Below are 57671 nucleotides of genomic sequence, written 5' to 3'. Positions count from 1 at the left end.
AGAACAGCAAATACCTTACGTTGTTTGGTGATGTTGCTGGTCCCGGAGATTTCCAGCGCCAGCTCTTTAACCTCTTTCCGTAATATGGTGGCAGCATTCATTTCCGGAAGGGTCAGCTTCTTAAATTTAAATTGTTCCAGTGCCCGTATAAATTTTGTAGCGTCCTTTGCGGAGTTCAGGGAATCAGATACAATCAGAGATTGCTTCAGAGCCATATAACCTGCCAATACTTCCTTTTTGATGGCTTCCCGTTTTGCAGCGAGTTCCAGTGTAGCTACTTCTTTGCCGGAGTCTACTTGAGCTATTGCAACTGGCCCCGCCATCATCAGCAGACAAGCCAGCACATAAATTGTTTTTTTCATATCTATTCTTTTTTAATCCTTGCTAAAATTTTATCGATTTCAGTTTCCAGGTCTGCCTTATGCTCCAGATTGAGTTCTCCCACAACAGGCATAGCCGAAATGGTAATACGTAATCTTTTGATGTGTGCAATAGCAGCTAACCTTACGTCACTACGCTGCGCATTAGACATCATTTTTCCATCCGAAACATCCTTTGGATTGATCAGTATATTGAGTTTTTCTACATAGGCGCGTTGAAAAGCCCTCCTGTAACTGTCTCTAACCGGATCGCCGGAAAGATTTTTCCATACAGCCTTTTCCAAATCGCTAAAATATTCAGTGAGGGAATAAGGATCTGCAGATTTGAGTGCACGTTGGCTGAGGTTAAAGAGCATTCCCGAACTAAGCACCATATTCAGCATTTGCGCCTGCTGATCCATGATTTCATTTACCGTATTGAGTTCGGTAAGTGCTGCAATTTCTTTTGGGTACATCCAAAGTGGTGCTTCAAAAACCTGTTCATCCAGGTAGCTGATCACACTTTTTACTTTTGCTTTCGGCACTTCGGCATAAACCGTCCCCGGCTCATCTGTGCTACGCTGTGTGATATAACCATTACCTATATTTTTCATTACATGATATAGATATCTTGAATACTGGGCCACAACCGCCTTATGCATGGTCTTCAGGTTATCATATAGATCGCCCGGTTCTTTAGTCCAGCTGATGAGGTTAGGAATTACCCGCTTCAAGTTTTTGATTCCATAATTGCTTGCAGCCACGGCATCATCACCGATGTCTTCTGTCTGGCTCCTCGGATCTTCATCCTTGCCTTCTCCTCCAAACCAGAGTTTAGGGTTCCTGGCCAGACTATCAATCGTCATCTTATTGAGTATCGCTTTCTCTTCGAACTCATCTTTGGTACCTGAAAGATATTGGTATCCCCATTGGATGGCCCATTTGTCGTACATTCCAATTCTTGGATATATACCGGCAGGGCCAATTTTATCTTCTGGCTGAGCCACATAGTTAAACCTTGCATAATCCATAATGGATACCGTATGGCCATTCGCTTCCACCCATTTTTTGTCTCTCAGTTTTTCTACAGGTGTCTGACTACTGGCTCCCATGTTATGCCTCAGTCCCAACGTATGTCCGACTTCATGAGAAGAGACAAAACGGATCAGTTCCCCCATCAGTTCGTCATCAAAGTTCATTTTACGGGCGCGGGGATCCAAAGCACCCGCCTGGATCATATACCAGTTGTGCACCAGTCTCATTACATTATGATACCAACCTACGTGACTCTCGATGATTTCACCGCTCCTTGGATCGCTAATCCTCGGTCCATAAGCATTTGCCTTTTCTGAAGCATAATAGCGTATAACGGAGTAACGTGCATCCTCCAGGCTCATGGTCGTATCGTCTTCAGGCCATTCTTTACCTACTATTGCATTTTTAAATCCCGCTTGTTCAAATGCCTTTTGCCAATCGTTGATTCCTGCAATCAGATATTTGCGCCATTTCTTTGGCGTAGCAGGATCTATGTAATAAACGATCTGCTTTTTGGGCTCTACGAGTTGACCTTTCTTATATTTTTGCAAATCCTCTGCCTTTGGCTCCAGACGGTAGCGCTGCACGAAGTACATTGGTTTTGCATATTGCTGTTCATCATCAAACAAGATGTATTTATTGGCAAAATAGCCAACGCGTTCATCAAATATCCTTTTGCGCATGGGTGCTTTAGGCAGCAAAACCAACGAAGTGTTTAAACGCAGCGTAAGATTTCCCGTCAAGGCACCAGCAGCTATAACCGCACCGGAAGTGGTGTAAGTACGTGTACTGCTCACCTCGATATTAATGGGATAGGTCCTGATCGATTCGATGAAAGTCCGGTCATCTGCTAAGCCCCCCAATTTCTTTTCCGTTTTTTCGGTTTGTGAAATGGAGACTACTAAATTGTCTTTTTTGAACAAGTCTGTCACTTCAATTACCGAATTGCCCGTGACCGGATTTTTCGCTTTGATGTCAAAAGCCGCGACAATAGGATTCACCTGCGAAGTGCTAACCGCTTTAAAAATCTGCTGCTGTTCGTCTTTTACATCCTGATTATATACCACGGCACGGAGAAATAACCTATTTCCGTTTCCTTTTTCAAAGTAGACCGTCTGCTCATTTGCTTTTTCACCACCAAAGCTTCCCGCACCTTGTGGCATGGCTACGTAACGAGTCACGGCCAACAGATAGCGGTTCAGCATACTGTCTGGAATCTCGAAATACCATTTGTTATCAGTGCTGCTCAGGTCAAACAGTCCTCTTTTAGTGAAGGCTGTCTTGGGGATCAGCTTGTCGTAGGATATCAGTGCCTTTGTCCTGGTACTGTCGGTCTTTTTATCTGTTTTATCCTGCGCATATCCCACGAGGGATATGGCGCAAAACAAAATACTCAATGCATGTTTCATTCTGTGTATTATTTAGAAAGGAACGGTCTCGTCCGTATTCAATCTTAACCTTGGGTTTTTCATCATCACATCCTGAGGGAATGGAATGATGTACATGCGGGAATTTGGCGGCAGCGTGTAGGTCTGCTGAGGAACTGTTTTGTTCACGACAGGGAAAATACGCACGATAGTTTTCGAATAATCAGGTTCAAGGTTGTAACGTTTCAAGTCAAAGAACCTGTTGAAACCAAAAAGCAATTCTTTTCGTCGTTCGGCAATGACCTGTGCCATCGCTTCTTTCACGGTAGCCGGAACTGGCAGATTTACTGTTCCTGAGGTAATTCTTTTAGCACGGATTTTATTCAATGTTGCAACGGCCTCTGTCAGGTTATTTTCACGAGCGTAACATTCTGCGAGCATCAAGTAAACCTCGGTAGTTTTCAACCCTACTGTTGAATAGAAATACTTCGTGTAAGCCATATTCCAAAAAGCCGTTCCGGCACCGATGTCTAACCAGGTCGCATTTGTTGAATTAAAGAAAAGGTTATAGCGGGCATCGTTGGATCCGAACAAAGTTTTCAGTTCTGGGCTGATCACATATTGGTAGGCAAAGTTCATTTCATTATAACCTGTCATGTGCGTATAACTCAATACTTCAGGGTTATTAGGAGCGATAACAGCAACCGTATTTGGCCCACCTTGTGCCGTATAAGCCACCATATCGAAGATCTTGTCGTTATAAGACAAAGATTTCATAGCCGCCTCTTTAGCTTGAGTAAACTCCCTTTTAAACAAATGTACTTTTGCTTTCAAAGCCCAGGCATAGGCTAAACTTGGATGATAAACATCTATTGGTGTCGCTTGCAGGTTAGGAATAGCTTCATCCAAATCTTTCTGAATGAAATCATACACCTGCTGCACGGTAGATTTTACAGGCTGTGCTTCCAGATCAAATTTATCCATGATGCAGATTCCGCCGTCTGTAGCGGCAGTAGCTGGGTCATAGGCTTTCGCGTACACATTGACCAACAGGAAGTGATCAAAAGCCCGGTGCACTTTTGCCTCTGATTTAGCCAACAATTTCATAGCATTATCTCCGGTTGAATTGTCGACCAGCGAAATGATCATGTTCCATCGATTGATATAAGCATATGACTGGTTATACATACTGGACCCCTTTAAGAGGTTAGTCCTGATGTCTGTGTCATCAAAAGTAAAATTGATGATATCTACGGTCTTATTAATGCCGATCACGTTGCTTTCTTTCATGTACTGATCGTCTGACAAGTACTGGAAATTATTGATCGGATACCCTCTGTTTGGCATAGAGACCATCTCATAAAATTGTTGTGTAGTTTCAATGACCGCAGCTCCTTTAGGAACAATGTCTATATATTTCTTGCAGGAAAGCGAAAGCAATACCGGCAGACAGAAAATTAGTTTTAAATAGCTTCTCATGTTCAGGTTTGTTAAAAAGTTACGTTTAAACCAAGGATGAATGACTTTGGATTTGGAATGTTACGTGTCCCGCTGTTCTGAGTGTATACTTCCGGATCAATGTCATCTCCCGCTGCACTCCAGTACCAGATGTTGTTGACCTGACCTGTAAGTCTCAAGCTGGAAACGCCTAGCTTACGGGTTACTGATTTCGGCATTACATAGGATAACCCCACATTTCTTAACTTCATGTAGCTGGCGTCCAGTATCTGGTTGTCACCAAACCTCCAAAGAGAACTGATCGTGCTACCGCTATTTAATAATGCCTGCGGGTAGTCCACTTTAAGTCTTGGCAGGGCAGAACCTTCAGTCCAGCGGCTAGCCACATCCACATCGGTCACATCATAAGAGTCCAGGGCCGTAACATCCTTACGCATTTTGTTACCTCCGGAAAATACCATCATGGCATTCAATTCGAAGCTCTTATAACGTATACGCTGAGAAAAGGCACCGGAATATTTGGGATCTAACTGTCCAACTTTTACCAAAGCAGCAGGATTATTGATGCTTTTTACACTAGTAGGCACAGGCACACCATTGGCGTCGAAAGTCATGTTCGGATTGCCGTTTTCATCCAGGTGATATGGATAACCGTTGGTCATCCCCCCATATTTGTAGGCGTACATGGTATTGAAAGCCTCTCCTTCAAAGAAATAATCTGATGGCGAGGAAATATATACACCTGCAGTAGTAGAAGTATTGTTTTGCTCCAGGACCTGGTTCTTATTGGTCGCAAAAGTCACGTTGGAGGTGAATGTCCAATCGGCATTTTTATATACATCAGCTGCAATGCTTAACTCAAGACCTCTATTTCTCAGTGCCCCGCTATTTAGTTTTTGAGTCAAAGTTCCTACAGTTGGGTCAAGCTGGGTCGTAACTAGTAAGTCCGTACTTTTTCTATTGTACACGTCTACACTACCACGGATGCGATTATTCAATACCGCGTAGTCGACACCAAAATTGGTACTCGCTGTAGTTTCCCAGCGCAACTTAGGGTTAGGCATAGTAGTGATATTCAACCAACTTAAATTAGTGATCAACCTATCGTTCGCCTTTCTAGCCACAATGTTCTTAGTGGTCGACTGATCTACATTTCCATTCGTACCATAAGTTGCTCTTACTTTCAATGTATTTAACCACCCCTGGCTTTTCAGGAATTCTTCCGAGCTCGCATTCCAGGATAGTCCACCAGACCAGAAAGGACGCGTCTTATCTTGATACTCCACCCCGAAAAGATCTGAATTGTCCTGACGCACACTTGCCGTCACATTGTATTTGCCCAGATAAGTGTAGCTCATGTTAGCAAACATAGAGGTATAGCGGTGTTTGGTTTCCGTAACTGAGTAGGCCAATTCTGAAAGTCGACGACCTCCACCAAAGTAGCTGGAAACACCATCATCCATCAGAACTTTCTCATTGAGATTAACAGACTGTAGCGTTTGCGGATCAAAGCCATAGCGCAAAGATTCATTGAACATTGGAATGAAGGTTTGCCTCATTTCGAAACCAGCCAATGCAGAGATATAGTGCTCATTGTTGTTCTTTCCAAAACCATTGTTGTAATTAAATTGATTCCGGAAAGTATAGCTGTTGCTGGAATTGTTCAACTGGTACAACCGTCCGCCAGCCGGCAGGTTGTTGGTGTAAACGCCACTGGCCAAACTAGTGAACATGTCATAAGCATAACGCATGCGGTATCCATCTGCTGCATGATAGCGATCCAAGTCTTTACTTGAAGTCTCATACTGGCCTTGCGTATTGAACGTGAGCCCCTTGTAAAGCTTTGCCTCAATATTGGCGAAAGCACGAAGATTGGTAAAAATGGTTTTATCAATTCCATCTCCAAGCGCATCAACTACATTGAATCCTAAAGATTTAAAAGCATTATTTCCCGCAATGGTCCTTACTGCTGATCCGTTTATCGCACCATTAGCTCCAAAACCATCATTCACATTTGCATAATCGCTGATGACCAGATTGCCTTCTGCATCAGTAATCCTGGTATAACGCTCTTGCAGGAAGAGGTTATTATAAGTACCATCTGTAGCTTCATCATGTGCATATTTACCATTCAAACCTACCGTAGCCGTTAGCCAGCTTTTCACATTAAAGGTAGATTTGATATTTAAGTTAAAGGCGCGATTGAGATTATTGATAATCCGTCCTTTACCCTGGTCGTAGTTGAGGGAAACGTAGGTATTGCTTTTGTCAGTAGCAGAACTCATGGATAGGTTATACCTCTGACGAACTTCATTTTGCCAAACATTTCCCGTGTAATCTTTAATGTAATCATTCTGACGCCATTGCTCAATCGTACTATTGAACTGATCGGTGCTGACAGTACCCGCAGCCTGATCTCTGTATAATTGATATAATGGTGAATAATATTTCAGCGTCCCATTGCCGATAACGCCATACCCGGCAAACATATTTTCTACGCTGGTAAAATTGGCGCGCTCTTGCTGATACTTTGCAATTTCCCAATCCAGCAATTGGCTGGTAGAGGCATAATGCATGGCATCCAGATTAGGCCTGGGGGTGATAAACAAATCCGTATTTAATGAAATATTTGCGCCACGCACCTGAGCCCTTTTTGTAGTCATCACAATGACCCCATTGGCAGATCTTGCACCATATATAGATGATGCCGCCGCATCTTTCAATACCGTGATCGATTCGATATCATAGGGATTGACTTCATCCAATGTATACTCTGTAGGCAAACCGTCGATAACAAGTAGAGGCCCCGTTCCAACGTTTAAAGTAGAAAAAGTACTGATACCTCTCAGAAGCAGTTGATCTCCCGCAGCGCCTGCTTTATTTTTTACGGTAAGCAAGCCAGCCACTTTTCCCTCCAGGGCAGAGACCAGGTCAACATTAAGGTTTCTATTCAATGCAGCATTGTCTACATTCGTAAAACTGGCGGTATTTCGCGCCTTAGGGGTACTTTGAAATCCATTTACAAACACCTCATCCAATAAGGATGCTACCGGGCTCAATACAATGCTGATGCTGGAGTTGGCCACCGAAGGGCCAACTTCGAACTCACGTTCAGTATAACCAATATAAGTGAATACCAACGTGGTTTTATCTCCAGAGGCATTCAGGACAAAGCTACCTGTACCATCGGTCTGTACACCGGTAGAATGGCCTTTTAGTCGAACAATCACTCCTGGGATTCCAACGCCCAGACTATCGATCACTCTACCCTTCACCGGATAACTGCCCAGCTCTTCCTTAGGCTGGACTTTTGGTTTTAAAACGATAATTTTCTTATTGATCTGGTAGCTGAAGTCCTGATTTTTAAATACTGAGGTCAATACCTGATTGATCGTTGCCGATTTGATTTCTAACGTTGTAGGAGCGGCTCCTTTTAAATATTCAGCGTCAAACACAAATTCGTATCCGCTTTTCTTAGCTACTTCAGCAATCACATCCTGTAATGGCGTTTTGTTGAAAGAAAAGGATAGCGTTCCATTCTGAGCCTGGGCCATCTGGCTGACGAGCATCATAACAGATAACAGGAGAACAACTCTCCAGGACTGCGCCATAGTGGTGGTTAAATTCATTAAAATAGTTTATTTAGGTTATTGATAATATGTTGGTTTGGTAGCGTATTTCTGGGTGAAGGTTATTTCACAAAAGAGACCCTCCTTCCTTCTACTTTAAACTTTAGGTTGCTGGTCAGTGCAAACTGGCCCAAAACCTCTGAAAGGTTTACATCCCTGTTGATTCTCACATATAATCGGCGATCTGGTATAGTGCTGTAGTCGACATCAACATCATACCAACGGCTCAGTTGCCGCATGATTACCGAAAGTTCTTCATTTTTATAAATAAATAGGCCATCCTTCCAGGCCATCGCATCTTCTGTATTCACTTCAGCTACCTGCAATCTGCCTTTATGCAAGCTGGCTTGTTCGCCCGGCTGTAGCAAAGCGCTCTCGCCATTTCCGCTAAACTGTACTTTTCCTTCTAGTAGTGTAGTGCGCTGAACAGGTTCATCCGGATAATTGCTCACATTGAATTTAGTACCCAATACCCGTGTTGTCGCAGCACCAGACTGCACGATAAATGGCTTCGAAGGATCCTTGGACACCTCGAAATAAGCTTCTCCGGACAATTTTACACGACGCTCCGTACCATGAAAACCCACGGGGAATTCCAGACTGGATCCTGAATTGAGGGTTACGGAAGTGCCATCCGATAGCAGCACCTTATATTTTCCTCCCAAAGGAGTTACCAGCGTATTCATGACTGCCGCCGATCCAGTTATAGCAGGATCCGCAGTATACACCAATTGTCCTTCAGCGGTTTTCTTGACTTTTACGCCCGACCGTGCCAGTACTTCTCCAGCTTTTTCATCCTCCAGTTTGATCTCCTGACCGCTTGAAGTCACAAGCGAGGCACAATTGCAGGCAGGCTGTATGTTTTCGCCCTGATCGGACTTTTCAAAATAATTGTAGGTTAAAAAGCCTATAAAGACGAAGATGATGAAACTGGCAGCAGCTTTAAACAGCAGCTGCCCGTACCATGGCCGCATAGCCACAACCGGGATCTGCCCGTCAATCCTAGCTGCAATGCCAGCATGAAGTGCATTCAAATGTTGCTGCTGCACGACATTCGGAGCTTCCGGCTCCGGAAAATGCAACAGCACATTGGCGATCATACCCCGCAATTGGTCTTCATCTCCCATTTCAAAAAAGTTCAGCAGCTCATCCAACTCGGCCGCGGTGACTTCATTATTGAGAAATCTCTGGTACAATTCTTCTTTTTGCTGTGCTTTTTTCATGTCTTATTTACGGTTATACGTACGAAAACAGAAAACACACTACTGATAAATGAAAAAAAAACAAACATTTCTTCGAAATGAGCTTCGCGCTACTTTCTGAGGTAGAATGCGATCATGAAAATCAGGAATTCCCTCGAATTGAAAAATACAAAATCCTTAATGCTTTTTGTTGCCTTTACCAATTGGTTGCTTACGGTAGACGTGCTGATGTTTAAAATTGCAGCCGCTTCTTCATAGCTCTTGCCTTCTATCCGGCAAAGTTTGAAAATCAGTTGCCTTTGTGCAGGAAGACGCTGAAGGGCTTTTTCCAGTAAATTTATCCGCTCCTTGTTTAAAATATAATCTTCGGTATGGTAATATAACTCGGCAAAATTCCGGAGCAGGTGCTCGCGCATTTTTGCGTCCCTCGCCATCTTCCGATAATGGTCATACACCGTATGCTCCGCAATTTTATAGATCCAGGCCTGAAATGACAGCGATTCGTCTATACGATCATGCATTTCCCATACCTTCAGAAAGATGTCCTGAAGGAGTTCGTCTGCCAGCTCTGGCAGCTTTGTCATTGCCAATATCCGAGCGTAAATGGGATGGCTATAATGCTGATAAATGGCATCAAAGGCACGCCTCTCCCCATTTTTCAAAAGGGAAAGCCAATGGCGTTCATCTGCAAAATTATCATTAACCATGTGCTCCTCAGGCAGAGCCCCACGCTCCGCTAAAATGCTAAATTAGGCATTTTCTCTTATTTACTTAAGATATTTACTTACGCAACAGGAGATTATACATTTCCCTGTCAATCATTTCCGCACCCAGGCTCATCAGATGTTCATTGGGGAGCTGACAATCAATAAGCTCATGACGGCCTTGTCGACACAACCAGATCAGGGCAGCTTTGGAGGCATTGCTGACTTTACTGAACATGCTTTCGCCGCAAAAGACAACCCCCATCTCTACACCATACAGGCCACCGACCAGTTCATTGTCTTGCCATACTTCCACACTGGAAGCATAGCCTTTCTCATATAAACCAATGTAAGCCTGCTGCATTTCCCTGGTAATCCATGTTCCAGGCTGGTCTTTACGAATGATCTTGGCACAATTGCGGATAACCGCAGGAAAATCCCTGTTCATCGTGATTTCAAAGATCCCGCTTTCCAGTACCTTCTTCATGCTTTTGCTCGGCTTCAAGCGATCAGGAAAGATTACACATCGCTCATGCGGAGCATACCAGCAAATGGGATCATCATCACTGAACCAGGGAAAAATGCCATTTTCGTAGGCAAGCAGCAGACGGTTCAGACTTAGGTCGCCTCCGATGGCCAACAAGCCGTCGGGATCCGCCAGTTCAGGATTGGGAAAAATGACTTCATCATCAGGTAATCGAAAAACCATGTGCAATGATAAGCAATTACTGTTTTAAATCCGTGATCAGTCCAATGCTTTTGGAATGGGCAATGGCTTCTGCACTGCTGTTGAACAAACAGGTGCTGATGTTTTTGGCTGCAATTCTGTCCAAAAATTCCTTCGCCGGCCCTTCCATCTCCTTGCGAACGTTGCGGATGTAGACCGCCTCGATGTTCTTTGGATATTTCTCCGCGATGGCCGTGTAAATAGCCGGATCCTTTTGGGAATTGTCCCCAAAAAACACAAACCGCTGATTAGGAAAAGCATCTAAAATGCGCATTACCCTGATCAACTTACCTTCGTGCCCAGTCTTACCGGTCTTGACCAGGTCTTTCCAGCGTTTGATCTGGTTCAACAGAAATGCACCCTCCGGCAGTTTATTATATCTGAAAGTCTCTACCAGATAATCATAAAGGTTCCATTCGCTGCTCGACACATAGAAGAATGGATTCGGCTGGTCATTTTCTGTGTGTGACAAAGCCAACAGGTTATAGTGTGTATAGGCATCCTTAAAGGTCTTACGGGTTCTGGGATTCTTAATGAACAGTTCCCGTAACCTCCTGCCTATCGTGGCCGAATGAGAAACCATAATGGTATCATCTATGTCGGAGATAAAAGCATACTGTGTGATGTGCGGCACGAAGACTTGACCCTGTCCTACCGAAAGTATAGCACCATGTTCATCAAGAGCCTCTACCTTAACCCCATGCCAACCGGCCTCTACATTTTCAAACGCCGACCACTCAAATTTAAAGAAACCATCATATTCGGTCTTCTGGTACACTTCTTGCCCATTAAAGCTCAGTCTTACTGCCACATTCGGATAAGGCTTTAATATGAAAAGTTTAAACAGGTGTACAATGTTCACAAATAAATTATCGCTAAAATTCTGTTTCGTTTTAGCTTTATACCGGAACACATGTCCGTACACCACCAGATTATGTGTATGGCCATAGCCGTGATATATTTTTACACTAACAGATTTGTTCATTAATAATTAAAACAGGGGAACACAACAGTTGTTTGTGCTAATAAACAAATGAAGATATTATTCATCATCAATCCGGGTTCAGGAAATGGCGAGGTCAGCTTTAAAGACCTTATTGTAGCGCATTTTAAATCTTCTGAAGTAGATGCCCTACTGTATGAACTACCCGAAGACTGTTCACTGGACAAGCTCAAAGCTGTGATCGATGAAGCTGGCGCAGACCGCGTTGCAGCTGTTGGCGGAGATGGTACTCTAAAGCTGGTAGCAGAATGCCTCATTGGCAGCAACACGCCAATCGCGATCATCCCCGCGGGATCGGCAAATGGGATGGCCAAAGAGTTGGGCATTCCTACAGAAGTGGAATTGGCTTTGGATACAGCCTTTCAGGGCACCTCTAAAAAGATACACGCGATAAAGGTCAACGGTGAACTTTGTATTCACTTAGCCGACATTGGCTTTAATGCCTATATTGTAAAAAAATTCAGTTCCCTCGATCATCGTGGCATGTGGGGCTACACGAAGGCTGCCTGGAGTGCTTTGTGGAACCATAGGAAAATGCATGTAGAATTCAGTATTGAGGGCAAGACCATCCGTTCAGAAGCAGCTATGGTGGTAATTGCCAATGCAACTATGTACGGAACGGGCCTGAAGATCAATCCTGAAGGCAAACTGGATGATGACTTATTTGAGATTGTGCTTGTAAAGAAATATTCGGTAATGGAAATCCTGAAAATGCGCTTCACTAAAATGGCACTCAATCCAAAAAACATCGAGTTATTTCAAACTACAAACCTGAAAATAAAAACTAAGCACAAAGCACATTTTCAAGTAGACGGGGAATATTTAGGTAAAGTCAGTAAAGTAGAAGCGGAGTTGATTTCCCAATCGATCTGTATCGTTGTTTAGTTACAATATTGAGCAAGGAGTTCATCTGCCAGTTCAGAACCCATATGCTTTACAAATAGAAAATCCTCACATGCGCCTTGCCGATCCTTTTGTTTCAGCTTCTTTCTACCGTCTGCGATTCTCTGTTGCAGGTATTCGTCATCATAGCCCAGGCTTGCCCTCAAAGCTACGATCTTCTCCTCCTCTTCTTTGGTATAGATTGTGCCTTTCTGTTTATTCTTATAGAAATTAAGCACCGCATTGGTCAATCCCTGATTGGCCACATAGTTCTGTATGGCCTGCTGGATTTGTGCTTTGCTGCGGCCGCGGCAATCCTCAGAAGAGATGCTAAAGCTGATCGGCACAAGGATGGCGACAGTGCTGTCATGTCCGGCAGGTACTGTCCACCTGCCACTGCTCATGCGGATCAGCCGTAAGGCCTCATCATCCAGATCAGTACCCACACCATTAGTGATTTTTGAGTGATACACTTCACCCCGCTGGTTCAATTTAAAACTAATTCTTACCGTACCATCGATACAATTCTGAAGGGAATAACGTGGATAGATCTTATTGTTCATGACAAAGCTCTCCAATCCGCCTTTGAGCTGCGGCTGTGCCTCAACAGCAAACCCATAGCAAAGTAGTAAGATGATCAATAGCTTTCTCATATTTCTCAATTTACAAAAAATTATACTTATTCTTCTTCCTCAGTTTCCTTACGTTCACGCGAGATTTTGTCAAAGATCTTGTCCATGTGTTCCACGTACTCATTGGTGTCGTCCACGAAGAAGGTCAGGGTAGGAACCACCCGAGCCTGATGGCGGATGCGTGCACCTAATTTGTACCGGATCTCGCTGGAATGGGAATTGACTTCGGCTACTGAAAGCGAAGTGTTATTGGTATTCAAAAAACTGAGGTATACTTTTGCTACCGCCAGATCCGGGGAAACCCTTACCTTAGTGATGGTTACCAGCGTATTGGGCAAATAAGCCGATCCTTCACGCTGAAAAATAGCTGCTAACTCCTCTTGTATTACTCCTGCAAATTTCTGCTGACGTTTACTTTCCATAATCTTCCTTTTCAATTAATATAATAGCTTATCATAAGGGTAACGCTCAGTATGCATAGCAACTACTTTATCGTACAATAATTGTTTAAACTCTTCTAAATTTTCTTTGTGCAGTGCAGAGATAAATATCGCAGGAGCATTGTTGCTGGCCATCCAGCTGCGTTTAAAATCCTCCAGTGTCAGCATCTTAGGCTCTTCTTCATCATGATCCGGTTCAGGACTCACATAAGCATCGATCTTATTAAACACCACGATGGTATCTTTATCTCTGGCACCTAAATCTTTCAGCGTTTCATTCACTACGTTGATCTGATCTTCAAAATGGGCATGCGACACATCCACTACATGGATCAGAATATCGGCCTCCCGTACTTCATCCAACGTAGATTTAAAGCATTCTACCAGGTGATGTGGCAATTTCCGGATGAAACCTACTGTATCTGATAATAAAAAAGGTAAATTTTCAATGACTACCTTTCTTACTGTAGTATCCAGGGTGGCGAAAAGTTTATTCTCTGCAAAGACTTCTGATTTAGACAGCATATTCATGATCGTAGATTTTCCTACGTTGGTATAGCCCACTAATGCCACACGGATCAGTTGACCACGGTTTTTACGCTGAGTCTCATTTTGCTTATCGATCAATTTCAGGCGTCCTTTCAATAAAGAGATTTTCTCCAGGATCATCCTCCTGTCGCTCTCGATCTGCGTTTCACCCGGGCCACGCATCCCGATCCCTCCTTTTTGTCGCTCAAGGTGGGTCCAGAGGCGTGTCAGCCTTGGTAACAAATACTGCAGCTGTGCCAGTTCCACTTGGGTTTTGGCCTGGGCTGTTTGCGCCCGGCCGGCAAAGATGTCGAGGATCAGGTTACTTCTATCCAGTATTTTCACCTGCAGTTCACGCTCAATATTTCTAAGTTGTGAGGGTGACAGTTCATCATCGAACACCACCATATCTATTTCCTCAGACTTTACATAAGCCTGTATTTCTTCTAATTTTCCCGTACCTACAAAAGTAGCACGGTCGGGTTTCAGCATTTTCTGCGTAAACTCGTGCTCCACTTTGCCACCGGCTGTATCTACTAAAAAAGCAAGCTCATCCAGGTACTCTCTGGTTTCCTCAGGCCTTTCTCCGGGTCTGATGACGCCAACAAGTACTGCGCGTTCCTGCTTTAAAGCCGTATCATAATATTTTTGTCTTCCCATGTAAGGTACAAAGATACAAAAGTTATACCGAGATCATCTCCCTGACGAAGTCGGTCATGGCCTTACCGGGGTTTTCTGTTTTCATGAAGTTCTCTCCAATCAGAAATCCATCGAAACCTACCTCCTGTAAACTGGTGATGATCTTGGGATCGCTGATGGCACTCTCCGAAATCTTCAGGAAATCATCAGGAATCTCATCTACCAGGTCAAATGAGGTTTGTATGTCGACAGAAAAATCGCCAAGATTGCGATTGTTCACACCAATTGCATCCAGTTCAGGAATTACGCTGCGCTGGAGTTCCTCCAGGTTGTGTACTTCGAGCAGTACATTCAGGCCCAATCCTTTAGCCACCTCAGCCAGGTGTTCAATCTCATCCGGCGTCAGAATGGCGGCGATCAGCAAAATGATATCAGCACCCAAAGCCTTTGCTTCTATGATCTGATATTCATCGATCATGAAATCCTTGCGAAGGATTGGGATTTCATTTGCCGCTCTTGCCTCAAGCAGATCCATATTGCGCCCGCCAAAAAAATCGGTATCGGTCAGCACAGACAAAGCTGAGGCCCCCGCCAAATTATAGGCTTTAGTCACTTCTGAAACTTTTACCCCATCATTGATGATCCCTTTGGAAGGTGAGCGGCGTTTGAACTCGGCAATGATACCAGACCGCGCTTCAGCCAGTAGAAATTCTTCAAAAGAATAAGGTGTACGGTTGAAATGAACCGAAGCTTCCAGCTGACTGATGGATACCGCCTGTTTGGCCAATGCCACTTCCTCACGTTTGCGCAGTACAATTTTATCTAAAATATTCATATTGATTGTGCTAACCAGTTTTTCATCATTTGTTTACCATATTCTGTGAGTACACTTTCCGGATGGAACTGCACCCCGCGTACATCATATTCCTGATGTCGCAGAGCCATGATCTCATTGTCGGCATCTGTTGCCGTGACCACAAAGCAATCCGGTAGCCCTTCATTGCTCACTACCCAGGAATGGTACCGGCCCACATTGATCACTTCAGGGCAATCCAGAAAAAGTACTTCCTCTTTATCCAGTACATCAATTGGTGTAGCGATGCCGTGCATAGGCCGGCCAAGGTTCAGCAATGAGCCTCCGAAAGCCTCCGCGATAGCCTGCTGGCCCAGGCAGACGCCAAATATACTTTTATGCGGCGAGTACTTACGGATGACCTCCAGCAGCAGACCGGCTTCCTCCGGAATACCCGGACCCGGGGAAAGCAGGATCTGATCGAATTGTTCCACATCCGCAAGCTCAAACTTATCATTGCGCCATACCTCCACATCCCTGCCCAGCTCATTCACCAGGTGTACCAGGTTATAAGTAAACGAATCATAGTTGTCAATCACCAAAACTTTCTTTTGCATGTTATTCTCGTTGTTCATGATTAAATCTGCGTAGCCATTTCAATTGCCCTGCGCAGCGCGGCAATTTTGTTATTTACCTCATTCAGTTCATTTTCCGGCACAGAATCTGCTACAATCCCGGCTCCTGCGCGATAATGCAACTCATTGTTCTTGCTCATAAAAGTCCTGATCATAATGCAGTGGTTGAACTCATCGTTGAAACCCATATACCCTAACGCTCCAGCATAGAAATTGCGGCCAAGGCCTTCATATTCATCGATCAGTTGCATGGCACGGTATTTCGGCGCACCGCTTAATGTTCCCGCCGGATACGTATCCGCCACGATCTTGAAGGCAGGTACATCCTGTTGCAGGGTGCCGCTCACTTTAGACACCAGATGTATGAGGTGCGAATAATATTGTACTTCTTTGAACGACTTCACCTGCACCTGACTGCAATGCCTGCTCAGGTCATTGCGGGCCAGGTCTACCAGCATCACATGCTCTGCACTCTCCTTAGGATCCTGCTCCAGTTTACGGGCCTGTTCTGCATCTTCCTCGTCATTTCCCGTGCGCTTGAAGGTACCTGCAATGGGGAAAATGCTTGCTTCCTTGTTCCTGATGGTAATCTGCGCTTCCGGAGATGAGCCAAACAATTTGAAACTTCCATAGTCAAAGTAAAACAGGTATGGCGAAGGATTTATAGAGCGCAGGCAACGGTACACATTAAACTCATCGCCCAGGAAAGACTGCTTGTAAGCTCTGGAAGGTACGATCTGAAACACGTCTCCACGCAGAATATGTTTCTTTAGCTTTACGACCATCTCCATAAACTCCTCGTTGCTCAGATTGGAACTCTCCTCACCTGTAGACTTAAAGCTGTATTCCGGAAAATTTTTATTTTGGATGATGTATTCTATTTTCTCCAGGTCAGTTGTTTCATCACCGTTGAAGGTGTTTTTAAACAGGGCGATTTCATTTCTGAAATGGTCTATCGCGATGATGTAACGGTACACATGGTATTGCATCAATGGAATTTCCTCTCCCTCCGGAGATTTGGAGGAAAATACGATGTCTTCAAAATGCTGCACTGCATTCCAGGTGAAATAGCCGAAAAGTCCATTGGAAATATAACGCTTGTCTTCCACCTCAGTAGGCTGGAAGGCCGCTTTAAACGCTTCTATTTCCTCAGTCAGGTTGAATTCCGACTTCTCTTCCTTAGTTCCGTCCGGGAAGTAGGTGGACAGCAGTCCTTCTCTGAGGACAATACCCGCTATTGGTTCTGCGCAAACGTAACTCACAGAATTTTCCCTGCTGTGGTAATCCGAACTCTCCAGCAGGATGGTATTCGGAAATACATCCCTCAACCTCAAATAGATGCTTACCGGGGTTGTGGTATCAGCTAGCCGCTTTTTATAAGTGGTGTTAATGATGTAATTATTCATATGCTCTCGTCATCCTGAGTTTATCCCAGGACCTCATTTTTAAATGTGTTAAAAAACAAAAAACCCGACGTGTGGTCTACGTCGGGTTTCTATGTGGTTTGGTTTAGGTTGATAAACTATAAGGTACACAAGGTTGCGACTAGACTCTTTTCAGAAGTGCTACGCCATTGCCAAGTATGTATATTGTTAATCATGTGTCACAAAAATATAAATAAATCTTACAAAGCAAAATTAATTTTGTGAATTTTATGATACACCGAAGAATGAACGTGAAGGATCAGCTTTGACCATCAGTAAAATTGCCGCAATGATCAGGATCAGTGCAAGCCCAAAATACAGTGCTATAACCCTGTGTTTGGCTACTGGATCATCGCCTTTTTTCGACTTTGCATTTCCAATCGTCACCAAAATTGCTGCAAAGATCATCATGCCAATGTGTTCCATTTTCCAGTACCTTATACCTGCTTCTACCAGGGGGCTTATGAAATAAAGCACCAGGCCGATCAGCACCTGTATGTGTGTAAAGATCAAGGTGAAAAGGTTGATCTTTCTGTTGCCTTCTGTATAAGGCTTCTTACCCAACCATCCGGACAGCGCCTGTATGAGTGCAATGACCAATAGGATTAAAACCAGGTAACGCCAACCTGAATGCGCGCTTCTTAATATCTGATACATAACAATTTTTCTTTCAAACTTAGCTATTTAATTGACTATCCTAAACGGGGCAAAAGCTCAAATGGCTTTTTAGAATCATTTTAATTAAGCTTCCTGTACGTCGTAAACCACTACTTTACTCCACAAATGGCTACAGTTTTTGATGAATTCCAAATGCAGTGGATGAGTTTGATAGATTGCCTGTGCATCCAGGTCGGCAAAATAAATCAGTTCTGAAACGCTCCAGCTCATGTCTATCACATCCCGCTTTTCCGTTGCAGCTACCGTACCAACATGCATATTGTGTACAGTTTCTATTTTTTTAAGTGTCTTGATCCCTGCGATCAACTGATCTTTGTCGGCCTTCGAATCTGGGTTTTTTAACCAGAAGAATACGTGGTGTACCACCGGATATTTTTTTTCCATAGTTGTTGAGGGCATAGCCGATGCAACTGTTGCAAGGCCCAGGGCTGCCGCTGTGCCGATGAATTTTCTTCTATTTGATTTGTCCATAATATGCGATTAATATAAAGATATTCCTTTTTCTTATCTTTAAGATATCCATTTATGATAGTGTTTTGACCAAATTGATTATGAAAACCACAAAAAACTTACTACTGATTGTATTGAGCCTCATTACCGGGGCGACATTTGCACAAACGGCGCTAACTGGCGCCTGGAAAATGAATGACGGCAGTGTATCACACCATCTGTTTTTTCAGGACGGCTTCTATTTCCATACCGTGCACGAAGGTAAACAGTTCGTGTCCAGCCAGGGAGGCAAATATATCGCAGACCAGCAGTCAATCAAGGCAGAGCTCCTGTACAACAGTGCCGATTCCGGTCAGGTCGGCAGCAGCATGGCGGTGCCTTTCAAATTGTCGGGTGACAAACTTTCACTGCACGTTGATCAAACTGAAATCCAATTTCAGCGGGTAGACGATAGCCAGGCGCCACTCGCTGGGGTATGGCGCATCACCGGGAGAATGGGAGCCGATGGCAAAGTTACGGCCATCCACCAGAGCGGTAGCAGGCAAACCTATAAGCTCCTCACCGGAACCAAATTCCAATGGGTAGCTATCGACCCGGGAAAGAAGCAGTTCTCTGGAACCGGAGGTGGCTCTTATACCTTTAAAGGCGGCAAGTATACTGAAAACATCGAGTTCTTTTCCCGAGACAACAGCCGGGTGGGGGCTTCCTTAGGCTTCGATGGAAAACTGGAAAATGGCGACTGGCACCATAGCGGACTGAGCAGCAAAGGCGATAAGATTTATGAAGTTTGGAGCAGACTGAAGTAAGGGCCACATCCTAGAAGATTACAAAAGCCGGCTGAAGGTCTTATTAAAGACAAATGCCTTATCCAGGTCTATACTTTACAATAAATCGAAACCCCTGTGCATGTAAGCGAATAGAGAAGTATTTATTATCTTAGTGCACGTTTAAACATTGGATTGGGATCGATGTTCCTAAAGCGTAGTACAGCTAACCGAATGAACCTTAGGAAGTACATTTTAAGCATATTATGGATATTCTGTGCCCTAAGCCCTGGCTTTGCAGCACAAAAACCCCTTGCCAGAAAGGGCGTGCTGGATCTCCGTGGAAATTCCTTTTCCACCAACATAGAACTGAAAGGCCAATGGAGATTCTACTGGAAAGAATTACTTAAACCCTCACAGGAGCTGCAACAGAAAGGTAGGATGGTTGATTTTCCTTTCCGTTGGACCGACTACCAGATCAATGGAAAAACCCTGCCCTCTTTTGGATATGCGAGCTACGAACTGCAGGTCCTGCTTGATAAAAATGCACCGGCGCTAAGGCTCCAAATGCCAGATGTCTATTCTGCTTATCATTTGTACATCAATGGTGAACTGGCTCTACAAGACGGCACAGTCAGTGAACAGGCAAAAGGTTTTATTCCCCATTGGGAGGTAAAATTCCTGAACATTAAACCCGGAACGGATACCCTGAACTTCATGTTGCAGATTGCCAATTTTGCCCATAAAAAAGGCGGGATGACCAGCTCTATGGTGCTGGGTGACAAAAATAAAGTGGGACTGGAGCGTCGCCGCATTGAAGCAATAGACCTCCTCCTGACAGGCTGTTTGATCATGGGTGGTTTTTTCTTTCTAGGCCTCTACCTTCTGGGCAATCGCGATAAGGCCATCCTCTTATTTTCGCTTTATTCCATTGTGTACAGCTACAGGATCATCGGAACCGACAATTATGTACTGCATACGCTGATTCCTGATGTAAGCTGGTATTTGACACTGAGGCTCGAATACCTCAGCCTTTTTCTTGGCATTTGCCTTTTTGGACTTTACACCAAAGCGTTGTACCCGGAAGACTCTAGCAAATGGTTTTCTAATTCGGTAACTGCCATTTGCCTCAGCTTCTGTACGGCTACCCTCCTCCTTCCTCCCCTTTATTTTACACAGCTCATCAACCCTTTTCTACTAGTTACTGTTCTCTGCCTTGTGTATATTCCCTATGTATACACTAAGGCCTATAAAAAAGGGCGCCCGGGGGCTGTATATGCCCTAGCAAGCTGTATCGCACTGATGTCGGTCTTTGCGATTTCCCTTCTCAATTACTACCTACTGTTACCTAAACTACAGCTTACCAGCTTCCTGGGCTATGTGGCTTTTTTCTTTTTACAATCGCTGGTCCTTTCACACCGCGTGTCTTTCCAGTTGAAAAAAGCAAGAGAAGAGGCCGAACTCGGTCTGATTGCTAAAAGTGAATTTTTAAGCACGATGAGCCATGAAATCCGTACGCCGCTCAATGCGGTCATTGGAATGAGCCACCTCCTGCTCCAGAAAAACCCAAGGGAAGACCAGCGCAAGGAACTGGACGTCATGTTGTTCTCTGCCAACAACCTCCTGGCCATTGTCAACGACATTCTAGATTACAACAAAATAGAAGCGGGAAAAATTACCTTTGAGCACATTGAAATGGACCTCGCCTCTATTGCCCGCAACATTGTAAGCGGACTCCAAAGTGCGGCACAGGATCGCAATATTGAACTGAGGCTGCACATAGATCCGAATTTGAAGCACAAACTGATGGGAGATCCCACCCGTACTTCTCAGATCATCACCAACCTCGTACACAATGCCATTAAATTCACTCTTGAAGGTTATGTGGCCTTAAATATCTGTTTGAGGGAACAAACAGACACTCATGCTAAACTTAGTGTGGAAGTGAAAGATACAGGAATAGGCATTTCACCGGAAAAGCAAAAGTTGATCTTTGAGCGCTTCACACAGGCAGACTCCTCCACTTCGCGGGGTTTCGGCGGTACGGGCCTCGGACTGGCCATCTGTAAAAAACTGCTTGAACTACAGCAGTCGAGCCTGCAACTGGTCAGTGAGCCTGGCAAAGGGGCAAACTTTTTCTTCATACAGGAGTTTGAAAAAAGCACAAAAACTGTTGAACAACAGACCATGGAAAACAAAACACCAGGCGAAGCCGATAAACCCTTTACCGGTATTAGCATCCTGCTCGTAGAAGACAATGCCATGAATGTGCTGGTGGCCCAGAATTTTCTGCAGCGCTGGGGTGCTAAAGTAGATGTGGCAGTAAATGGTATGGAGGCTGTAGAGAAACTGATGCCGGAAAAACACCGGCTGATACTGATGGACTTGAATATGCCGGTGATGGATGGCTATGAGGCGGCGGTAAAAATCCGTAAACTGGGTATAAGGACGCCCATCCTGGCACTCACAGCCAATCTTCCGCATGAGATAGAAGAACGGGCTCTGCGATCAGGCATCAATGACATCGTCGTGAAACCTTTCTTACCGGATGAGCTTTACCGCAAAGTACTGCACCATATCAACATCGCAGAGTAGTTATAGGAAGAAAAACAGGAACTCTAAAACATATCCGGAGGAATAGTTGTTCTCTTTCACATGACCAAGCCCTTGTTTTACCTCTCCGCTCTGATTATGCTCTGGTGTTCTTCCTGTAAACCTGAGCAGTCCGTAGAGCAGCTAATCGCCAAAATTCCCGATCCCAAGACACTCAATGAGACTTATGTGAGTAACCCCGATCAACTCTTGTCTCCGACCACGGTTGATGAATTGAATAGCAAATTGGCTCCATTGGATCAGTCCGGCCTTGTGCATATCGATGTCGTCTTTGTAAAAAGCATAGGCCAACTGGTACCCAAGGAAGTAGCGCATGAACTTTTCAATACCTGGAAGATCGGCAGTAAGGAAAGCAATAATGGATTGCTGATCTTTATGGTAGAGGACCAGAAAAGAATTGAGTTTGAAACAGGCTATGGCCTGGAAGGACCATTACCAGATGTCATTTGCTACCGCATTCAACAGGAGTACATGATCCCCTATGCCAGGCAAAATGATTACAATAGCGCTGTCCTGAAAGGTGTGGATGCGGTGATCTCCCACCTGAAGAAGGATGAGACTTTTGCGACTTCGGATCCGGATGCCATTGCTCCGGCAGCGGGCAGTCCCCCGGAAGTGGTTTACGATTCAGCTTTTGCGGATGCGCAGCAAGTGCCTGATGTGGCCTTGGCGCAGCCACAAGCAGTTGCCGCGCCCACGTCCGGTACCCGCAAAGAACCAAATGGCTTCATCACATTCCTGGCTAGCTTAGCTGCTATTTACTTTTTCTTTTTGGTGTATAACACCTACCGTTTCTTCAGCAGGGCGCGGAAATTGAAAGTGGATGCTGAAGGCAAATCTGCACATGAGCAATACCTGGAAAGGGAACGGGCATTTTATGGCAAGCGCTGGATCAGCCGGGTATTTCCTTATCCCTTCCTTAAGTCTTTCTGGAAAAAGCACGAAGAGACGCTAAAAGCTTTACGCCATACCCGCCTGCACTGTGAGCAATGCGAACAGCCTATGGTATTACTGGATGAAGAACAGGATAACAAATACCTGGAACGCGGCCAGGCCAAAGAGGAAGAGATTGATTCCGTAGACTACGATGTATGGATCTGTAAACCCTGTGACCAACGCATTGTGCTGAATTATGAAAACCTGGCTTCCAAAGCAAAGAAATGTAGCAAATGTCATTTTAAGACGGTAGCTTTTTCCCGCACAAAAACTGTTTTCCGTGCTACAAGGCAAAAAGAAGGCCTGGGCCGTCAGTATTTCATCTGTGCCAATTGCGGCCATGAAGAGTTCGAAGAATTTGTCATTCCGGTAATCCCTTCTCCGAGCAGCTCTTCCTCTTCTTCATCCTCTTCCTCCAGCAGTAGCAGTTCATCCTCTTCCAGCAGCAGCTCTTCATCCAGCAGTGGCGGCTCCTCTGGTGGTGGTGGCGCTGGCAGCAGTTGGTAAAAAACCTGTGATAAATGGCTTTGGTTCAAATTTTATGATAGCTTTAGGAGATTAACCAAAGCCATTTATGAAGAAAATTTTACTCAGCCTCGCGCTGGTGTTTTCTGCTGTACTTTCATTTGCCCAGCAAACTTATCCTGTCAATGGCTCTTATGACATTAGACAGGGTCTCTTTGCATTCACAAATGTCAATATCGTAGTCAGCGCCAGTCAAACCATCACGAATGGGACGCTCCTGGTCAAAGGCCAGTTTGTACAAGCCATCGGATCAGGCATTACTGTTCCCAAAGGTTACGTCAAGATAGATCTGACGGGCAAATTTATTTATCCTTCTCTCATCGATGCTTTTACTTCCTACGGGCTTCCGGAAGCTACACGCAGCGCAACAGGAGGCCGTCAGTCGATCTTCCTCTCTACCAAAAAAGGAGCCTACGGCTGGAATGAAGCCATCAGACCTGAAAGCAAGGCCAACCAGGTGTTTACGGCCGACAGCAAACAGGCTGACGAATTGCGCAAGGTAGGATTTGGCAGTGTGCATGCCATTAACCGAGACGGCATTGCCAGGGGAACTTCGGTAGCAGTAACCTTAAGCGATGAACGGGAAAACAACAGCATGCTAAACCCAAAGGCTGCGGCCAATTATTCTTTCAATAAAGGCAGCTCTCAAAATGACTACCCAACTTCTCTGATGGGCTCCATCGCCCTCTTGCGCCAAACCTATTATGATGCGCAATGGTATGGCAAGCAAAAGGAAGAATACAACATTTCACTGGAATCTTTCAACGAGCAACAAAGCCTGCCGCAACTTTTTGAAGCCGATGGCTGGCAAAATATCCTCAGGGCAGATAAAATCGGAAAGGAATTTGGCAGGCAGTACCTCATCAAATCAGGCGGTGATGAATACCAGCGCATCGAAGCAATAAAAGCTACCGGTGCAAGCCTGATCGTTCCCCTGAATTTCATCAAGGCTTATGAGGTTGAAGACAGTATAGACGCCAGAAATGTGAGCCTTGCTCAAATGAAAGCATGGGACCTTGCACCCGGGAATCCTGCTGCCCTTGAAAAAGCGGAAATCAGGTTTGCACTGACCAGCTTCGGCCTGGACAATGTCAAAGACTTCTGGACCAATCTCCGTACCGCTATTGATCATGGCCTCAGCGAAAAACAGGCCTTTAAAGCCCTCACTGAAACTCCTGCAAGCATGATCGGCATCCTGGACAAGGTGGGGACCCTGGAGAAGGGAAAGCTGGCCAACTTCATCATCACTTCGGATAGCCTTTTCAAGAAAAATACCGTCATCGAAGAGAACTGGGTACAGGGCAAACGTTTCATCACTAATAAAAACGAGGGAAAAGCGCTTAAAGACAGCCTCAACAAGCCGTTGGTCAATACGGCAGCTCAAACCTTACCGAAAAGCCCGCTGATCTATCCCTTTACTGCTTTTGGCAATGCGAAGCCCCTTAAGCAGGAGGCGGTATTGTTGAAAAATGCGACCGTATGGACTAGCGAAAAGGAGGGAATCCTTGAAAACACGGATATACTTCTGGAAAACGGTAAGATCAAGGCGATAGGTAAAAATCTTGCTGCGGGATCGGCCAGGATCATAGATGCGACAGGAAAGCACATTACTCCGGGACTGATCGACGAACATTCTCATATCGCCGGAACCGGGGGCATCAATGAGGGTGCCCAGGCTTCCTCTGCGGAAGTCCGCATTGCGGATATCATCAATTCTGAAGATGTAAACATCTATAGGCAGCTGGCCGGTGGGGTCACAACTTCTCATATTCTACATGGCTCAGCAAACCCTGTCGGCGGACAAGCACAACTGATCAAACTCAGATGGGGGAAACTGCCGGAAGAAATGAAATATACAGGTGGCGATACCTTCATCAAATTTGCATTGGGAGAAAACGTAAAGCAAAGCAATTTCGGCACTGGCGCACGCTTTCCAGTGACCAGAATGGGTGTGGAGCAGAGCTTCATAGACCAGTTTACCCGGGCCAAAGAATACAAGGCTGCGAGGGCAGTTAAGGGCAACAATGTACGCCGCGACCTGGAATTGGATGCCATCGTAGAGATCCTAGACAACAGGCGTTTCATCACCTGCCACTCCTATGTTCAGTCGGAGATCAACATGCTCATGCATGTAGCAGACAGCCTCGGCTTCAAAATCAATACTTTCACACACATCCTGGAAGGTTATAAGGTGGCCGACAAAATGAAGGCCCGGGGCATCAATGCCTCCACCTTCTCCGATTGGTGGGCTTATAAAATGGAAGTGGCGGAAGCGATCCCGTATAATGGGAAGATCATGCACAACGTGGGAATCACAACAGCATTCAACTCGGATGATGCCGAAATGGCCAGAAGGCTGAATCAGGAAGCCGGTAAAGCCGTATTGTACGGTGGGGTTCCTGAGATTGAAGCCCTGAAATTCGTAACCCTCAACCCAGCCAAAATGCTGCACATCGATGATAAAGTGGGCAGCATCAAAGTAGGTAAAGATGCCGATGTGGTCATTTGGTCGGATCACCCCCTTTCCATTTACGCCAAAGCCGAACAAACTTTTGTAGATGGCATTCCCTATTGGGACATCGTCCGCGATGCGCAACTACGGACTTCGCAAAGTGCAGAAAGGGTAGCACTGATCCAAAAAATGAAGGACAGCAAGAAAAAAGGAGGTAAAACCCAAAAACCACAAACAGATGTGCCTCGCTTATACCATTGCGAATCCATGGAAGACTACTCTTCAGGACTAAGCTCATCAGAAAGGAGCCACGAGCATGAATAGATATTTATTGACTTTGCTGATCTCAGTCTATGGACTGAACAGCCTCGGACAGGCCAACATATCCCCGGCCAAAGCACAGCAGAAAAGAACAGTGGTGATGGGCGCCAAACTCCATGACGGAAATGGAAAGGTCATCAACAACAGCTATCTGATATTTGAAAAGGGAAAAATCACCGGCGTAGGTGATGCAACCCTGGTACGCATGAATCTGAATGATGCCGATGTGATCTATGCGAACGATAAACACATCTACCCTGGTTTTATTGCCCCAGTTACCAACCTGGGCTTATCAGAATTTGAATCGGTAAAGGCCACCCTGGATTTTAGTGAGATTGGTAGCATCAATACCCATATCCGCTCAATCATCGCTTATAATACGGACTCTAAAGTTCCGGCTACACTGCGCAGCAATGGTATTTTAATGGCCCAAATAACCCCGCAGGGCGGCGTGATTTCGGGAAGTTCATCCGTGGTACAACTGGATGCCTGGAACTGGGAAGATGCGGCCATCAGACTGGATGACGCCCAGCACCTGAACTGGCCTGCAACACCCAGGTTCAGAACTTCCGGAGGGCGCAACGCAATGCCGGCAGATGCGCTAAAAGAACGGACCGAAGCCCAGATCAATGAACTAGACCAACTGTTCACAGAAGCTAAGGCGTATGCAGAAACGGATCAACCTTCGGTGACCAATGCCCGTCTGGCTGCGATGAAGCACCTGTTTGATGGCCGGCAAAAACTGTTTATCACAGTAAATGCACAAAAAGACATGATAGCGGCCATCAATTTTGCAAAAAAATATAGTGTCTCTCCTGTGATTGTTGGGGGCGACGAAGCTTACCAGATCATCCCATTTCTGAAGTTGAACAATGTACCTATAGTTGTTCGGCAGCCGCACGCACTACCCAACAACAATGATGATGATGTGAATATGCCTTATAAAAATGCGGGGCTCCTGGCGAATGCCGGCATTACCGTAGTCGTGAGTATAGAAGGCTACTGGCAGCAGCGCAACTTGCCTTTTATGGCGGGGACAGTAGCCGCATGGGGGCTGGACAAAGAAAAAGCACTGCAAACCATTACCCTGAATACAGCAAAAGTATTAGGCATAGACCAAAGTACAGGTAGTCTGGAAGCGGGTAAAGACGCTACCTTTTTCATCTCCGCAGGAGATGCATTGGACATGAAATCAAATCTCGTGGAAAGGGCCTTTATCCAGGGGCGGGACATTAACCTGGACAACCTGCATAAGCAACTGGATAAAAAATTCAGTGAGAAATACAAAGCAGGTCAGAAATAGCAGCAAAAAAAAGAGTGGCCTCATCCAAGGTCACTCGTTTTTAACTAACTTATTATTCATAAAAAAACTGGCTGTTGGGGAAGGAGTCGAACCTTCAAGGGGTAGTTAGCTACAGTTCAAAAATTAATTTGTGGTCAACCCATAAACTGCGTTTATCCATTTATCCCCACCACCGAGACAAGAAGGCGTGTCTGCCAATTTCACCACCCAACATTGTTTACCAAGTCAAGTGTTAGACTTGTAAGTTTTAGGTTTAGGCTTAAAAACTTACAAGTCATCACTGATAACTTTAGTGGCTGTAGGGGAAGGAGTCGAACCTTCAAGGAGTAGTTAGCCCTTACGGGTTTTCCATTTTCTCCGCCACCGAGACAAGGAGGTGTGTCTGCCAATTTCACCACCCTACAGAGTATAAGCAAATGTTAAAGAACGATTATTTTTTCTGACTTGCTTGATACAAATGTAACAACAACCTCAATATGTTGCAAATATTTTAAACATTTAATTTTATTTTTATAATATTTATAATTAAATTTGAATATCGTTAACAAATGTCAAAATGATGCTTAAAAAAGAAAGCCAAAATTTAGAAATTGATAACCTGGATATCGATATCCTGAAACAACTCATGCAGGATGCCACAAAACCCTATACTGAAATCGCAAAAGATCTCATTGTATCCGGGGGAACCATCCATGTAAGAATGAAAAAACTACAGGAAATGGGCATCATCAAAGGCTCACACCTGATCATTGATCCCCAGAAAGCTGGTTACGACATCTGTGCATTCTTGGGTATTTACCTAGAAAAAGGAATACAATATAAGGATGCGGTAGCACAATTGAGTAAAATCAAGGAAGTGGTAGAACTGCATTACACTACGGGTGCCTATAGCATGTTTGCAAAAATCATCTGCCGCGACACCACCCATCTGAGGCATGTACTTAATGAAGAGATCCAGGCTGTGAACGGCATACAGCGTACAGAAACGCTGATTTCATTGGAAGAAAGCATCAGGAGACAGATTGAATTATAAAAATCCTATCGCTGATCAGCATAAAAAAGGAGCGGATAACCGCTCCTTTTTCTATTTAAACATATTCTTCAAAGCTTCCAGCTTCATTTGCAAATCACCATCCGGCAGTTTTTCTTTCTGTCCGCCTTTGGGATTTCCATTCGGTTTTCCGGGCTTTCTGTGCTGATCCGGTTTGGATGCAGGACGCACAGGCTTTCCGTTTGACTGAGGTTTATCATTTCTTTTCTTGTGCTCTTGTCTGGCTTTCTGTGAACCATCTTTCATCGAGAGGGAAATTCGCTTTCGGGCTACATCCACTTCCACTACTGTCACCTCTACTTTCTGATGGACCTTGACTACCTCATTGGCATTACTCACAAACTTGTCAGATAGCTGACTGGTATGTACCAGGCCATCCTGGTGTACACCAATGTCTACAAAAGCCCCAAAATTCGTAATATTGGTTACGATACCAGGTAATTTCATACCCACCTTCAGGTCCGCAATTTCGTTGACACCATCTGTAAAACTGAAAATTTCAAACTGCTCACGCGGATCCCTGCCTGGTTTCGCCAGTTCATTCATGATGTCATTCAAAGTAGGCAGACCGATCTCCTCACTAACATACTGCTGCAATTTGATCTGCTTACGAAGCTCGGCATCGCGCATCAGCTGCGCCACACTACAGTTGAGGTCCCGCGCCATTTTATTGACCAAAGCATAGCGTTCAGGGTGCACGGCGCTAGTATCCAGTACATGTTCTGCATTCCTGATCCTGAGGAAACCTGCAGCCTGTTCAAAAGCTTTATCACCTAAACGCGGCACCTTACGCAGGCTTTCACGGTTTTTAAAAGCTCCATGCTCGTTGCGGTAGTTCACTATATTTTGTGCCAGCTGAGGGCCTAATCCCGACACATATGCCAGTACTTGTTTAGAAGCCGTATTTAGCTCCACACCTACCGCATTCACACAGCTCATGACGGTATCATCCAGTGAGGCCTGCAATTTATTCTGGTCCACATCGTGCTGATATTGTCCGACGCCAATAGATTTAGGATCGATCTTGACGAGCTCAGCCAAAGGGTCCATCAACCGTCTCCCTATAGAAACAGCTCCCCTGACGGTAATGTCGTGATTCGGAAATTCCTCCCTGGCCACATCTGAAGCGGAATAGATAGAGGCTCCGTTTTCGTTTACCATCACAACAACTATCCCTTCAAGACCAAGACCGCGAATAAATACTTCTGTCTCTCTTCCTGCGGTGCCGTTCCCAATTGCAATGGCTTCTACCTGATGTTCGTCACAAAGGTTTTTGACCACCCTTGCAGAATCTGCAAGGCCTCGCTGCCCATTGTGCGGGTAGATCGCGGTGTTCTCCAAAAGCTTTCCCTGACGATCAAGACATACCACCTTACAACCGGTTCGGAAACCCGGGTCTATAGCCAATACATTCTTCTCGCCCATAGGAGCCGCCAATAACAGCTGTCTGGCGTTCTCAGCAAACACACGAATGGCTTCTTCATCGGCTTTTTCTTTGGAAAAACTTCTTATCTCTGTCTCCATGGCAGGACCAAGCAGACGCTTGTAGCTGTCCTGTATCGCCAGTTTTACCTGAGCAGCGCTGGCGTTGTTTGCCTTGATGAACTGCTTTTCCAACAATTCAATGGCTCCCCCTTCTTCGGGCATAGTATCCAGTTTGAGAATTCCTTCGTTCTCCGCTCTGCGGATCGCCAGCACACGATGTGAGGGGCTCGACTTCAAAGGCTCAGTCCAGTCGAAATAGTCTTTATATTTTATACCTTCTTCTTCTTTACCTTTTACTACGGAAGATTTGATGGCAGCATGTTGCTGGAAGTATTTCCGCATGGTCGTCCGGGCTTCCACATGTTCATTCACCAGTTCGGCGATAATATCCCTCGCCCCTGCCAGAGCTTCATCTACTGAAGCGACTCCCAGTTCTGCATTCAAAAATTGATTTGCAGCGATCTCCGGATTCAATGTACTTTGCTCCAGAATGCTCAGTGCCAATGGCTCCAGACCTTTCTTCCGGGCTTCAGAAGCCCTGGTCTTGCGTTTAGGCTTGTAAGGCAAGTAAATGTCTTCAATAGTCGCGATGTTGCTTGCTGCATTAATTTGCTGCTCCAGTTCAGGACTTAGCTTATCCAGAGCGGTGAGGGCTTTTAGGATTGCCTCCCTGCGTTTGTCTAGCTCACGCAGTTGCTGGAAGCGGTCGCGTACAGCCGCAACTTGTACTTCATCCAGACTTCCGGTCATTTCTTTCCGGTAACGTGAAATAAAAGGAACAGTAGCTCCCTCGTCCAATAATTCAATAGTCGCAATAACCTGCTTTTCTGCTACTGCAAGTTCAGCAGCAATGATCATTGAGTGGTTACTCATTTTTTCTTTATTTGATTTGCTTAAAGTACAATGGCGCCAAAAATAAATAAAAAATCCCGCAGGGTATGAACCTGCGGGATTATATTTTCTTTAATAAATTTCTCTTATTTTGCGACGTAAAGCACTTCCTTTACTGCCTTCACTACGCGTTCTGCATTCGGCAAGCTCGCAGCGATCAAAGTAGGTGCATATGGAAGTGGCACATCTGCACAAGTGATGCGCAATACCGGTGCATCCAGGTAATCAAAGGCATTTTTCTGAACATTGAAGGCAATCTCGGAAGAGATAGATGCCAATGGCCAAGCTTCTTCTACCACTACCAGGCGATTGGTTTTCTTAACCGATTCAATTATGGTTGCATAATCGATAGGACGTACTGTACGCAGATCGATTACCTCAACGCTGACACCGTCTTTAGTCAATTCTTCTACAGCCGGGTTCACTACACGGGTCAGCATTTTACCAAAAGTAACGATGGTCACATCTGTACCTTCTTTTACCACATTAGCTTTACCGATAGGCAGGTAATATTCTTCTTCAGGAACTTCACCTTTATCACCATACATTACTTCTGACTCCATGAAGATTACAGGATCTGGATCCAGAATGGCCTGTTTCAACAAACCTTTAGCTTCGTAAGGTGTAGAAGGAACCACCACTTTCAATCCCGGGCAGTTGGCATACCAGTTCTCAAAGTTCTGAGAGTGCTGTGCACCTAACTGGCCTGCATTACCGGTTGGCCCACGGAACACAGCAGGCACAGAAAACTGTCCACCGCTCATCGAAAGAATCTTCGCAGCTCCGTTAATGATCTGATCTATAGCAACCAGTGAGAAATTGAAAGTCATGAACTCTATAACCGGAATCAATCCGTTCATAGCTGCACCAATTCCGATACCGGCGAAACCAAGCTCAGCAATAGGTGTATCGATTACGCGTTTGTCGCCAAACTCATCAAGCATACCCTGACTAACTTTGTAAGCACCATTGTACTGCGCAACTTCTTCGCCCATTAAAAAGACGTTTTCATTTTTACGCATTTCTTCGCTTAAGGCTTCACGCAAAGCTTCTCTAAATTGAATCTCTCTCATTGTATATTCAAATATTAACGGTAGCAAATATAGTTATTGTATTTTAATAAAAAAGTAGTGTTTTAATTACACTTTGCATCTGTAAAATCGGCAAAAGTAATTTGGTTTTTTAAAGGCCGCACAAGGTTAAATATGGAGAATAAGCGAATCCAGCTTCATTTTCTGTACGTACAAAAGGTATCTGCTCATCAAACAGTTCCGACAATTTTACTTTCATATAGCCCACAAATTCTGCTTTGACCTCTTCCAGATAGGCCCCATTTAATTTCAACTTGTCTCTTCCTTCGATAAAAAACGTCCCCTCCTTACGCATATTGCGAATGCTGTACAGGTTGGGCTCTACCAACTGATGCCCATTGGCCTGTTCAAACACATAGGTATAAAACAGGGTCTGTACCAGGGCTTTATTTTGTTTATTACCATTGGTATCGAATACCTCTTCCAGATTGGAATACCTGAGCACGTCTGCTCCCGTTTTGTAATCTACTATCCTGGTAATACCGTTTTTCCGGTCAATACGGTCAATGATCCCATGAAGCGTAATCTGACGTTTCTGCCCCCGCACTTCGAACTCAAAAACCACCTGATCCCTCTGCTCCAGGGCCAGTACTTCAAAAGGAGCTTCATTTTCGTCATAGTCCAGGATCAGATTTGCATATTCTTCTACAATGGCCAGCACCACCTTGTGCATGCCGTTGTGTTGTACCTGCCGGTGCTGGTCCTCGAACATGACCTGAGAGAAGGCCCTTACTGACAGGCCCGGCACCTGCTTCCGGTATTCGGCAATACGTTCCCGACTGATCAGCGGGTCAATCTGCCTCAGGTCCTGATAAAAGGTTTCGAGCACAAAATGCAACATGGAGCCAATATAATTGGCCTCCAGGTTTTCAGAAATCTCCTCAGGCTCCTTTACTTTGGCCACATAACGGTAGAAAAACTGGAGCGGGCAGTTGATGTAGGTAGTCAGTGCCGATGCTGAAAGTGCCATACTTCCGTCCAGGTAGCCCTGGAGCACTTTCATAACAGAAGCATCTTTCTGTATCACTACAGGTCTTTTTTGGGCAATACTAATGTCTTGCTTGTGTTCCAGGTAGTTGAAGGTATAGCCACTCTCGTATTCCAACTGTTTCAGGAAACGGGTAGGTTCGCCGGTATTGCTTTCATCTGCCTGGGCATTGTACACCATGCTGACCTTCTTCGAACGTTGTAACAACCTATAGAACATATAGGCAGAAATGGCATCCTGATTTTCCAGAACGGGCAGGCCATAAGCCCTGCGGATACTATCCGGGATAAAACTGGGAGAAACACTGGTCTGAGGCAACAGACCCTCATTGACCCCCAATATATAGACCTGATCAAAGTCAAGACTCCTGCTTTCCAATAAGCCCATCACCTGTATGCCTTGTAGCGGCTCGCCTGTCAATGGCACTGAAATACCCTGCACGGCTTTTTGAATGAGCGACAGTACGAAGGCCAGTTCTGTACCCCTGGTCAACCGCGGCAGGTAATCCGCCAGTCCGTCATGCAGCCTGTTGAGTTCCTTAATCGTGGAGATGAACAGGTCTGCCTCCGTCTGCTTCAGGCTTTTAGCAGCCAGTTGCTGCTCGAGGATATATTTAAAAATAGCCTGTAGGGTGTTTGTGGCTTGTATCCCATCCTGAATCTTTGTAAAAAACAACTCGATCAGCCCCTTCTGGCGCTGTAGCCTGAAAAGGGGAACCTCCGCAAGCTGTTCTGCCAGCAGTCCTTTCTGAATCTTTGCCCGCTGCTGCTCAGTAATCCCGCTGAGCGGATGTGACAAGAAAGCCGCTACCTCCCTGTGGTATACCGTTTCTTTCTCTTCCTGAATCAGTTGTGCCTGTACACTCAACCAAAGATCAGCCAATCCGAAGATGGAAGAAGCCACAAGTGGATACCCCATAGTGACGTTGATATTGATAGGCTGCGATCCTTTTTCATCCTGGTAATGAGTCGGAATGGTCTGCAGTACCGGCATCAGCAAGCTCTCATCGGCCAGCACCAATGCAATCTTCCCGGCATGGTCAGTCGCTTTCAGCAAAGGGTAATCCCGCTGAAGGGCCTCATGGAGGATTTTGGCCTGGGCTACCTGCCCCTGGGTTTTGTAGACATCGACCTGCTTCGGCATGGCCTTGATGAAGTCTCTGCTGCTGTCGAGTGCGTTAATCAGCCCCGTCTGCTCCAGGTTCTTCCGCATGAACAGTCCTGCTTCCTGAATGGGGTCATCCAGGTAGTAGGCATCCGTATCGAAATAAAACAGTGTCCTTCCCTCGTCCTGCCAGCGACTGAATACTTTAGCCTCGGCCCTGCTCAAGGCATTGAAGCCCACAAAAACGAGCTTTGCAGCCGCAAAGGTTTCGGTAAATCCAGGCCTTTCTTCCTGGCCCAGGGATAATTGCCGGTAGATCTGTCCCATCGTGGTCATGCCCTTGGCTTTCAGCCCATCGTGGTAATCCTGGTAAAGTCTCGGCATACGCTGCCACATCCGGATGAATTGCTCTTGTTGTTTTTTTTGTTTTCCTTCGGAATAAGAATTCCAGAAGCCCTTCAGGAACTCCTGTTGTTCTTCACTCAGGTAATCAAACTGGTAATCTACGATTGCAAACTCTTCCAGTTGCAGAAACAGTTTATTTGCATCCACCAGGTCATTGTCAATCTGGGCAAAATCACTCAGGATCACCCTCGCGATCGGATAAAATTTAGCCGGTTCTATCGGCGGCTCTCCTTCTTCTGCAGCCAGTCGGTTGTACACCTGATGCAGGGTAAAGAACTGTGTAAATGAATCTGCCACTTTCCTTTCAGAAGAAAGGGCAAAAAATTCCTGTATGGTATAAAAAGATGGACTCCAAAAGGGCTTGCCGATTAGCCCTGCGAGGTGGCTCTGCAAATAGGCTACCGGCCTTTTGTTGTTGAAGACAATTGCGGCATGCTGCAGGTTATCTCCAATACGACCGATCAGGTCTTCCGCTACTTCTCTTAAAAATGGTTTGAATTCTTCCTGCATCCCTTATACTAATTTCAACGTTCCGCTTGCGGCATAAAACAAATAGGTCTTTACCTGACTGTAGCCCATGGCCAGCAGCAGGCTTTTGTAATGGTCTACCTGTGCAATATGACTATCGCTCTCCTGTTGGGTAAATTTATAATCGATTACGGTGACTTCCCCGGCCTTCATCAGCACTTTATCCGGACGGTAGCTCTTGCCCTGCGCATCAATGATGCTGCGCTCATTCAGCCGCAGCTCCGTGTGCTTCAGAATTTGTTGCAGACCAGCATGGTTCAAGACGGAAAGTGCCTGTGTCTTCAAATAAGGCAGTTCCGCAGCTTTGAAGAGCCCTTCCAGCAACAGGCGCTGCAAGACCTCATCCACCTGGGCTGCATCTTCAGCTTCAGCCAGCACTTCATGCAAAATACTACCCGTTCTGCCGGGGCTTTCCCCCGTAAGCAGATCTAGTTCCCTGCGTTTTAAACTGGCATCAAAAACCTGGCTCAGACGGTCAGAGACTGGATAATGGTCCAGTTCAATTTCGTTTCTTTCCTTAGGCTTTTCAGGCTGCAAGGGCACAGCCTCATCCACGACATAGGCTCCTTCATCCGAAAGCTGATCTTCGTAGACCTTGGCAAGCAGGTCGCCGATATTGGTTACCGTAGCTGTTTTTTTGCCCATGATACTTAGGTACAAGTACTCTTTTGCACGGGTAGTGGCTACATAAAGCATGTTCAGCGCATCCATGTTGTTGTATAGTAGTTCCTCAAAATAAGGCTTTGCCACACTGGAACGTCCCAGTTCCTTACTATACTTTAGGGGGATGCTGCGCAAATGGTGATAGGGCGTATCTGCCGATGGGACCCAAAAAATACCATTGGTCTTTCCATTGATATCCCAATTACAAAACGGCAGCATAACTGCTCTAAAAGCCAAACCTTTGGATTTATGGATGGTGATTACCTGCACGGCATCTGTATTTTCAGAAGAAGGAAGGGTTTTACGTACCCCTTCTTCTTCCCAATAAGTCAGGAAGGCAGCTATGCCGCGCTCTCCATGCAATGCAAAACTACCGCTAAGATCCCGCAAGGCCATCAGATAGGGCAGATGGGACACCTGCTCTTTTTCATTCAGGCCGTAGGCCGCGATTAACTTTTCCAGTAAGGCTGGTAAAGGTTGCTGCATCCAGCTTTGCCAGTGCTCGCACAGCGTTGCCGGCAAGAGGCCGGCCAACTGCACAAGGCTTTTTTCTTTCAGGTCGAAATACTGCTCCGGAAGGACATCCCTCTCCTGCAGAAGTGCGTAGAGACTAATGCAATTGGCTTTGTAAAGTGAGGTATTCTCGGATAAGCCAGCCATGACCTGTAGGGTATTGATGATCAGCTTTACCGCAGAATTGTTGGTCAGCAACAGCGCTTCTCCGGAAATCACATCGATACCATGCTCCATCAATGCTTCTACTGCAGCCACTGCTTCTGAATTGGAGCGTACCAATACACAAATATCCCTGGGCTGATAAGCTTTTTCCTCAAACAGCAGTTGCAGCTCCCCAATCATTCTCTCCAGGGCCAGCTCCCTGAAACTCACTTTGGTCAGGGCATTGCCTTCATCGTCCTGCTTAAATACATGCAGACTGACTGTACCTCCTTCCAATGTAAAAGGTGTCGTTTTTTGTTCTGCTTCGGCATAAACTTTCTGCACGATCTGGTCGAAAGCCTGTTCCCGCCACCAGCTCAAAACCTCATCCTGTTCCTGCTCAGCTATTGCATTGTTCAGGTGATGCTGCATCAGCTCTGGTAATTTCCGAAACAGTTGGTTGTTAAAGGCTATGATATTTCTGGTGCTCCTGTAATTTTCTTCCAGGCTCTCTTCTACTACATTATGCGCTTTTACATCCTGTTTCGCCTGTTGATGGAGGATGTTCCAGTCTCCATTGCGCCAGCGGTAAATCGACTGCTTAGTATCACCTACGATCAGGTGATCGGTCAGTTTTCCGCTGGGTGATGCAATTGCATTGCTGAGCAGCGACCTGAAACTGCCCCACTGGTTGGCAGAGGTATCCTGAAACTCATCGAACAGAAAGTTCTTAAAGCGGTTTCCCATTTTCTCCCAAATGAAAGAAGGATTGTCATCGGCATCGTCAGTGATCCCCTTCAGGAGCGTCTGCGCATCACTGATCAAAAGGTTCGGACTCTCCGCCCGATAGTCTTTCAGCAATACGGCCATCTCCTGCATCAGGCGCAGGTAGTATAAATTTTTATTGAAGGCTTGTGCAAGTACGTAGCCTGACAGGCCTTTTTTGTAGGTATCTACCAGCTTGGCGATGATGGGATTTAGTTCGGCAAAAGCACCAGTCACTGTTCCTTTCTGAAACCATTGTTCGGGCTCATCCACTAGTTTCTCAAGACTGCTCACTTTAGAGAGCTCACCCTCCACAATTTTTGGCAGTGCCATTAAAGGCGATCTCGATTTACCTTTCAGATCATCCGTGGCCAGCCCTTCAACATGGAATATCTCCAGTGCCTCGGCAGCAAGGGAGCTGATACCATGCTCAAAAGCTTCGATACCCAGACGGGTTACCTTATTGTAATCTTTAAAAAGGCTGTCCAGATCAGCAGCATCTCCCAGGTTTTTGATGGCATTTTCAAAAGGCTGGTACCGCTCCTTGAAGATTTCATTTGTTAACTCAATGAGCTCCCTCCTGTAGTTCCAGCTCAGGTTGTTGTTGATCCTGTCCAGGGCCAGGTCAATGATCCATTGCAGTAGTACCGGATTTTTATCCAATGCCTTGTCCAGGCGACCGGCCAGTTCGTTCTTCACCTTGTCATAATTCATCTCCAGTCCATAACCGGCATCCAGTCCCAATTCAAAAGCAAATCCCCGGATCACCTTCTGTACGAAGCCGTCTATGGTACTCACCGAAAATCGACTATAGTCGTGCAGGATCCTGCGGTAGATCTGATCCGATTTAAGCTTCAGTCCCATAGCATCCATTTCCGGATGTGCCCGCAGTACAATTTCACGGTAATCGTTGATCTTCTTAGAAGGGTCTGCCTCTGCAAAGCCTTTCAACACCTCCATAATCCTGGTTTTCATTTCCTCCGTTGCCTTATTGGTGAAGGTCACTGCCAGAATTTCGCGATACTTCGTTTCCCCCGACAAGAGCAGTGTGAGGTAATGTGCGGTGAGACTGAAGGTTTTACCCGATCCGGCGGAGGCTTGTAAAATTTTTAAGGGAAACTGAGACATGTAGGTAAAGCTATTAATAATCCTTAAAATTGTATTAAAATTTAAGCAGATGAAGCAATCAATTATAGCGCTGTCCGCGCTCATTCTGATCTCCGGATCCGTTCTGGCACAAGAAAAAATTGCTGTAGCACAGAAACCTGCTGCAGTACACCTTTACAACCCGCAGGCCAATGCCCAAGCAGAGATAAATGCCGCAGTGGCCAAAGCAAAAAAAGCAGACAAGCATGTGTTTTTGCAGGTTGGGGGCAACTGGTGTGGCTGGTGTATCGCTTTCCACAAATTGGTAGAGGAGACACCCGAACTTAAAGAGTACTTAAATGCCAACTATGAAACTGTACTGGTAAACTACAGCCAGGAAAATAAAAATGCTGCCGTGCTCTCCAGTCTGGGTTACCCTGGTCGCTTTGGCTTCCCTGTCTTTGTGATCCTGGATGGCAACGGCAAAGTGCTGCACACCCAAAACTCTGCTTACCTGGAAGAAGGCAAGGGCCACAGCGTAAAGAAAGTCATGGAGTTTTTGAAAGGCTGGACATCTGCGGCGATCAAACCTGAAAACAACAAATATTAAGCAGTCTTTCCTTTGGCCTTTTTCTTTTTGGTAGCAATCCTTGGTGGTCGCTCTGCCATCTCAATGGGCATCCCCAGTAAATCCCTGATGGCTACCGAAGCACAAACACCGCCAAAGGCCGCGGGCAGGTAAGATATTGTTCCATATGCGGAACGCTTGAAATTGCTACCATCGGTCATGACCAACGATTCTTTCTTTACCGCTTCGGTGGAGAACACGGCCTTTACACGCTCATAATTCACGAGTTTTTTGATCCGCTTACGCACATACTGTGCAAACACGCATTGGTAAGTATCTGGCAGCCAAGTCACACGCAGCTGTGTAGGGTCTACTTTCCCTCCCGCCCCCATAGAACTTACAATGGGCATGTTCTTTTCCAGTGCTTTGGAGAGCAGGATCACCTTAGGCGTGATGCTATCTATACAGTCCATCACATAATCAAACTGGTTTTCCATCAGTTCCCTGCATTTCTGAGGCGTCAGAAAATCCTTGACTACGTGGAGTTTGAGTTCTGGGTTGATGGCCAGGAGACGTTCGGCCATGATATCGGCCTTACTCACACCATGATTGGTAGATAAGGCAGGCAACTGCCTGTTCCGGTTACTGGGATCTACTACATCACCATCTACAATCGTCATTTCTCCAATGCCCGAGCGGCAGATGAATTCCGCAGCAAAAGAGCCTACCCCACCAAGCCCAACCACCAGCACATGCTTTTGCTGTAAAATATCAATTCCTTCATCGCCCAGCAACAAAGCAGAACGCGACAACCAATTTAAATCAGGCATACTATCGAATTATTTGATTCCAATTCGCAAAAATAAGTGCTTTAAGCTCTTCCACACTACAGTTTTTTAAATTTGCTGCTGCTTCATAGATTTCTTCAATGCGGTGTTCATCGTGGTCGCTCTCGAGAAAAAATACATCCCCTTCCCTTGCCAGGGCAGCAGCACCCGAATCGGCATCCAGCAATGCCTTCCCAAAGGAAAGATAAAAACCCAGCGACTGCATCTGCCGTCCGAGTTCTTTTTTCTTATTAAAACCATGCAGTACCATCGGGATTTCCAGCTTCATCTCCTTTCGTAGGGCGATGAGTTCATCAAAGCAGCGCACGCAATGCAGGATCACAGGCTTCTGTAGTTCATCCGCCAGTTCGAACTGCTTCCTGAGGATCAGGGTCTGCTCTGGCAGAGAAGGACCTTTGAAGCGATCCAGACCGCATTCTCCGATCATCTTCACCTGCGGAAGCTTTGCAGCCTCCCTCAGTCGGGCATAGTCGGAATTCAACTGCTGCGGTTTAGCAAACCAGGGGTGTAAGCCCAGCGCCAAGTCCCGCTCAGGGTATTCCGGCACCTCATCCCCTGTCAGGGAAAGGCTCAGTATAGCCCTTACTCCGGGCAGCCGCTGTTCATTGTGGGTATGTATGTCCAGGTAATCCATTTCAATTTAGAGCCCTTCGCCGTATTTAAAAAAGGTGTTTACAGTAACGGGTAGTTTTCCAGTCGGAATAACCTGATTCTTGAAGACCTCCGCTGCCGCCTTCTGCATAAAATCTTCTTTCTGGTAAGCGATCAGCAAGCCCCGGCTATTTTCCAGACCGGACAAAGCCGCAAGGTTATAGGGGTTGGCAAACAAGGCAAAAATTGCATTGCTCAGCGACATGTCCTTAATGAACATTTTGAGGTCATTGCTCAGTACCATTCCATTCCCAGGTCTCAGACGGGTATCGTGAATGCCAATAATCAGCTGGTCGAAAGCTTTCAGTTCCCGCAATACTTTGGCAATCTCGTTTGCAGTGGCATTTTTATCCAGGGAATAGAATATAGAGTTTTTGTAATGCGTACCAAGTTCCCGCTGAAAATCTGTGACCCCGGGAGTGCCGATACTGATGATTACCGTACGTTTTTCGGCATCCAGTGTCTTTAGCTCCGCTTTTCCACGAAGCATAGTCATGGAAGCATTGGCCAGCTGTACCCGCAAAGCGAGACTTTCGGCACGGTTGACACCGGCAAGTACCCCTCTTTCGTCTACCGTATCCTTTTGATCTAATCCTGCCCAATATTTCGCCATCAGGATCTTCCTGACACTTTCATCAATCCGCTCCATGCTGATCCGTCCCTGTGACACCGCTTTACGTACCAGCTTCACCGCCCTTTTACTGTCTTCCGACAGCTCCAGAATATCATTTCCGGCAATGATTCCCATTACATCAGCCTCCCCTTCCTTAAAGAATTTCACCACCCCCTTCATGCCCATCGCATCAGAGATGATCAAACCTTTAAATCCGAGCTCTTCCTTTAAAATCCCGGTTACAATCGGTTTGGACAATGTAGAAGGCATATTGGGCGTATTGTCCAGCGCCGGGATATTCATGTGCGCAATCATGACCCCTGATGCACCCTGTTTGATCAGTTCTTTAAAGGGATAAATCTCCAGGCTATCCAGGCGCTCCTTGCTGAACTTCAACTGAGGCAGGTCATAGTGCGAATCTACATCCGTGTCACCATGTCCGGGAAAATGCTTGATGCTCACGAGTAAGCCACCGTCCTGCATTCCTTTCATGTAGGCTTCTGCCTTTGCCGCTACGTTGTATTTATTTTCCCCAAAAGACCGGAAGTTGATCACTGGGTTTTGTGCATTGTTATTGACATCTACATCCGGAGCCAGGTTCATGTGCATCCCGATACGCTTGTAATCTTTGGCTACTTCCAGTCCCATTTTGTACAGCAGCTCCCGGTCCTGTATTGCTCCAAGGGCCATTTGATAGGGGTAAGAAATCGTACTGTCCAGACGCATGCCCAGACCCCATTCCCCATCTGAAGTTACCAATAGCGGAACCCTGGCCATAGCCTGGTACTTATTGGTCAGGATTGCCTGCCTACCAGGGCCACCCTGAAAAAAGACCAGTCCTCCTATTCTTTCCTTTTTTACCACCATACCTACAGAATCCTCGTAAGCTTTGCTAAAGTTGGTATGTGCCCTCACGAAGAACATTTGCGCAATCTTTTCCCTTTTATTCAGTTTTCTGAAAACAGAATCTACCCAGTGGTTGGGTTCCGACAAGGTCTGGAGGTAAGTTTTTTGCTGCGCATGAAGGGAGGTGTAAAATAAAGAGCTGGCAAGAAGGCAACTGAAGGTCAAATGGTGCTTAAGGGTCATTATATAGTATGGTATGGGTTAGCAAAAAATTCAAAGTTAAACATAAAATAAAAAAGCGGCCTTTTAAAGACCGCTTTCGAAAAGATAGGAATGTTATCCTCCATTGGTATTAGGGATCAGTGTCTTTCACGCTTGCGCTCATTGTCTTTATTAGAAGTCTGGTCAGAGCGCTGACCGCCGCCATTGGTGATACCAGTCATTTTTTTATCCTGTTTAGCACTCCGATAAACCCGGTCAGAAGTAGTTCTGCCCTGCTCGTTTCCTGTGTGTTTCAAATCTTGCTGATTTTTCATAATCATATCAATTTAGGTTAAAAATTCATAGGCTTTTATACCTTTACCAAAATAACTAACGCGCTTATTCTAAAATTGTTTCAAAAAAAAAAGCCGCTTCATCAGCGGCTTTAAGGCAAATTAAATTTAGGCATTAAAACTTGATTCCCAGTCCTACGGAGAATACCTGATTTCTGTACTCAGGAGTTTCTCTTGAACCGTCTTCGTTGTTTTTCTGGAAGTCCAGTGCGTAACGACCGTGGATATCTATCTGGTCACTGATGTCATAACGGAATCCGATCAAACCACCTACCAGGCTTTTCTTGAAACGGTCAGATTTGTCTTCGATAATCGTTTCCTCAGCAGATCCAAATCCATTTTCAAATTTATTCTTGGTACTGGTCAGGAAAGACACCTGCGGACCAGCTACCAGGTTCAATCCACTGCCACCCAGTTTGATACTAGCCAGGATCGGCACATCAATAAAGTGTGTGGTCTGTGTGAATTCACCAAAAGCGGTTTCTGCTTTATAACCCTTAGTTGCGTATAATAGCTCCGGAGTGAAAGCCAAACCTTCTATCAGTTTAATATCCAAAGTTACACCCGCATTGAAACCCGGGTTTACTTTCGTATCGAAGTCATTGTTGCCATCACCTTTGATGATATCAGGAATATTTAAACCTGCCTTTACTCCCAATCTGATCGGGCTCTGTGCATGAACTGCAGTTGCTGCGAATAGGCCTAAGGCCAAAATAATTATCTTCTTCATGTGTTTAAAATTTAATGTATGTTTTTCAGGCATGCTGAAAGAAATGTGCCAAGTTTCATAAATAACCAAAAAAATCGCCCCAAATGATTAATTAAAGCCGATTTAGCTGGTATTGCATAGGAAGTTGAATATGTAGGTGAGGCTGTCTTTATTTGATGAACGCAATCAAAAATTGTATCAAATCCGATACAATAACTGAACAAGATTACAAAATCTGCATGCGTTTGTTTAGGGCCGAGCGGTAAGCATCAGATACGGGAACCAGCAATTTATTAATGATCAGCGTACCACCTTCCAGGGTATCTATTTTACTCACATTGACGATAAATGAGCGATGTACCCTTAAAAAAATACTTTGAGAAAGCTTCTGTTCCACAGCCTTGAGTGAAGAGTGGATGCTGTAGACATGATCCGGAACATAAATCTTAACATAATCGCCCATAGCCTCCATAAATAAAATGTCGCTTACTTTCAGCCGCCTTACCACATTGGAATCCCTGATGAAGATAAATTCGTCTTCCTTATTGCTGATCGATAGGTTTTTTGTTTTTAAAATATGCTTAGCTTTTTCCACCGCCTGAAGGAAACGCGCAGGCACAAGCGGCTTGATCAGGAAGTCTACTACGTTGAGGTCAAAAGCTTCCGCAGCATAGTTGGTGGTAGCCGTTGTAAATATCACCATAGGGCGTTTGCCAGCCAGAATCTTCACCAGCTCTATCCCGCTCATTCCAGGCATTTCTATGTCCAGGAAAAGCACATCGATCTGGTTGACCATGATCTCTTTGTATCCCTCCAGCGCATCAGCACACTCGCCCAACAGCTGTAGCTGTGGATCCATGCTGAGCATTTGTTTCAATGCTGTGCGCGCGAGACTGTCATCGTCTACAATTAAGCAGTTCATTTGGTCGTGGTCTGATTAAGCTAAAAATAGTATAATAACTAACAGTAAACAAAAATGAACAAAATGAACAGGCAAACTGACCGACTTAACGGGAGATAATGCCTTTCTACCTATTCTCCATTTTACCACATTTACGTAAGCCATAACTTTGCCGATGTTATTTTACATTAAAAAATCTATGAGAACAATTAAAAACCTATTTATTATTGCTACCGCTCTCCTCACATCACAATCTATTCAGGCACAATCCAGTGCAATGAAAGATCCGGTTAGCTTTAAGCTAAAAAATGGTCTGACCGTGATCGTAGCAGAGAACCAGAGCGCAAGCAAAGTATTTTCAAGTTTCAATTCAGAAGCACGGCCTTCGGTCAGCAAAACCGGCGCACAGGAAGTGCTGACCGCCATACTCAATACCACTGCCGGTCAATTGGCCCAGCAAGTAAGCTTTTCCGAAAAAGGCGGCAACATCAACGCAGTAAGTTCAGATTTCGACATGGCGCTACAGGCTTTGTCTACCAGCGTACAGCAACCAACAATGGACCAGGAAGTATTTGATATCTGCAAAGCAGAACTGATCAAAAGCATTGAAGCCAGAGATCGTTACTATGCTCCGGAACTGACTGTAGCCGCAGTAGAAGCTTTGACGTTAAATGATATCCGGTCCCTGCACCACGATCTGATGGTTCCTTCCAGCATTTACCTAACCATCGCGGGCAACATCAGCCTTACAGATGCAAAACTTCTGGCAAAAAAATCATTTGGCAACTGGAAAGGTACTGATGCCATAGAAATCAGCAAATAATATTTTTTTTCATAAGTTTAAGGTTGAGCCCGGCGGAAGCAATTTCGCCGGGCTTGTTTTTTAGGGCAATTCGTCCTAAATACAGCTTTGTACTAATCTCCTGGACTGCTCCACCCATCTCCACACCATCTTCGCTACATTCCCACTCCATCCGCGCTAAAAGTACTTTTTAGCGAAGATCCTACGCAGTTGGAATGGGAATGCAATGGCAAAGGTCTTAAAAAGGCTTAAACCAAAAAGAATGCTGCTGCCAGCAGAGCAAGAACCAGCAGCACGCATAAAACGATCTTGACAGCACTTAATGGGCGCTGGCCGATCACTTCTCCTGTACTGGCATTGACGGTGAACTGGTAGATTTTATTGTTGTAATTGTAAGCACTGGTCCATACCGGTAGCATAAGGTATTTCAGCGCCTTATCCAGGTATTCGGTATCGGCATCATCGATCACTTGCTCATCACCCCCGATATCCCGGCTCACTTCTGACCTGATTTCTGCCTCAGTTTGCTCAATGGCGAGCAACAAGCCTTCTTTAGGATCAATCTGGTAGGTCTCGGACCGAAAACCACTCATGTAGCGTTCGTCGAAATCAACCATCAGCTCGAATTTCCAGGGAGCAAGCTTATCCAGACTCTGCTGTGGCAATGATTTACTGGCCGGGACCAGCAGGTCGTAAAAGCTGCAGTTGACCCTGCCAGATACTGAAGACCAGCGGGTATGCCGTACTTGTCTGGTACGGGTCTCGGTCTTACCGTTAACGGTTTCACTGTAGCTTTCAGTGGTATAGTAATAATCGCCGCGCTGTCCGGTATAATCGGTTACCGTATTGGTATCATAAGTCCAGTGTGGCAAATAAATCCCCTGAAGGGAGCTGGAACTGCTACTCACTTTTTTAGCCAGGTCATTTGGTGCCCACCAAAGTCCTTTTAGCCATTTCTGAAAACAATCCAGCCCCTGCTGCCTGTTGACTTCGAAAGGTAAAATATAATGCGGAGGCAGGTACTGCTGTCCGTCCTGCGGGCTGAGCACCAGGGGCGCTGTGCAAAATGAACATTTATCAGAAGTCGTAAATGCACTGAGTACCGTTTCTGAACCGCAGTTGCTGCAACGAACCACTTTCATATGGTCAGCCTGTTTATGCTGATCAATACTGGCTACAAAACGGTCGTAATCTACAGATTGTATTGGCTTTTGGACTTTACTGCTTTCTATAGCATTACTTTCACCGCAGTGGTCGCACTTGAGGTTACGGGTACCGGGAGCAAAGTGTAATAAAGCACCACAGCCTTGACATTGCAGGGAAGGATTGATCGTGCCAGGACGAGTGAGGTCATTCATAGGAAATCCGACTGAGCGGCAATTAAGATAATGGGGGAGGTTCGTGGTCAAAAAGCTCCGCAATAGTTGCGGCTCGCGCCCATGCAGGCATTCCTTTTTTCCATATCTGGGTTTCTTTATTGATGGCTCCCGAAACAATCAGCGCTTTAATCTCGCTCAAACTATGTGGGCCATCAGCCTTACCCTCTTTTGCAAAATGGTATTCAACGGTTTGCGGCACTGGCGGCACATCGGCAGTCTTTGCATTGGGATCAAACTGGTTGGCCTGAAAGATATTGCCTACCTGGCCCATCATGGCTGCGCCGACACCAAGTCCCATACCTGCAGCACCAAGATTACCGCCAATGGTATTTTCAGCTGATTTCTCAATGGCATTGGCCGCCTGATACTGTGCATAAGCCCCCAGATTTCCAATAATGCCCATTTGACTGCGTTTGTCGAGCGCTTCTTCTACTTCCTGCGGAAGTGATACATTTTCCACCAATAATTTGCTGAGCTGGAGACCGAGTTCGGCAAAGTCAGGCTGTATCCGCTGTGTAATAAGCAGGCCCATTTCATCATAGTTTGCCGCAATATCCAGCACAGGTATTTTAGATTCAGCTACAGCATCCATACCCCTGGCAACAACAGTGTTGCGCAGTTGCTCATTGATGTCCTCTACGCTAAAACTAGGATTGGTAGCCACAACCTGTGTTAGAAATGCTTTGGCATCCAATATTTTAAAATTGAAGGAGCCAAAGCACGCAGACGTACCGGCCCGAATTCAGCATCACGTACCATGACAGGGCTTTTGGTTCCCCATTTTTGGTTGACAAACTGTCGGGTACTCAGGAAATATACATCTGCTTGAAATGGACTGTTGAAGCCATATTTCCAGCTCATCAGTGTAGTCATGATGGGGATATTTTGCGTGCTGAGTTCGTACATCCCCGGAGTAAATACATCCGCAATACGCCCCTCATTCATAAAAATGGCAACCTGTGATTCACGCACTGTAAGTTTAGCGCCCATTTTTATGGCGTTGTCATTGCGCGGAAATTTCCAAACCAGGGTATCCTGAGTGTGGTCTACCCATTCAATAACATCTATAAATTCGTCTAAAAGTCTGCTAAGAAATCCCATAGGATGATGCGTTATAATGTGAATAATAAATATATGCTTTTTAGGGACATAAAAAAAGTCCCCGGGAATTCCGGGGACTTTTCTATTTTTTTCTGGCGGAGAGGGCGGGATTCGAACCCGCGATACCCTTTTGAGGTATACACACTTTCCAGGCGTGCTCCTTCAACCACTCGGACACCTCTCCTTTTTGCGGATTGCAAAAGTAGAAAAATTTTTGAATGCTAAAGCATTTTATTCAATAACTGTAACTTTTAGCATATTCGTCTTGCCTTTTTGCTCCATAGGGATAGCTGCAGTGTTAATGATCACATCTCCGGCTTTAACCAGCTTTTCGGCTTTCAACAGGTCATTCACGTCCTGAATGGTCTCATCAGTACTTTCGAATTTATCGTAATAGAAACCTTGTACACCCCAGATCAGGCTCAGGCTGTTCAACAAGCTCCTATTGCTAGTAAAGATATACGTATGCGCTTTTGGCCTGTGGCTGGAAATTTCGAATGCGGTATAACCGCTTACTGTCATGGAAACAATACCAACAGCATTGGTTTGCTTTGCAAGGAAGCATGCCGAATCACATACTGCATCGCTCAGGAAGCTTTCTGCTTTTGGCTTAAGGAATTTTTCCGGATGGAAAGGATAGTTGTTTTGCTCAATGTTCTGAATGATTTTCTGCATGGTCTCGATTACGATCAGTGGAAACTCACCCACTGATGTCTCTCCGCTCAGCATCACTGCATCAGCACCGTCCAATACAGAGTTGGCTACGTCATTCACTTCGGCACGTGTAGGACGCGGAGTGGTGATCATACTTTCCAGCATCTGGGTAGCGACAATAACTGGTTTAGAAGCCGCACGGCATTTCTGAACGATCATCTTTTGCAACAACGGTACTTCTTCCATTGGCATCTCAACTCCAAGGTCGCCACGGGCTACCATCACGCCATCTGATACGGCAATGATCTCATCGATATTGGCAATCGCCTCTGGTTTCTCTATCTTAGCGATTACACGCGCAGTTTTACCTCTTCCTCTGATAATGTCTTTCAGTTCGATGATGTCTGCTGCATTACGTACAAACGAAAGTCCGATCCATTCTACATCGTTTGCGAGTACAAACTCCAGGTTATCGCGGTCTTCTAAAGTAAGGGAAGGAATAGACACTTTAGTGTTTGGAAGATTTACCCCTTTTCTGGAAGTAAGGATACCACCGTGTACCACTTCACAAAGGACTTCGTCTTCAAGATTGGTTTCAATGACACGCATTTGCAGCTTTCCATCGTCTAAAAGGATGATCTCACCAGCCTTAACGTCTTTTGGGAATGCTTCATAAGTAATGTAGATACGCTCTTCATCACCAACACATTTCTGGGTAGTAATGATGGTCCGGGCACCGTTAACGAGGTGGATACCACCATCTTTAACCATGCCAATCCTGATCTTAGGGCCTTGCAAATCTGCGAGGATACCTACATTGTAATTGTATTTTTCATTGATACCGCGGATCGTGTCCAGCACTTCCTGGTGGTCAGCCTGTGAACCGTGTGAGAAATTTAGACGGCAAACGTCCAAACCTGCATTGAACATACTATATAAAACTTCGGGTTTGGCAGATGCTGGACCTAGAGTGGCCACGATTTTTGTTCTTGAATGAAATGGTTTCATTATATTTTTATGCTTATTATCTTGTCTTGTAAATTTCAAATATAGTGTATTTAATACACCTTCTAATATAAAATTTACATTACCAAATTTTGCCTGGATTTTAATTTATGTGGATTTATCTGTGCAGCTACCTGAATATCAGCAAGTTTATTTAGACCACTGAGCAGAAAATTCAGGTCCTCATTGTCGATATACTGGTGGATGAGCAGGAAGAAATCAACCTTGTTCATTTCAGGAATCAAAAACCCTTCTGCATTTCTGTTGTTCAGGATGTAATACTCGATCTCCCCCTGCTCCACAAAGTAATAATATTTAGAAAAAGCGAGGGGATCTTCGTCGATATTGAAGTAAACCTCGTGATCATCAACCTTTTCAAAATTAAAATTCAGACTGGTATTTATCTTATGGCACAGTACATAATCTTTAAGGGAAGCGGTAATGGCAATAAGTACAAAATCAAGGTCTAATGATAGTTTTAAGTAAGTTTTATTCAAAACGGATTTTTTTATGGGAATACGAAATTATAAAACTAATTTTACTTTAATGTTCCAAATAAAAACATTAAAATTGGTAGAGAAATAAAAACATTTGAAATGTGTCAGAATTTATTTTTCTTTGCACTGAATTATTTAACCATTAAATTATAATCATTATGTCTGATATTGCTTCAAGAGTTAAGGCTATTATCGTTGAAAAATTAGGTGTGGATGAAAGCGAAGTTACCCCGGAAGCTTCTTTCACGAACGACTTGGGTGCGGATTCTTTGGATACAGTAGAACTTATTATGGAGTTTGAAAAAGAATTCAATGTAGCAATCCCTGATGATCAGGCTGAGACCATTGGTACAGTTGGTCAAGCAATTGCTTACTTAGAGAAAAACGTTAAGTAAAAATACGGTCTCCGTATAATCCGTATAAATGGAATTAAAAAGAGTTGTAGTTACAGGGCTAGGTGCGCTCACTCCTATCGGCAATACCATTCCGGAATTCTGGGATGGTCTGTTGAACGGGGTGAGCGGCGCTGGTCCTATTACCGGTTTTGACACTTCAAAATTCAAAACCAAATTTGCATGCGAGCTGAAAGACTTCAATCCGGAAAACTTCATGGACAGGAAGGAAGCCCGCAAATTAGATCCATTTGTTCAATATGCACTGGTATCTACAGAAGAAGCTGTAAAGGATGGCAATTTTGACTTTAGTCAAATGGACACCAACCGTGTAGGCGTCATCTGGGGTTCAGGTATTGGCGGTTTTAAAACATTTCAGGATGAAATGAAGGCGTTTTTCCTGGGTGACGGCACTCCGCGAATTAATCCTTTCTTCATCCCTAAAGTAATCATTGACATTGTTCCCGGACACATTTCCATTAAATATGGACTAAGGGGCCTAAACTTCTCTACCGTTTCTGCTTGCGCTTCTTCCACCAACGCTATGATCGATGCGTACAACTATATTCGCTTGAATATGTGCGATGTAATCATCAGTGGAGGCTCGGAAGCGATTATCAATGAAGCAGGAATTGGCGGATTTAATGCCATGCATGCCCTTTCTACCAGGAATGATGATCCTAAAACAGCTTCAAGACCATTTGACAAAGACCGCGATGGCTTTGTGGCCGGCGAAGGTGCAGGAACCATTATCCTCGAAGAACTGGAACACGCAAAAAAACGTGGTGCTAAGATCTACGCCGAATTAGTTGGCGGCGGAATGAGCGCAGATGCAAATCACATTACCGCCCCGCATCCGCAAGGACTAGGCGCCAGAATGGTGATGACCAATGCGCTGAATGATGCCGGGATGACTACAGCAGATATCGATTACATCAATGTTCATGGTACATCTACCCCGCTGGGCGATGTGTCTGAAACAAAGGCAATCGTGGATCTGTTCGGTGAAGATGCTTATAAACTGAATATTAGTTCCACCAAATCTATGACAGGACATTTACTGGGCGCGGCAGGTGCTATTGAAGCAATTGCCTCTATCCTGGCTGTGAAAAATGGCATTGTACCTCCTACAATTAACCATTTCACTGATGATCCTCAATTTGATCCGAAATTAAACTTCACTTTTAACAAGCCGCAAAAACGCAATATCCGCGCTGCCCTGAGTAATACTTTTGGCTTTGGCGGACACAATGCGTCTGTAATTTTCAAGAAATACGAAGACTAAATGTCGTTTAATGCCATTACTTGACCTATACAAGCTTTATCTTTCATCTGATAGGGACTTTATAAAAAAGTTGAACAATATACTAGGTTTTGTTCCCGGAAACACCGTTTTGTATAAAATGGCGTTCAGGCACAGGTCTGTAGCAAAAGTTCTGAAAAATGGCAGCAGGAGCAGCAATGAACGTCTCGAATTTCTTGGTGATGCCATTCTGGGTGCCGTAATCGCCGAACTGCTTTTCAAGAGCTATCCTTACAAAGAAGAAGGATTTCTCACTGAAATGCGTTCCAAGATCGTCAACAGGGCAAACCTGAACCAACTGGCCAGAAAAATGGGTTTTGATCAGCTGATCGTCTTTGATCAGAAAACAGTCAATGTACAGACTAAACACCACTCCATGCTTGGAGATGCATTTGAAGCGCTGATCGGCGCCATTTATCTGGACAAAGGCTACAATTTTACCCGGGAATTTCTACTTAAACGGATTGTAAAACCTTACGTGGATATCCATACCCTGGAACAAACGGAAACCAATTTCAAAAGTAAACTTATTGAATGGTGCCAGAGACATGGTAAAGACATCAGTTTCGATATGGTGCAAAACGGGGAAGGTGAAAGTGCTAAACTCTTTACCATCCAGGCCATGATTGAAGGAGAAAGCTGCGGCATCGGCCGGGACTACAACAAGAAAAATGCGGAAAAGCTGGCTGCTGAGAAAGCCTGTGAATTCCTTTCTATCTAAAATCTAATTTAAATAGCTGGTTTATTTTTTACCGAGGGTATCTGTATACTTTTTATAAGAATCTTTGATGTATTTCAGGGCATCGTACTCCTGCCAGTTTTTGGCCTTTTCATACTCCGGGCGGTAATTGAGCATAAAGTCTTCCAGGTTTTCCGCCTTAAGATCAGTATTGTTCTGAATGATGTTTTCGTTAAAGAAGCCGTCGATCAGCGTTTGCTGCATCTCTGTTTCGTAATAGCGGCCAAAACGGCGTGCGTTCTTAGGTGTACGTCCAAACAGTTCGTATACTGCAGTGAGCGGTTTAAAGAGAAAGGAGAGAAAAGGTGGTTTGCCCTGGTAAAATGAACCCTTATTGCGGTACTCCCGCTTCATATCTGTCAATTCTGCCTTCTTGGTCTTCCCATAGATGTCTACCTGCTTCAGGGTCATGTCCCGGTTCAGATTGATGATCATATCCTTGGTATCGGTTACAGCTGCAGTGAAATCTGAATAATGTTGTTTGATGATCAATAAAGTATCCCCTATCCTGGCTTTGATCTGGAAAAGCCCCAGGCTACTGCTCAGCACAGCATCGCCACTACGCTGGTTGATGACCTGTGCATCTGCAATCCTGAGATTGGCTTCTTTGTCCTTGATAACCCCACCGATGACATAGCTTTGCCCAAACGCAGTGCCAGTAGCACTCAGGAACAACATTAGCATCAGGGAAGTGTACAGCTGATAGGGCTTCATGATTTTGAAAATATTTTGTAAACTTAACCAATGTTTGCCAATGAACTAAGTTAAAAAAAGTTAAATAGGTTTGAAAAGGCAATAAATTATATCTTTGCACATGATAAAATCAATGACAGGATTCGGTCTGGCCTCTGCTGACCACGAAAACGTAAAGTTTGCAGTAGAGATCAAATCTCTCAATAGTAAGTTCCTGGAACTGAATTTAAAACTCCCACGTGCTTTCTCCGATAAAGAATTGTTGCTAAGAAATACCTGCAGCAAGGAAATCGAGCGCGGTAAGGTGAGCGTCTCCGTCAACATTGAACGCAGCGAGGAAAACCTGAAAGGTGCAACAATCAACGCAGCCCTGCTGAGCAAATACTATAAAGAACTGGAAGCGATTAACCAGAGCCTGGGGGCCAATTCCAATAACCTCCTGCAGGCTGTACTCAGCTTCCCTGAGGTCATCAGTTATTCCGAAGAAGAAGTGAATGAAAATGACTGGGACATCCTAAACAACACTTTTCAGCAAGCCCTGGAAAATTTCAATCAATTCAGGATCGCAGAGGGTGAAGTCCTGCGCAAGGACCTGGAGCTCCGCATTAAAAACATCCTTCAGTTCTTCTCTGAGGTGGAAGTCCTGGAACCATTGCGCATTCCACAGATCAAAAACCGCCTATTGCTTTTCCTTGAAGAGAATGCCGGGAAAGTGAATGTAGACCAAAACCGCCTGGAGCAGGAGCTGATCTATTACATCGATAAACTGGACATCACTGAAGAAAAAATCCGGCTGAAAAGTCATTGCGATTATTTCATGCAAACCCTGAAAAGCAAGGATGCAAATGGCAAAAAATTGGGCTTCATCTCTCAGGAGATCGGTCGTGAGATCAACACCATGGGCGCCAAAGCCAATGATGCACAAATTCAACAACTCGTAGTCGGTATGAAAGAGGAGCTGGAAAAGATTAAAGAACAATTATTAAATGTTTTGTAAACCCAGCAGGGCCAAGAAACAACATATACAAATGAAACAAGGTAAACTCATCATATTTTCAGCGCCCTCCGGAGCTGGCAAAACCACAATCGTTAAACATCTACTGCAAAAATACCCTGCGCTCAGTTTCTCCATTTCGGCTACGACACGGGAGTCAAGGGGCGATGAGCAACATGAAAAAGATTATTACTTCATCTCGAAAGAGGCATTCCTGCACAAGGTAGCCCATCAGGAGTTCGTCGAGTTTGAAGAGGTATATAATGGCACCTTTTATGGAACCCTCCGCTCGGAGATCGAACGCATCTGGGATGCAGGGCAGCATGTGATCTTCGACATCGATGTAGAAGGTGGCCTACGCCTGAAACGTAAATATGAAGAGGATGCCCTGGCAATATTTGTGCAGCCACCTTCCCTGGAAGTATTGAAAGAACGCCTGAGCGGACGTGGCACCGACAGTCCGGAGAAACTGGCTGAGCGCTTCGTAAAGGCAGAAAAAGAGTTGAATTATGCGGATAAGTTTGATGTAATTCTCAAGAATTACGATCTGGAAACAGCATGTGCTGAAGCTGAAAAGCTGGTGGGCGACTTCCTCAACAAATAACATTTCTTGCAATGAAGACAGGATTATTCTTTGGCTCTTTTAATCCCATTCATACCGGACACCTGGTCATTGCCAATTATATGGCCAGCTTTACGGACCTGAAAGAGGTATGGCTGGTGGTATCCCCGCACAATCCTTTGAAGAACAAAAGTAACCTGACCAATATGTACGACCGCCTGGAAATGGCCAGGCTGGCAACCGAAAATGCCGATCACCTGAAGGTGAGTGATATTGAGTTTGGACTCCCACAGCCTTCTTATACCATAGACACCCTTACGTACCTTTCTGAAAAATATCCGGGAAAGGAGTTCGCCCTGATCATGGGGGCAGATAACCTGGTTTCCTTTAAAAAATGGAAGAACTATGAGGTGCTGCTCAAGAATTATCAGATCTATGTGTACCCTCGGCCGGGCATCGACCTCAGCGAATGGCAAGGGCATCCATCTCTGATCATCACCGAAACACCACAGATGGACATTTCCTCTACCTTCATCCGCAGAGGGATCAAGGAGGGGAAAAATGTGCAATTTCTGGTACCCGACAATGTGCTGTCCTTTATGGACAGCAAAAACATGTACCGCTAGGTCCTGTAGATCAAGAAGATTGTTGGCTTTTTGTGCAGGTCTATGCGTTCCTGACGCCATTGCCCCACCGACATTGTTTTCACATATTCTTCTTCGCCCGTTAAATTACAAGCGACACAAAGCAGGGTTTGCGCTGCTGTGTTTTTCAGAATGTCTTCAAACAAATGATTGTTACGGAAGGGCGTTTCTATGAAGATCTGCGTCTGCTTTTTCTGCTGCGCCAATTGCTCCAGCTCCTTAATGCGCTTTCCCCTTTCCACTTTATCGATAGGCAGGTAGCCGTTGAACGTAAAACTTTGCCCATTGAATCCAGAAGCCATTAAGGCCAGTAAGATGGAACTGGGGCCCACTAGAGGAACAACTTTGATGCCCCGTTTATGAGCTTCAAGGATAACGTCGGCTCCGGGATCAGCAACACCGGGACAACCCGCCTCACTCATTAGCCCCACATCTTTACCTGTCATGAGTTCCTTAAAATAAGGAACCATCGAATCATTACGCTTGTGCTTTCCATAATCGTGGATGATCAGCTCACTCTGTGGGATTTTTATACCTGCTTCTTTGAGAAATTTACGGGCAGTTTTCTCATTCTCAACGATGTAAGTGCTCAGGTTATTGATGGTATCCCCCAGAAAAGGAGTAAATGACTTTTGAGCTGCGTTGTCCGCCAGGGGAACGGGAATGAGAAATAATGTGCCTTTTTCCATAAATTTTGATTTGTGTACAAAAGAATAAATAATTTATCACAATGCACACGCACTCGTCCAATTAATGTAGCCTTAACGTAATCTTCCTGCCGGAAAAACGTTTATTATTTAGATTTTTTGTAAATTGTATTTCATGGCCACAAATTATGTTTCTGTGATCAGCAGCATTAAGCCAATATAATTATGTGACATCACATAATCGAAATGTAATATTTCTTAGACAGATTAAACTTTTGAGTGCATTGGAACTCAAATTGATATACAAAGAACGTTAGGTAAATTAAACACACACACAATGAAAAAACTAATCAAATTACCGGCTATTGTACTGGGGCTACTGCTCCTGTTAACCGGAACCACGCAAAGGGTCATGGCGCAAGACGAGGACATTTCCCTGCAGTCGTTCTATGACGAACTTTCTCCTTATGGTACCTGGATCCAGGATCCTCAGTACGGATACGTATGGAGACCTGATGCAGATCAGGGAGATTTCAGGCCATATTATACCAATGGCCGTTGGGCAATGACCGAATATGGAAATACCTGGGTATCCAATTACGATTGGGGCTGGGCGCCCTTCCATTATGGAAGATGGGTGTACAACCGCTACAACCAATGGGTATGGATTCCTGATACCGTATGGGGACCTGCCTGGGTGAGCTGGAGAAGTGGTGGCGGATATTATGGTTGGGCACCTATGGGACCCGGCATGCACATCAATGTCAACTTCAACATTCCGGATCTTTGGTGGGTGTTCGTACCGCAAAGAAATATATATTATGATAATTTCCCGCGCTATTATTCACGCAGAAACATCACGATCATCCATAATACGACAATCATCAATAATGTGTATACACGCAACAGGTATTCTTACTATACCGGTCCAAGAGCGGATGAGATCAGGAGATACACCAGGCAAGCAGTACCAGTATATACTGTGGACAGAGTGAGCAGGCCAAGCAGAAGCGGGATAAGTGGCAACAAACTGGAAATCTATACACCAGCAAGATCAAGCAGGGGCAACAACAGCCAAGTGGCTGCAGCTCCGAGAAATGTAACCCGTGGTGAAGGCTATACTACTATGAGGGACCAGTCGGACGCGCGTCCATCAAGAGGTTCGGTAGACAATTCCGGTTTCAACAGGGGAAATAGCAACAATACTGAGGGCAGGGTAAGCAGAACAGGCAGTGCGCAGCCCGGACAAGCAGCGACGCCTAACCAACCGCAACGAGTAGGAAGAGGAGAGCAGCCTGCCCAAACAGAGCGTACTGAACGCGTTTCCAGGGACGTACAAAATCAAAGGGAACAAACTCAGGATGCAGCAAGACAAGAGCAGGCTCAGCGTCAGTCACGTGCGGAGCAACAGGTGAGGCAACAACAAGCTGCACAGGAACAGGCACAAAGACAGAGCCGGGAACAAACTCAACGCCAGGAGCAAGCCAGACAGGCCCCTGTACAGCAACAACAGCCACAGCGTCAGGAATCCAGGCCTGCACCTCAGCCCCAACCGCAGAGGGTAGAGCAGAGCAGACCTTCAAGAGGATCCGAAAGCAGCGGCAGTCAGGGTGGCGGCAGAGGAAGTTCATCTTCTTCTTCAAGACCAACAAGAGGTGGGAGATGATAATTGAATATCAGTCAAATAGAATGGAAAACCGGCTTATAATGGCCGGTTTTTTCATTATCTTTGCAGCCTTTTATCAGGCAAAGCCTCCTAATAGTATATGATTAACCCAGAAATAGAAAAACGAAAAACCTTCGCGATCATCAGTCACCCCGATGCTGGTAAAACCACATTAACGGAAAAATTCCTGCTTTTTGGTGGCGCCATCAACACTGCTGGTGCAGTGAAACGCAATAAGGCCAATCAAAGCAGTACCTCCGATTTCATGGAGATTGAGAAACAACGTGGAATTTCGGTCGCAACTTCTGTCATGGGCTTTGAATATAGTGGCAAACGCATCAATATCCTGGATACCCCGGGCCACAAGGACTTCGCGGAAGATACCTACCGCACCCTTTCAGCGGTAGACAGTGTGATCCTAGTGGTGGATTGTGTAAAGGGTGTAGAGGAACAGACCGAAAAACTCATGTCGGTATGCCGCATGCGCAATACACCGGTAATCATCTTCATCAATAAGATGGATCGGGAAGGTAAAGACGCATTCGACCTGCTGGACGAAATCGAAACCAAGCTGAACATCAGCCTTTGCCCACTTTCCTGGCCAATTGGTCAGGGCCATACCTTCAAAGGTGTGTACAGCATTTACAACAATCACCTCAACCTATTTGAGGCCGATAAGACCAAGATCAG

At 45.2% G+C, this 57671-nt stretch carries 49 protein-coding genes, 3 tRNA genes and 1 pseudogene (2 of these 53 only partly in view); 17 read left to right on the top strand and 36 right to left on the bottom strand.

Features of this window, described 5'->3' with window-relative positions:
* The 8 genes from WAE59_RS22200 to WAE59_RS22165 form a co-directional block, all read right to left on the bottom strand.
* Positions 1–362, bottom strand: the 5' portion of a protein-coding gene (locus tag WAE59_RS22200) for a DUF3347 domain-containing protein (protein ID WP_337858179.1). It extends 172 nt beyond the left edge of the window; only the first 362 of its 534 coding nucleotides appear in the window; its start codon is at positions 360–362; the stop codon falls past the left edge of the window.
* A gap of 2 nt (positions 363–364) precedes the next feature.
* Positions 365–2803 carry a zinc-dependent metalloprotease gene (locus WAE59_RS22195; protein WP_337858178.1) on the bottom strand — a complete coding sequence of 813 codons (2439 nt, stop codon included), beginning with the start codon at positions 2801–2803 and terminating at the stop codon, positions 365–367.
* A 12-nt stretch (positions 2804–2815) separates the two neighbouring features.
* Positions 2816–4240 carry a RagB/SusD family nutrient uptake outer membrane protein gene (locus tag WAE59_RS22190; protein WP_337858177.1) on the bottom strand — a complete coding sequence of 475 codons (1425 nt, stop codon included), beginning with the start codon at positions 4238–4240 and terminating at the stop codon, positions 2816–2818.
* Between the two features lie 11 nt (positions 4241–4251).
* Positions 4252–7848 carry a SusC/RagA family TonB-linked outer membrane protein gene (locus tag WAE59_RS22185; protein ID WP_337858176.1) on the bottom strand — a complete coding sequence of 1199 codons (3597 nt, stop codon included), beginning with the start codon at positions 7846–7848 and terminating at the stop codon, positions 4252–4254.
* Between the two features lie 62 nt (positions 7849–7910).
* A complete protein-coding gene (locus tag WAE59_RS22180) occupies positions 7911–9071 on the bottom strand; it encodes a FecR family protein (protein ID WP_337858175.1) in 1161 nt (386 codons plus the stop codon).
* An 89-nt stretch (positions 9072–9160) separates the two neighbouring features.
* The gene (locus WAE59_RS22175) at positions 9161–9757 is read right to left on the bottom strand and encodes an RNA polymerase sigma factor (RefSeq protein WP_337858174.1); all 597 of its coding nucleotides are present in this window, start codon (positions 9755–9757) and stop codon (positions 9161–9163) included.
* Between the two features lie 73 nt (positions 9758–9830).
* Complete coding sequence (aat, locus tag WAE59_RS22170) at positions 9831–10463, bottom strand: leucyl/phenylalanyl-tRNA--protein transferase (RefSeq protein ID WP_337858173.1); 633 nt, start codon at positions 10461–10463, stop codon at positions 9831–9833.
* A gap of 16 nt (positions 10464–10479) precedes the next feature.
* The gene (locus WAE59_RS22165; protein WP_337858172.1) at positions 10480–11466 is read right to left on the bottom strand and encodes an App1 family protein; all 987 of its coding nucleotides are present in this window, start codon (positions 11464–11466) and stop codon (positions 10480–10482) included.
* Positions 11467–11514: 48 nt separating this feature from the next.
* Here WAE59_RS22165 and WAE59_RS22160 point away from each other — a divergent pair, with 48 nt between their 5' ends.
* Entirely contained in the window at positions 11515–12369 is an 855-nt protein-coding gene (locus WAE59_RS22160; protein WP_337858171.1) for a diacylglycerol/lipid kinase family protein, read from the top strand.
* Here WAE59_RS22160 and WAE59_RS22155 read toward each other — a convergent pair.
* The 8 genes from WAE59_RS22155 to WAE59_RS22120 form a co-directional block, all read right to left on the bottom strand.
* A complete protein-coding gene (locus tag WAE59_RS22155) occupies positions 12366–13019 on the bottom strand; it encodes a TonB family protein (RefSeq protein ID WP_337858170.1) in 654 nt (217 codons plus the stop codon). The two genes, WAE59_RS22160 and WAE59_RS22155, sit on opposite strands and share 4 nt — an antisense overlap.
* Before the next feature lie 26 nt (positions 13020–13045).
* Positions 13046–13420: a 30S ribosome-binding factor RbfA gene (gene rbfA, locus WAE59_RS22150; RefSeq protein ID WP_337858169.1), complete on the bottom strand. Its 375-nt coding sequence runs from the start codon at positions 13418–13420 to the stop codon at positions 13046–13048.
* Between the two features lie 15 nt (positions 13421–13435).
* Positions 13436–14626 carry a GTPase HflX gene (gene hflX / locus WAE59_RS22145; RefSeq protein WP_337858168.1) on the bottom strand — a complete coding sequence of 397 codons (1191 nt, stop codon included), beginning with the start codon at positions 14624–14626 and terminating at the stop codon, positions 13436–13438.
* A 22-nt stretch (positions 14627–14648) separates the two neighbouring features.
* On the bottom strand, positions 14649–15440 hold the full coding sequence (gene trpC, locus WAE59_RS22140) for an indole-3-glycerol phosphate synthase TrpC (RefSeq protein ID WP_337858167.1): 792 nt from the start codon (positions 15438–15440) through the stop codon (positions 14649–14651).
* Positions 15437–16015 carry an anthranilate synthase component II gene (locus tag WAE59_RS22135; protein WP_337858205.1) on the bottom strand — a complete coding sequence of 193 codons (579 nt, stop codon included), beginning with the start codon at positions 16013–16015 and terminating at the stop codon, positions 15437–15439. Before WAE59_RS22135 ends, trpC begins: the two co-directional genes overlap by 4 nt.
* Before the next feature lie 20 nt (positions 16016–16035).
* Positions 16036–17439 (bottom strand): anthranilate synthase component I family protein, encoded by a 1404-nt coding sequence (locus WAE59_RS22130; RefSeq protein ID WP_337858166.1) that lies wholly within the window; start codon positions 17437–17439, stop codon positions 16036–16038.
* A gap of 246 nt (positions 17440–17685) precedes the next feature.
* Positions 17686–18114, bottom strand: coding sequence for a cytochrome B (locus tag WAE59_RS22125; RefSeq protein WP_337858165.1), 429 nt, complete (start codon positions 18112–18114; stop codon positions 17686–17688).
* Between the two features lie 84 nt (positions 18115–18198).
* Positions 18199–18606: a Dabb family protein gene (locus tag WAE59_RS22120; protein ID WP_337858164.1), complete on the bottom strand. Its 408-nt coding sequence runs from the start codon at positions 18604–18606 to the stop codon at positions 18199–18201.
* An 80-nt stretch (positions 18607–18686) separates the two neighbouring features.
* Here WAE59_RS22120 and WAE59_RS22115 point away from each other — a divergent pair, with 80 nt between their 5' ends.
* The 5 genes from WAE59_RS22115 (at position 18687) to WAE59_RS22095 (ending at position 27499) form a co-directional block, all read left to right on the top strand.
* On the top strand, positions 18687–19391 hold the full coding sequence (locus WAE59_RS22115; protein WP_337858163.1) for a hypothetical protein: 705 nt from the start codon (positions 18687–18689) through the stop codon (positions 19389–19391).
* A 192-nt stretch (positions 19392–19583) separates the two neighbouring features.
* Positions 19584–21944, top strand: coding sequence for an ATP-binding protein (locus tag WAE59_RS22110; RefSeq protein WP_337858162.1), 2361 nt, complete (start codon positions 19584–19586; stop codon positions 21942–21944).
* A gap of 60 nt (positions 21945–22004) precedes the next feature.
* Entirely contained in the window at positions 22005–23405 is a 1401-nt protein-coding gene (locus WAE59_RS22105) for a TPM domain-containing protein (RefSeq protein WP_337858161.1), read from the top strand.
* Positions 23406–23472: 67 nt separating this feature from the next.
* Entirely contained in the window at positions 23473–26199 is a 2727-nt protein-coding gene (locus tag WAE59_RS22100) for an amidohydrolase family protein (RefSeq protein WP_337858160.1), read from the top strand.
* Positions 26192–27499, top strand: coding sequence for an amidohydrolase family protein (locus WAE59_RS22095; RefSeq protein ID WP_337858159.1), 1308 nt, complete (start codon positions 26192–26194; stop codon positions 27497–27499). The genes WAE59_RS22100 and WAE59_RS22095 overlap by 8 nt, the downstream gene beginning before the upstream one ends.
* Positions 27500–27567: 68 nt before the next feature.
* Here the strand turns inward: WAE59_RS22095 and WAE59_RS22090 are convergent.
* Both WAE59_RS22090 and WAE59_RS22085 read right to left on the bottom strand, forming a co-directional pair.
* Positions 27568–27712: transfer RNA gene (locus WAE59_RS22090), tRNA-Asp, on the bottom strand.
* A gap of 80 nt (positions 27713–27792) precedes the next feature.
* Positions 27793–27903 (bottom strand) — tRNA-Asp (locus WAE59_RS22085).
* Between the two features lie 155 nt (positions 27904–28058).
* On the opposite strand from WAE59_RS22085, the gene WAE59_RS22080 reads away from it, so the two are divergent.
* Positions 28059–28532 carry an Lrp/AsnC ligand binding domain-containing protein gene (locus WAE59_RS22080; protein WP_337858204.1) on the top strand — a complete coding sequence of 158 codons (474 nt, stop codon included), beginning with the start codon at positions 28059–28061 and terminating at the stop codon, positions 28530–28532.
* A gap of 51 nt (positions 28533–28583) precedes the next feature.
* On the opposite strand, the gene WAE59_RS22075 is transcribed toward WAE59_RS22080, so the two are convergent.
* From WAE59_RS22075 to WAE59_RS22060, 4 genes are all read right to left on the bottom strand, one after another.
* A complete protein-coding gene (locus WAE59_RS22075) occupies positions 28584–30908 on the bottom strand; it encodes a Tex family protein (protein WP_337858158.1) in 2325 nt (774 codons plus the stop codon).
* 104 nt (positions 30909–31012) lie between these two features.
* Positions 31013–31999, bottom strand: a complete 987-nt coding sequence (locus WAE59_RS22070; protein WP_337858157.1) for a pyruvate dehydrogenase complex E1 component subunit beta — start codon at positions 31997–31999, stop codon at positions 31013–31015.
* 109 nt (positions 32000–32108) lie between these two features.
* Positions 32109–35024 (bottom strand): PD-(D/E)XK nuclease family protein, encoded by a 2916-nt coding sequence (locus WAE59_RS22065; RefSeq protein WP_337858156.1) that lies wholly within the window; start codon positions 35022–35024, stop codon positions 32109–32111.
* 3 nt (positions 35025–35027) lie between these two features.
* Positions 35028–38255, bottom strand: a complete 3228-nt coding sequence (locus WAE59_RS22060) for a UvrD-helicase domain-containing protein (RefSeq protein WP_337858155.1) — start codon at positions 38253–38255, stop codon at positions 35028–35030.
* 49 nt (positions 38256–38304) lie between these two features.
* On the opposite strand from WAE59_RS22060, the gene WAE59_RS22055 reads away from it, so the two are divergent.
* Positions 38305–38823 carry a thioredoxin family protein gene (locus WAE59_RS22055; protein WP_337858154.1) on the top strand — a complete coding sequence of 173 codons (519 nt, stop codon included), beginning with the start codon at positions 38305–38307 and terminating at the stop codon, positions 38821–38823.
* Here WAE59_RS22055 and WAE59_RS22050 read toward each other — a convergent pair.
* The 6 genes from WAE59_RS22050 to WAE59_RS22025 all read right to left on the bottom strand — a co-directional run bounded on the left by WAE59_RS22050 (position 38820) and on the right by WAE59_RS22025 (position 43924).
* Positions 38820–39611 (bottom strand): tRNA threonylcarbamoyladenosine dehydratase, encoded by a 792-nt coding sequence (locus WAE59_RS22050; RefSeq protein WP_337858153.1) that lies wholly within the window; start codon positions 39609–39611, stop codon positions 38820–38822. The genes WAE59_RS22055 and WAE59_RS22050 overlap by 4 nt on opposite strands.
* A gap of 1 nt (position 39612) precedes the next feature.
* On the bottom strand, positions 39613–40263 hold the full coding sequence (locus tag WAE59_RS22045) for a TatD family hydrolase (RefSeq protein WP_337858152.1): 651 nt from the start codon (positions 40261–40263) through the stop codon (positions 39613–39615).
* 6 nt (positions 40264–40269) lie between these two features.
* Complete coding sequence (locus WAE59_RS22040) at positions 40270–41982, bottom strand: glycoside hydrolase family 3 protein (protein ID WP_337858151.1); 1713 nt, start codon at positions 41980–41982, stop codon at positions 40270–40272.
* A 116-nt stretch (positions 41983–42098) separates the two neighbouring features.
* Entirely contained in the window at positions 42099–42275 is a 177-nt protein-coding gene (locus WAE59_RS22035; protein WP_337858150.1) for a hypothetical protein, read from the bottom strand.
* A gap of 133 nt (positions 42276–42408) precedes the next feature.
* Positions 42409–43023, bottom strand: coding sequence for a porin family protein (locus WAE59_RS22030; RefSeq protein ID WP_337858149.1), 615 nt, complete (start codon positions 43021–43023; stop codon positions 42409–42411).
* A 205-nt stretch (positions 43024–43228) separates the two neighbouring features.
* Entirely contained in the window at positions 43229–43924 is a 696-nt protein-coding gene (locus WAE59_RS22025; RefSeq protein WP_337858148.1) for a LytR/AlgR family response regulator transcription factor, read from the bottom strand.
* 178 nt (positions 43925–44102) lie between these two features.
* Here WAE59_RS22025 and WAE59_RS22020 point away from each other — a divergent pair, with 178 nt between their 5' ends.
* Positions 44103–44726 (top strand): insulinase family protein, encoded by a 624-nt coding sequence (locus tag WAE59_RS22020; RefSeq protein WP_337858147.1) that lies wholly within the window; start codon positions 44103–44105, stop codon positions 44724–44726.
* A 227-nt stretch (positions 44727–44953) separates the two neighbouring features.
* Here WAE59_RS22020 and WAE59_RS22015 read toward each other — a convergent pair whose 3' ends face one another.
* The 6 genes and pseudogenes from WAE59_RS22015 to WAE59_RS21990 all read right to left on the bottom strand — a co-directional run bounded on the left by WAE59_RS22015 (position 44954) and on the right by WAE59_RS21990 (position 49341).
* Positions 44954–46063, bottom strand: coding sequence for a zinc finger domain-containing protein (locus WAE59_RS22015; protein ID WP_337858146.1), 1110 nt, complete (start codon positions 46061–46063; stop codon positions 44954–44956).
* A gap of 22 nt (positions 46064–46085) precedes the next feature.
* A complete protein-coding gene (locus tag WAE59_RS22010) occupies positions 46086–46355 on the bottom strand; it encodes a DUF4339 domain-containing protein (RefSeq protein ID WP_337858203.1) in 270 nt (89 codons plus the stop codon).
* 156 nt (positions 46356–46511) lie between these two features.
* A pseudogene (locus WAE59_RS22005) lies at positions 46512–47074 on the bottom strand (SPFH domain-containing protein); the annotation flags it as partial.
* Positions 47075–47278: 204 nt separating this feature from the next.
* Positions 47279–47369: transfer RNA gene (locus WAE59_RS22000), tRNA-Ser, on the bottom strand.
* A 47-nt stretch (positions 47370–47416) separates the two neighbouring features.
* Complete coding sequence (gene pyk / locus WAE59_RS21995; RefSeq protein WP_337858145.1) at positions 47417–48847, bottom strand: pyruvate kinase; 1431 nt, start codon at positions 48845–48847, stop codon at positions 47417–47419.
* Between the two features lie 74 nt (positions 48848–48921).
* Positions 48922–49341, bottom strand: coding sequence for an IPExxxVDY family protein (locus tag WAE59_RS21990; RefSeq protein ID WP_337858144.1), 420 nt, complete (start codon positions 49339–49341; stop codon positions 48922–48924).
* 158 nt (positions 49342–49499) lie between these two features.
* On the opposite strand from WAE59_RS21990, the gene WAE59_RS21985 reads away from it, so the two are divergent.
* Genes WAE59_RS21985 through rnc form a run of 3 tightly spaced genes read left to right on the top strand, consistent with a single transcriptional unit; the run spans position 49500 to position 51757 of the window.
* Positions 49500–49736, top strand: a complete 237-nt coding sequence (locus WAE59_RS21985) for an acyl carrier protein (protein ID WP_008508386.1) — start codon at positions 49500–49502, stop codon at positions 49734–49736.
* A 28-nt stretch (positions 49737–49764) separates the two neighbouring features.
* Positions 49765–51018 (top strand): beta-ketoacyl-ACP synthase II, encoded by a 1254-nt coding sequence (gene fabF, locus WAE59_RS21980; RefSeq protein WP_337858143.1) that lies wholly within the window; start codon positions 49765–49767, stop codon positions 51016–51018.
* Positions 51019–51028: 10 nt separating this feature from the next.
* Entirely contained in the window at positions 51029–51757 is a 729-nt protein-coding gene (gene rnc, locus WAE59_RS21975) for a ribonuclease III (protein WP_337858142.1), read from the top strand.
* Between the two features lie 21 nt (positions 51758–51778).
* Here the strand turns inward: rnc and WAE59_RS21970 are convergent, their stop codons facing one another.
* Positions 51779–52489, bottom strand: coding sequence for a hypothetical protein (locus WAE59_RS21970; RefSeq protein ID WP_337858141.1), 711 nt, complete (start codon positions 52487–52489; stop codon positions 51779–51781).
* Positions 52490–52601: 112 nt separating this feature from the next.
* Here WAE59_RS21970 and WAE59_RS21965 point away from each other — a divergent pair, with 112 nt between their 5' ends.
* From WAE59_RS21965 to nadD, 3 genes are read left to right on the top strand one after another with little or no spacing between them, the layout of a single operon-like run.
* Positions 52602–53465, top strand: a complete 864-nt coding sequence (locus WAE59_RS21965) for a YicC/YloC family endoribonuclease (RefSeq protein ID WP_337858202.1) — start codon at positions 52602–52604, stop codon at positions 53463–53465.
* Positions 53466–53496: 31 nt separating this feature from the next.
* The gene (gmk, locus tag WAE59_RS21960) at positions 53497–54066 is read left to right on the top strand and encodes a guanylate kinase (RefSeq protein WP_337858140.1); all 570 of its coding nucleotides are present in this window, start codon (positions 53497–53499) and stop codon (positions 54064–54066) included.
* An 11-nt stretch (positions 54067–54077) separates the two neighbouring features.
* Positions 54078–54650, top strand: coding sequence for a nicotinate (nicotinamide) nucleotide adenylyltransferase (gene nadD, locus WAE59_RS21955; protein WP_337858139.1), 573 nt, complete (start codon positions 54078–54080; stop codon positions 54648–54650).
* Here nadD and WAE59_RS21950 read toward each other — a convergent pair.
* Positions 54647–55357 carry an SAM-dependent methyltransferase gene (locus WAE59_RS21950; protein ID WP_337858138.1) on the bottom strand — a complete coding sequence of 237 codons (711 nt, stop codon included), beginning with the start codon at positions 55355–55357 and terminating at the stop codon, positions 54647–54649. The two genes, nadD and WAE59_RS21950, sit on opposite strands and share 4 nt — an antisense overlap.
* Before the next feature lie 295 nt (positions 55358–55652).
* On the opposite strand from WAE59_RS21950, the gene WAE59_RS21945 reads away from it, so the two are divergent.
* Together WAE59_RS21945 and WAE59_RS21940 are read left to right on the top strand one after the other, a co-directional pair.
* Complete coding sequence (locus WAE59_RS21945) at positions 55653–56981, top strand: DUF6600 domain-containing protein (RefSeq protein ID WP_337858137.1); 1329 nt, start codon at positions 55653–55655, stop codon at positions 56979–56981.
* Between the two features lie 100 nt (positions 56982–57081).
* Positions 57082–57671, top strand: the start of a protein-coding gene (locus WAE59_RS21940; protein WP_337858136.1) for a peptide chain release factor 3. It continues 991 nt past the right edge of the window; the window shows 590 of its 1581 coding nt (coding positions 1–590); the start codon lies at positions 57082–57084; the stop codon falls past the right edge of the window.

Origin of the sequence: Pedobacter sp. GR22-6, assembly GCF_037402555.1 — a bacterium.
Taxonomy (GTDB): Bacteria; Bacteroidota; Bacteroidia; order Sphingobacteriales; family Sphingobacteriaceae; genus Pedobacter.
The sequence above is the reverse complement of the archived record's forward strand: the minus strand, read 5'-3'. Positions and strand labels throughout refer to the sequence as shown.

Coding starts and splice junctions, on each gene's coding strand:
- WAE59_RS22195 (WP_337858178.1), bottom strand. CDS start 2,803: ATGAAACATGCATTGAGTATTTTGTTTTGCGCCATATCCCTCGTGGGA.
- WAE59_RS22190 (WP_337858177.1), bottom strand. CDS start 4,240: ATGAGAAGCTATTTAAAACTAATTTTCTGTCTGCCGGTATTGCTTTCG.
- WAE59_RS22185 (WP_337858176.1), bottom strand. CDS start 7,848: ATGAATTTAACCACCACTATGGCGCAGTCCTGGAGAGTTGTTCTCCTG.
- WAE59_RS22180 (WP_337858175.1), bottom strand. CDS start 9,071: ATGAAAAAAGCACAGCAAAAAGAAGAATTGTACCAGAGATTTCTCAAT.
- WAE59_RS22175 (WP_337858174.1), bottom strand. CDS start 9,757: ATGGTTAATGATAATTTTGCAGATGAACGCCATTGGCTTTCCCTTTTG.
- aat (WP_337858173.1), bottom strand. CDS start 10,463: ATGGTTTTTCGATTACCTGATGATGAAGTCATTTTTCCCAATCCTGAA.
- WAE59_RS22165 (WP_337858172.1), bottom strand. CDS start 11,466: ATGAACAAATCTGTTAGTGTAAAAATATATCACGGCTATGGCCATACA.
- WAE59_RS22160 (WP_337858171.1), top strand. CDS start 11,515: ATGAAGATATTATTCATCATCAATCCGGGTTCAGGAAATGGCGAGGTC.
- WAE59_RS22155 (WP_337858170.1), bottom strand. CDS start 13,019: ATGAGAAAGCTATTGATCATCTTACTACTTTGCTATGGGTTTGCTGTT.
- rbfA (WP_337858169.1), bottom strand. CDS start 13,420: ATGGAAAGTAAACGTCAGCAGAAATTTGCAGGAGTAATACAAGAGGAG.
- hflX (WP_337858168.1), bottom strand. CDS start 14,626: ATGGGAAGACAAAAATATTATGATACGGCTTTAAAGCAGGAACGCGCA.
- trpC (WP_337858167.1), bottom strand. CDS start 15,440: ATGAATATTTTAGATAAAATTGTACTGCGCAAACGTGAGGAAGTGGCA.
- WAE59_RS22135 (WP_337858205.1), bottom strand. CDS start 16,015: ATGCAAAAGAAAGTTTTGGTGATTGACAACTATGATTCGTTTACTTAT.
- WAE59_RS22130 (WP_337858166.1), bottom strand. CDS start 17,439: ATGAATAATTACATCATTAACACCACTTATAAAAAGCGGCTAGCTGAT.
- WAE59_RS22125 (WP_337858165.1), bottom strand. CDS start 18,114: ATGTATCAGATATTAAGAAGCGCGCATTCAGGTTGGCGTTACCTGGTT.
- WAE59_RS22120 (WP_337858164.1), bottom strand. CDS start 18,606: ATGGACAAATCAAATAGAAGAAAATTCATCGGCACAGCGGCAGCCCTG.
- WAE59_RS22115 (WP_337858163.1), top strand. CDS start 18,687: ATGAAAACCACAAAAAACTTACTACTGATTGTATTGAGCCTCATTACC.
- WAE59_RS22110 (WP_337858162.1), top strand. CDS start 19,584: ATGAACCTTAGGAAGTACATTTTAAGCATATTATGGATATTCTGTGCC.
- WAE59_RS22105 (WP_337858161.1), top strand. CDS start 22,005: ATGACCAAGCCCTTGTTTTACCTCTCCGCTCTGATTATGCTCTGGTGT.
- WAE59_RS22100 (WP_337858160.1), top strand. CDS start 23,473: ATGAAGAAAATTTTACTCAGCCTCGCGCTGGTGTTTTCTGCTGTACTT.
- WAE59_RS22095 (WP_337858159.1), top strand. CDS start 26,192: ATGAATAGATATTTATTGACTTTGCTGATCTCAGTCTATGGACTGAAC.
- WAE59_RS22080 (WP_337858204.1), top strand. CDS start 28,059: ATGCTTAAAAAAGAAAGCCAAAATTTAGAAATTGATAACCTGGATATC.
- WAE59_RS22075 (WP_337858158.1), bottom strand. CDS start 30,908: ATGAGTAACCACTCAATGATCATTGCTGCTGAACTTGCAGTAGCAGAA.
- WAE59_RS22070 (WP_337858157.1), bottom strand. CDS start 31,999: ATGAGAGAGATTCAATTTAGAGAAGCTTTGCGTGAAGCCTTAAGCGAA.
- WAE59_RS22065 (WP_337858156.1), bottom strand. CDS start 35,024: ATGCAGGAAGAATTCAAACCATTTTTAAGAGAAGTAGCGGAAGACCTG.
- WAE59_RS22060 (WP_337858155.1), bottom strand. CDS start 38,255: ATGTCTCAGTTTCCCTTAAAAATTTTACAAGCCTCCGCCGGATCGGGT.
- WAE59_RS22055 (WP_337858154.1), top strand. CDS start 38,305: ATGAAGCAATCAATTATAGCGCTGTCCGCGCTCATTCTGATCTCCGGA.
- WAE59_RS22050 (WP_337858153.1), bottom strand. CDS start 39,611: ATGCCTGATTTAAATTGGTTGTCGCGTTCTGCTTTGTTGCTGGGCGAT.
- WAE59_RS22045 (WP_337858152.1), bottom strand. CDS start 40,263: ATGGATTACCTGGACATACATACCCACAATGAACAGCGGCTGCCCGGA.
- WAE59_RS22040 (WP_337858151.1), bottom strand. CDS start 41,982: ATGACCCTTAAGCACCATTTGACCTTCAGTTGCCTTCTTGCCAGCTCT.
- WAE59_RS22035 (WP_337858150.1), bottom strand. CDS start 42,275: ATGAAAAATCAGCAAGATTTGAAACACACAGGAAACGAGCAGGGCAGA.
- WAE59_RS22030 (WP_337858149.1), bottom strand. CDS start 43,023: ATGAAGAAGATAATTATTTTGGCCTTAGGCCTATTCGCAGCAACTGCA.
- WAE59_RS22025 (WP_337858148.1), bottom strand. CDS start 43,924: ATGAACTGCTTAATTGTAGACGATGACAGTCTCGCGCGCACAGCATTG.
- WAE59_RS22020 (WP_337858147.1), top strand. CDS start 44,103: ATGAGAACAATTAAAAACCTATTTATTATTGCTACCGCTCTCCTCACA.
- WAE59_RS22015 (WP_337858146.1), bottom strand. CDS start 46,063: ATGAATGACCTCACTCGTCCTGGCACGATCAATCCTTCCCTGCAATGT.
- WAE59_RS22010 (WP_337858203.1), bottom strand. CDS start 46,355: ATGGGCCAGGTAGGCAATATCTTTCAGGCCAACCAGTTTGATCCCAAT.
- pyk (WP_337858145.1), bottom strand. CDS start 48,847: ATGAAACCATTTCATTCAAGAACAAAAATCGTGGCCACTCTAGGTCCA.
- WAE59_RS21985 (WP_008508386.1), top strand. CDS start 49,500: ATGTCTGATATTGCTTCAAGAGTTAAGGCTATTATCGTTGAAAAATTA.
- fabF (WP_337858143.1), top strand. CDS start 49,765: ATGGAATTAAAAAGAGTTGTAGTTACAGGGCTAGGTGCGCTCACTCCT.
- rnc (WP_337858142.1), top strand. CDS start 51,029: ATGCCATTACTTGACCTATACAAGCTTTATCTTTCATCTGATAGGGAC.
- WAE59_RS21970 (WP_337858141.1), bottom strand. CDS start 52,489: ATGAAGCCCTATCAGCTGTACACTTCCCTGATGCTAATGTTGTTCCTG.
- WAE59_RS21965 (WP_337858202.1), top strand. CDS start 52,602: ATGACAGGATTCGGTCTGGCCTCTGCTGACCACGAAAACGTAAAGTTT.
- gmk (WP_337858140.1), top strand. CDS start 53,497: ATGAAACAAGGTAAACTCATCATATTTTCAGCGCCCTCCGGAGCTGGC.
- nadD (WP_337858139.1), top strand. CDS start 54,078: ATGAAGACAGGATTATTCTTTGGCTCTTTTAATCCCATTCATACCGGA.
- WAE59_RS21950 (WP_337858138.1), bottom strand. CDS start 55,357: ATGGAAAAAGGCACATTATTTCTCATTCCCGTTCCCCTGGCGGACAAC.
- WAE59_RS21945 (WP_337858137.1), top strand. CDS start 55,653: ATGAAAAAACTAATCAAATTACCGGCTATTGTACTGGGGCTACTGCTC.